The sequence below is a fragment of the Leyella stercorea genome (assembly GCF_021531355.1).
Taxonomy (GTDB): Bacteria; Bacteroidota; Bacteroidia; order Bacteroidales; family Bacteroidaceae; genus Prevotella.
In genome coordinates, this window is the sequence record NZ_JADYTS010000006.1 from 1 (window position 1) to 57,671 (window position 57,671).

43 protein-coding genes and 1 pseudogene (1 of these 44 running past the window's edge) are annotated in these 57,671 nt (G+C 43.8%); 27 read left to right on the forward strand and 17 right to left on the reverse strand.

Annotation, left to right across the window (positions count from 1 at the left end; translation table 11 throughout):
* A partial coding sequence (locus tag I6E38_RS03025; RefSeq protein WP_235392611.1) for a transposase occupies positions 1-273 on the forward strand: 273 nt, incomplete at its 5' end.
* A gap of 100 nt (positions 274-373) precedes the next feature.
* Here I6E38_RS03025 and fmt read toward each other — a convergent pair.
* Complete coding sequence (gene fmt / locus I6E38_RS03030) at positions 374-1,354, reverse strand: methionyl-tRNA formyltransferase (RefSeq protein WP_235392612.1); 981 nt, start codon at positions 1,352-1,354, stop codon at positions 374-376.
* Between the two features lie 125 nt (positions 1,355-1,479).
* On the opposite strand from fmt, the gene I6E38_RS03035 reads away from it, so the two are divergent.
* Positions 1,480-2,049: an L-threonylcarbamoyladenylate synthase gene (locus I6E38_RS03035; RefSeq protein ID WP_235392613.1), complete on the forward strand. Its 570-nt coding sequence runs from the start codon at positions 1,480-1,482 to the stop codon at positions 2,047-2,049.
* A 3-nt stretch (positions 2,050-2,052) separates the two neighbouring features.
* Positions 2,053-3,864: a chloride channel protein gene (locus I6E38_RS03040; RefSeq protein WP_235392614.1), complete on the forward strand. Its 1,812-nt coding sequence runs from the start codon at positions 2,053-2,055 to the stop codon at positions 3,862-3,864.
* 337 nt (positions 3,865-4,201) lie between these two features.
* Here I6E38_RS03040 and rpe read toward each other — a convergent pair whose 3' ends face one another.
* Positions 4,202-4,855, reverse strand: a complete 654-nt coding sequence (gene rpe, locus I6E38_RS03045; protein WP_235392615.1) for a ribulose-phosphate 3-epimerase — start codon at positions 4,853-4,855, stop codon at positions 4,202-4,204.
* 37 nt (positions 4,856-4,892) lie between these two features.
* Complete coding sequence (locus tag I6E38_RS15295) at positions 4,893-5,018, reverse strand: hypothetical protein (RefSeq protein WP_262912311.1); 126 nt, start codon at positions 5,016-5,018, stop codon at positions 4,893-4,895.
* 453 nt (positions 5,019-5,471) lie between these two features.
* Between I6E38_RS15295 and trpD the strand changes: the two genes are divergently transcribed.
* Genes trpD through I6E38_RS03080 form a run of 7 tightly spaced genes read left to right on the forward strand, consistent with a single transcriptional unit; the run spans position 5,472 to position 12,039 of the window.
* Positions 5,472-6,470 (forward strand): anthranilate phosphoribosyltransferase, encoded by a 999-nt coding sequence (trpD, locus tag I6E38_RS03050; RefSeq protein WP_235392667.1) that lies wholly within the window; start codon positions 5,472-5,474, stop codon positions 6,468-6,470.
* Between the two features lie 2 nt (positions 6,471-6,472).
* Complete coding sequence (gene trpC, locus I6E38_RS03055) at positions 6,473-7,270, forward strand: indole-3-glycerol phosphate synthase TrpC (protein ID WP_235392616.1); 798 nt, start codon at positions 6,473-6,475, stop codon at positions 7,268-7,270.
* 57 nt (positions 7,271-7,327) lie between these two features.
* Entirely contained in the window at positions 7,328-8,029 is a 702-nt protein-coding gene (locus I6E38_RS03060; protein WP_235392617.1) for a phosphoribosylanthranilate isomerase, read from the forward strand.
* A 51-nt stretch (positions 8,030-8,080) separates the two neighbouring features.
* Complete coding sequence (trpA, locus tag I6E38_RS03065; RefSeq protein WP_235392618.1) at positions 8,081-8,857, forward strand: tryptophan synthase subunit alpha; 777 nt, start codon at positions 8,081-8,083, stop codon at positions 8,855-8,857.
* A gap of 38 nt (positions 8,858-8,895) precedes the next feature.
* A complete protein-coding gene (gene trpB, locus I6E38_RS03070) occupies positions 8,896-10,098 on the forward strand; it encodes a tryptophan synthase subunit beta (protein WP_235392619.1) in 1,203 nt (400 codons plus the stop codon).
* On the forward strand, positions 10,085-11,479 hold the full coding sequence (locus tag I6E38_RS03075) for an anthranilate synthase component I family protein (RefSeq protein ID WP_235392620.1): 1,395 nt from the start codon (positions 10,085-10,087) through the stop codon (positions 11,477-11,479). Before trpB ends, I6E38_RS03075 begins: the two co-directional genes overlap by 14 nt.
* Positions 11,476-12,039, forward strand: coding sequence for an anthranilate synthase component II (locus I6E38_RS03080; RefSeq protein ID WP_235392621.1), 564 nt, complete (start codon positions 11,476-11,478; stop codon positions 12,037-12,039). Before I6E38_RS03075 ends, I6E38_RS03080 begins: the two co-directional genes overlap by 4 nt.
* A 47-nt stretch (positions 12,040-12,086) precedes the next feature.
* On the opposite strand, the gene I6E38_RS03085 is transcribed toward I6E38_RS03080, so the two are convergent.
* The 5 genes from I6E38_RS03085 to rfbA form a co-directional block, all read right to left on the reverse strand.
* Positions 12,087-12,686 (reverse strand): RNA polymerase sigma factor, encoded by a 600-nt coding sequence (locus tag I6E38_RS03085; protein ID WP_235392622.1) that lies wholly within the window; start codon positions 12,684-12,686, stop codon positions 12,087-12,089.
* 172 nt (positions 12,687-12,858) lie between these two features.
* Positions 12,859-15,447: a C10 family peptidase gene (locus I6E38_RS03090; protein ID WP_235392623.1), complete on the reverse strand. Its 2,589-nt coding sequence runs from the start codon at positions 15,445-15,447 to the stop codon at positions 12,859-12,861.
* Positions 15,448-15,593: 146 nt separating this feature from the next.
* Positions 15,594-16,025, reverse strand: coding sequence for a BT0820 family HAD-type phosphatase (locus tag I6E38_RS03095; RefSeq protein ID WP_235392624.1), 432 nt, complete (start codon positions 16,023-16,025; stop codon positions 15,594-15,596).
* Positions 16,026-16,064: 39 nt separating this feature from the next.
* Positions 16,065-18,605, reverse strand: coding sequence for a GumC family protein (locus tag I6E38_RS03100; RefSeq protein WP_235392625.1), 2,541 nt, complete (start codon positions 18,603-18,605; stop codon positions 16,065-16,067).
* Between the two features lie 73 nt (positions 18,606-18,678).
* Positions 18,679-19,557, reverse strand: a complete 879-nt coding sequence (rfbA, locus tag I6E38_RS03105; RefSeq protein ID WP_235392626.1) for a glucose-1-phosphate thymidylyltransferase RfbA — start codon at positions 19,555-19,557, stop codon at positions 18,679-18,681.
* Positions 19,558-19,790: 233 nt separating this feature from the next.
* On the opposite strand from rfbA, the gene I6E38_RS03110 reads away from it, so the two are divergent.
* The 4 genes from I6E38_RS03110 (at position 19,791) to rny (ending at position 22,816) form a co-directional block, all read left to right on the forward strand.
* Complete coding sequence (locus I6E38_RS03110; RefSeq protein ID WP_235392627.1) at positions 19,791-20,423, forward strand: hypothetical protein; 633 nt, start codon at positions 19,791-19,793, stop codon at positions 20,421-20,423.
* Between the two features lie 82 nt (positions 20,424-20,505).
* On the forward strand, positions 20,506-20,805 hold the full coding sequence (locus I6E38_RS03115; protein WP_235392628.1) for a hypothetical protein: 300 nt from the start codon (positions 20,506-20,508) through the stop codon (positions 20,803-20,805).
* A gap of 70 nt (positions 20,806-20,875) precedes the next feature.
* Positions 20,876-21,178 carry a cell division protein ZapA gene (gene zapA, locus I6E38_RS03120; RefSeq protein ID WP_235392629.1) on the forward strand — a complete coding sequence of 101 codons (303 nt, stop codon included), beginning with the start codon at positions 20,876-20,878 and terminating at the stop codon, positions 21,176-21,178.
* 105 nt (positions 21,179-21,283) lie between these two features.
* On the forward strand, positions 21,284-22,816 hold the full coding sequence (gene rny, locus I6E38_RS03125) for a ribonuclease Y (RefSeq protein ID WP_235392630.1): 1,533 nt from the start codon (positions 21,284-21,286) through the stop codon (positions 22,814-22,816).
* Positions 22,817-22,928: 112 nt separating this feature from the next.
* Here rny and I6E38_RS03130 read toward each other — a convergent pair whose 3' ends face one another.
* Entirely contained in the window at positions 22,929-24,149 is a 1,221-nt protein-coding gene (locus tag I6E38_RS03130) for an anaerobic sulfatase-maturation protein (protein WP_235392631.1), read from the reverse strand.
* A 15-nt stretch (positions 24,150-24,164) separates the two neighbouring features.
* Complete coding sequence (locus I6E38_RS03135) at positions 24,165-25,217, reverse strand: asparaginase (protein WP_235392632.1); 1,053 nt, start codon at positions 25,215-25,217, stop codon at positions 24,165-24,167.
* Between the two features lie 221 nt (positions 25,218-25,438).
* Here I6E38_RS03135 and I6E38_RS03140 point away from each other — a divergent pair, with 221 nt between their 5' ends.
* From I6E38_RS03140 to carB, 4 genes are all read left to right on the forward strand, one after another.
* Complete coding sequence (locus I6E38_RS03140) at positions 25,439-26,239, forward strand: polysaccharide biosynthesis/export family protein (protein ID WP_235392633.1); 801 nt, start codon at positions 25,439-25,441, stop codon at positions 26,237-26,239.
* A 201-nt stretch (positions 26,240-26,440) separates the two neighbouring features.
* Positions 26,441-28,318, forward strand: coding sequence for an amidophosphoribosyltransferase (locus I6E38_RS03145; protein WP_235392634.1), 1,878 nt, complete (start codon positions 26,441-26,443; stop codon positions 28,316-28,318).
* Between the two features lie 194 nt (positions 28,319-28,512).
* Positions 28,513-29,592 carry a glutamine-hydrolyzing carbamoyl-phosphate synthase small subunit gene (gene carA, locus I6E38_RS03150; protein WP_235392635.1) on the forward strand — a complete coding sequence of 360 codons (1,080 nt, stop codon included), beginning with the start codon at positions 28,513-28,515 and terminating at the stop codon, positions 29,590-29,592.
* Positions 29,593-29,697: 105 nt separating this feature from the next.
* Positions 29,698-32,922, forward strand: coding sequence for a carbamoyl-phosphate synthase (glutamine-hydrolyzing) large subunit (gene carB, locus I6E38_RS03155; protein WP_235392636.1), 3,225 nt, complete (start codon positions 29,698-29,700; stop codon positions 32,920-32,922).
* Positions 32,923-33,063: 141 nt separating this feature from the next.
* Here the strand turns inward: carB and I6E38_RS03160 are convergent, their stop codons facing one another.
* From I6E38_RS03160 to I6E38_RS03170, 3 genes are all read right to left on the reverse strand, one after another.
* Positions 33,064-35,532: an FAD-dependent oxidoreductase gene (locus I6E38_RS03160; RefSeq protein ID WP_235392637.1), complete on the reverse strand. Its 2,469-nt coding sequence runs from the start codon at positions 35,530-35,532 to the stop codon at positions 33,064-33,066.
* A 128-nt stretch (positions 35,533-35,660) separates the two neighbouring features.
* A complete protein-coding gene (locus I6E38_RS03165) occupies positions 35,661-36,587 on the reverse strand; it encodes a LysR family transcriptional regulator (protein ID WP_235392638.1) in 927 nt (308 codons plus the stop codon).
* A gap of 6 nt (positions 36,588-36,593) precedes the next feature.
* Positions 36,594-37,286, reverse strand: a complete 693-nt coding sequence (locus I6E38_RS03170) for a nitroreductase family protein (protein WP_235392639.1) — start codon at positions 37,284-37,286, stop codon at positions 36,594-36,596.
* Between the two features lie 126 nt (positions 37,287-37,412).
* Here I6E38_RS03170 and I6E38_RS03175 point away from each other — a divergent pair, with 126 nt between their 5' ends.
* Positions 37,413-39,002 (forward strand): ATP-binding protein, encoded by a 1,590-nt coding sequence (locus I6E38_RS03175; protein ID WP_235392640.1) that lies wholly within the window; start codon positions 37,413-37,415, stop codon positions 39,000-39,002.
* A gap of 521 nt (positions 39,003-39,523) precedes the next feature.
* Here the strand turns inward: I6E38_RS03175 and I6E38_RS03180 are convergent.
* On the reverse strand, positions 39,524-40,054 hold the full coding sequence (locus I6E38_RS03180; RefSeq protein ID WP_235392641.1) for a phosphorothioated DNA-binding restriction endonuclease family protein: 531 nt from the start codon (positions 40,052-40,054) through the stop codon (positions 39,524-39,526).
* A 606-nt stretch (positions 40,055-40,660) separates the two neighbouring features.
* Here I6E38_RS03180 and I6E38_RS03185 point away from each other — a divergent pair.
* The 7 genes from I6E38_RS03185 (at position 40,661) to I6E38_RS03215 (ending at position 54,141) form a co-directional block, all read left to right on the forward strand.
* Positions 40,661-42,523 (forward strand): hypothetical protein, encoded by a 1,863-nt coding sequence (locus tag I6E38_RS03185; protein ID WP_235392642.1) that lies wholly within the window; start codon positions 40,661-40,663, stop codon positions 42,521-42,523.
* A gap of 110 nt (positions 42,524-42,633) precedes the next feature.
* Positions 42,634-44,871 (forward strand): phosphoadenosine phosphosulfate reductase domain-containing protein, encoded by a 2,238-nt coding sequence (locus I6E38_RS03190; protein ID WP_235392643.1) that lies wholly within the window; start codon positions 42,634-42,636, stop codon positions 44,869-44,871.
* 26 nt (positions 44,872-44,897) lie between these two features.
* A complete protein-coding gene (locus I6E38_RS03195) occupies positions 44,898-49,076 on the forward strand; it encodes a hypothetical protein (RefSeq protein ID WP_235392644.1) in 4,179 nt (1,392 codons plus the stop codon).
* Between the two features lie 12 nt (positions 49,077-49,088).
* Positions 49,089-51,377: a BREX-4 system phosphatase PglZ gene (gene pglZ / locus I6E38_RS03200; protein WP_235392645.1), complete on the forward strand. Its 2,289-nt coding sequence runs from the start codon at positions 49,089-49,091 to the stop codon at positions 51,375-51,377.
* Positions 51,378-51,388: 11 nt separating this feature from the next.
* Positions 51,389-52,816 (forward strand): BREX system Lon protease-like protein BrxL, encoded by a 1,428-nt coding sequence (gene brxL / locus I6E38_RS03205; protein ID WP_235392646.1) that lies wholly within the window; start codon positions 51,389-51,391, stop codon positions 52,814-52,816.
* Positions 52,809-53,012 carry a hypothetical protein gene (locus tag I6E38_RS03210; protein WP_235392647.1) on the forward strand — a complete coding sequence of 68 codons (204 nt, stop codon included), beginning with the start codon at positions 52,809-52,811 and terminating at the stop codon, positions 53,010-53,012. Before brxL ends, I6E38_RS03210 begins: the two co-directional genes overlap by 8 nt.
* Before the next feature lie 10 nt (positions 53,013-53,022).
* The gene (locus tag I6E38_RS03215; protein WP_235392648.1) at positions 53,023-54,141 is read left to right on the forward strand and encodes a cysteine desulfurase family protein; all 1,119 of its coding nucleotides are present in this window, start codon (positions 53,023-53,025) and stop codon (positions 54,139-54,141) included.
* A 198-nt stretch (positions 54,142-54,339) separates the two neighbouring features.
* On the opposite strand, the pseudogene I6E38_RS03220 reads toward I6E38_RS03215, so the two are convergent.
* The 3 genes and pseudogenes from I6E38_RS03220 to I6E38_RS03230 form a co-directional block, all read right to left on the reverse strand.
* A pseudogene (locus tag I6E38_RS03220) lies at positions 54,340-54,537 on the reverse strand (IS1380 family transposase); the annotation flags it as partial.
* A gap of 241 nt (positions 54,538-54,778) precedes the next feature.
* Positions 54,779-56,338: an ATP-binding protein gene (locus I6E38_RS03225; protein WP_235392649.1), complete on the reverse strand. Its 1,560-nt coding sequence runs from the start codon at positions 56,336-56,338 to the stop codon at positions 54,779-54,781.
* A 51-nt stretch (positions 56,339-56,389) separates the two neighbouring features.
* Entirely contained in the window at positions 56,390-57,283 is an 894-nt protein-coding gene (locus I6E38_RS03230) for an Rpn family recombination-promoting nuclease/putative transposase (protein ID WP_235392650.1), read from the reverse strand.
* Between the two features lie 159 nt (positions 57,284-57,442).
* Between I6E38_RS03230 and I6E38_RS03235 the strand changes: the two genes are divergently transcribed.
* Positions 57,443-57,671 carry the start of an RNA polymerase sigma factor gene (locus I6E38_RS03235; protein ID WP_235392651.1) on the forward strand. The gene runs 266 nt beyond the window's last position, so only the first 229 of its 495 coding nucleotides appear in the window; it begins with the start codon at positions 57,443-57,445; its stop codon lies beyond the right edge, outside the window.

Here is a 57,671-nt window from a genome sequence, read left to right on the forward strand (position 1 = left end):
AAGAAGACTGTAATTGTCTTGGACAATGCTTCTGTTCATAGAAATCGGAAAGTTAAAGAACTGAGGAAAATTTGGGAGAAAAGAGGATTGTTCCTCTTCTATCTTCCACCTTATTCTCCAGAACTTAATCCTGCCGAGATTCTTTGGCGTATACTTAAGGGCAAATGGATAAGACCGATAGATTACGAGACTACGGACTCGCTTTTCTATTGTACGAACATGGCCTTGGCGTCTGTGGGTACGAACTTATTCGTGAATTATTCATATTTATAAAATTAATTTTGAACAGTTACTTATAAGTATTGGTTAATAAAAAAGGGATGCCCTCCATGTGATATGGAAGGCATCCCAATTTTTTTTAGTCTGCTTTTGTTTATTTCATGTGCATTTCAGCAATGTGCTTGAATCCGTTGAGGAAGTTACGTGCTGCCATACGTTTCTTTCCTGATGCTTGCAGTTCTACGATGTCGAGCCATTCATCGTTGGTGGCAACTAATAGATGGCTGTTTTCTGTTTTCAGTGTTCCTGGAGCTACACCTGTACAATTTGTACCAGTTTTCGCTGTCTTGAATATTTTCATGACACTTGCCTCTACCTTCTCGGTCTCGCTGTTTGATGCAAGTGTAGTCCATGTGCCAGGGTAGGGGCTTAATCCGCGAACGAAGTTGTATATTTGCTTTGCAGTCTTATGCCAGTCAATCTGACAGGTCTCCTTGAATATCTTCGGTGCAGCCTTGAGTTCGATGTCTTCGCGTTGCGGCTGCGAAGGAACATTGCCATCGGTAGAAATAACGAGGTCGACAGTGTCTTGACAGATGCCTGCACCCAATTCCATGAGTCCGTCGTATACATATTCTACATCAGCATCGTCAGGTATCGGGAATTCGCGCTGCATGATGATGCGACCCGTGTCTATGTTGTGGTCGAGGAAGAATGTTGTGACACCTGTCTTTGTCTCACCGTTGATAACTGCCCAGTTGATAGGTGCTGCTCCACGGTACTGAGGCAGCAACGCTGCATGTACGTTGAAAGTACCGAAGCGAGGCATGTCCCATACCACCTCGGGCAACATACGGAACGCCACCACTACCTGCAAGTCGGCATTATACGAGCGTAACTGTTCGATAAATTCCGGATCCTTCATCTTTACCGGTTGCAATACGGGCAGTCCGTGCTCCAAAGCATATTCTTTGACTGCTGAGGCACGCAGTATCGAACCATGGCGTCCTACGGGTTTGTCGGGCTGAGTCACCACAGCTACAACATTATATCCATTCTCCACAAGCAGCTTGAGCGAACCCACAGCAAACTCAGGAGTTCCCATAAATACTATGCGTAAGTCTTTCTTTTCCATCGTTTCTTTTTTGTTTTGTATGCAAAGGTAGTGTTTTTTCGTTGTATCGTTGACGGTTTGTGCTTAAAAATACGTAACTTTGCGTGTTGTATAAGAAGTAAACACACACTAAAATATAAAAAACGATGACACAGAAAGAAGATATCAAGAATGCTATTGACGCAATGAAGAAGGGTGGAGTGATACTCTATCCTACTGATACTGTTTGGGGATTGGGATGTGATGCTACCAATGCCGAAGCTGTAGCAAAAATATACAAAATCAAACAACGCGATGATTCAAAGGCGCTTATATGTCTTGCCGATTCGGTAGACCGTGTACAGCGTTATGTACGTGATGTTCCGTCTGTTGCTTGGGATCTTATGGAATTGTCCGACAAGCCAACAACCGTTATTCTTGACGGAGCTGTCAATCTTGCTCCTAACCTCATTGCCGAGGATGGCAGCATTGGATTGCGTGTCACCAATGAACCTTTCTCAAAAGAGTTGTGCTACAGATTCCAGAAAGCCATAGTCAGCACAAGTGCCAATATAAGCGGTGAGCCTGCTGCCCAGAACTATTGCGACATTTCACCTGAGATACTTGATGCTGTTGATTATGTTTGCTGGACACGTCGTCAGGAACACAAACCGCACAAGCCAAGCAGTATAATCAAACTTACTAAGGACGGTAGAGTAACAATTATCAGAAAATAAGAGATGCAACAATCGGTTTCAAGTACTTCTGCCATAAGAAGTCTTGGACTGCGACTCTACCAATGGCGTATAAAGCATCTGAGTGATCGCCAGGCAACGATAATCCTGGCTTTCTTCATAGGCTTCTTCGCCTCAGTAGCCGCATTCCTTCTCCACTCGCTCATTCATGAGATACAGCAGTTGCTCACATCACGTTTTCATGCCAATACGTTCAACTGGATGTATCTAATGTTTCCTGTTGTAGGTATATTCTTGACCTCGTTGTTTGTACGGTACGTAGTCAAGGACAATATCTCGCATGGTATTACACGTATTCTTTACGCAATATCCTCCAAGCAGTCGCGTCTTAAGGGGCACAACTGCTGGACTTCGGTAGTTGCATCAGCCATAACAATCGGTTTCGGTGGTTCGGTAGGAGCCGAGGCACCTATTGTACTTACGGGTTCAGCCATCGGTTCAAATCTTGGCCGCTTCTTCCGTATGGACAACAAGACGCTCATGCTGCTTGTTGGTTGCGGTGCTGCTGCTGCCATTGCGGGTATCTTTAAAGCTCCAATAGCCGGATTGGTATTTACGCTCGAAGTCCTTATGGTAGACCTTAGTATGGCTTCGTTGCTTCCAATCCTTACAGCAGCCGTCACGGCAACTTGCTTCACCTATGTATTTATGGGTAGCGATTCGCTCTTCACCTTTCATCTTGACAGCGGATGGGTGGTAGAACGTGTTCCTGCCAGCATCATTCTTGGAGTAGTATGCGGACTTGTCAGCCTCTACTTCATACGCTCCATGTCAGTATGCGAGGGCATCTTCGGCAAAATGAAGCAGCATCGTTGGGGCAAGCTGGTATTGGGTGGACTGATGCTTAGTTCGCTGATATTCCTCTTTCCGGTACTTTATGGTGAGGGTTACAGCGCAATCAACATTCTGCTCAACGGTTCGAGCGAAGCCGACTGGAACGAAGTGCTCAAGAATTCAATGTTCTATGGCAACGGTCATCTGCTCATACTCTTCATAGCATTGGTCATAGTAACAAAGACATTTGCCACGGCAGCCACCAATGGTGGAGGCGGTTGTGGTGGAACCTTTGCTCCGTCACTGTTCGTAGGAGCCTTCAGCGGATTCTTGTTCTCACGTCTTTGGAACATGTATCAGGTAGGAACGTACATTCCCGAGAAGAACTTCACGTTGCTTGGAATGGCTGGCGTGATGGCAGGTGTAATGCATGCTCCACTCACGGGTATCTTTCTTATAGCCGAGATAACCAACGGCTATGACCTCTTTATGCCGTTGATGATAGTGGCAGTAAGTTCGGTACTGACAATAAGCATCTTCGAGCCTCACAGCATTTATGCCATGCGTTTGGCTCGTGAGGGCAAGCTCGTCACTCACCATACAGACAAGTCGGTGCTCACGCTTATGAGTATGGATAGTGTGATAGAGCGCGACTATACATCCGTAGACCCCGATATGCCGCTTGGACGATTGGTCAACGCCATATCAAAGAGCCACACCAGTTTTATTCCGGTGCTCAATGCAGCCGGATCGATATTGGGAGAGATAGACATTACGAAGATTCGTCACGTCATGTTCCGTGCCGAATTGTACAATAAGTTAACCGTTAGTCAGCTTATGCAGCCAATTGCAGCACAAGTAGCCGAGGGTGATTCGATGGAAGAAGTGATGCGCAAGTTCGACCTTAAGGGCACGCGCTATTTGCCGGTAGTGAATACGGCTGGTCACATAACGGGATACATATCGCGCTCGCGTGCCTATAGTATGTATCGCAAAATGGTGGCTGACTTCTCTAATGAGTAAGTCTTAGAATACGGATTGATAATCGTAAAACGCCCTGTAAGTGTAAAAGCATTGATAATTAACGCTTTTGCCCTTACAGGGCGTATTGTTTTTGATGATATGTTACCCCAGGGTGTTGCCCTGGGCTATGTGCTTCTGCCCCTCCGGGGCGTACTGCTTTGATTTTTGATATATCCTCCTGAGCAAGCAGCGGTGTGAAAAACCAACAATAAGAATGTATCGGCAGTCTGCTCAGGCTATGGCGTCCACGCCATAGCCTCCTACTATTTGTAGTGCCAATTCATCTGAAAACTTGAACATCTGATATTATTACTCGAAATATCAGATGAACTAAAAATTATTTGCAGTTCTTCAATTCGTGTATTGTCTTTATCGGGTCGGCTGCCTTGAATATGTAGCTGCCACTCACCAATACGTCGGCTCCTGCTTCTACCAGCAGCGGTGCGGTCTTGTCGTTAACGCCACCGTCAATCTGGATAAGGGCATTGCTGCCTTTCTCCTCAATCATCTGCTTCAGTCGGCGTGTCTTTTCCACTATACTGGGAATAAATTTCTGTCCACCGAAACCGGGGTTAACGCTCATGAGTAGCACCATGTCTACATCATTGATGATATCCTCAAGCATGCAGATAGGAGTAGAAGGATTGAGTGTAACACCGGCTTTCATGCCAGCGGCGTGAATCTCCTGAATGGTGCGGTGCAGATGTACGCAAGCCTCGAAGTGTACGTTCATCATCATGGCGCCCGTAGCAGCCACCTGCTTGATGTAGTTTTCGGGATGTACAATCATCAGATGCACGTCGAGCGGCTTCTTGCATTCCTTAGCTACAGCCTCTATTACGGGGAAACCGAAAGAGATGTTGGGTACGAATACGCCGTCCATAATGTCCAGATGAAGCCAGTCGGCCTCACTGTTGTTGATCATTTCGATGTCCTTCTTGAGGTTGATGAAGTTGGCCGACAGCAACGAAGGTGAGATAAGTGTTTCCATATCAGTGATATTCTTTTTTATAAATTAGTTTAAGCAATTAGTTTGTCATATAAGCTTCGTCATGTCCGTCGCTCTTCATCACCCGATAAGCGTATGCAATCTGTCGGATGATATTCAACGTAAGTTCAGTGGGTCGAGCCTCGTCAGGGGTAAAAATCTTCATAGGCGAATTGTTTATATTGTTGTTACTTCTTTATTATCATTAACGACGATGATTGTATATTATTATGTTTGTCTGTATTTTTTATTTTGCTCTATATATAATATGGTGGAATACTGGGATAAAACATGTAAAAGGCACCAATCAAGACAAAATATTAGCAATTTAATAAAAAAGTAGTCAAAAAACTTGTTGATTAATATTTATTTCTTACTTTTGCAATCGAATAGATTACTAATTAAAAGAATATAGTATATGAATAATGCACAGCTTACATTTTGGTGGTGGCGTAGCTCAAGATTTGAAAAGTCGTGAGAAGATAGCACCTACGCATTATTTTCGTATATAGAGATAATAAGACAGGCCTGCCGCTCACGCGACAGGTCTTTTTTTATATCCGTATTCAAGGGAGTTATAACAGTTGACAACATTTAAAAGGATAATAATATGGCAACAATGAAGTTGATTTTGGAAAAGGTGCTTGGCGGTGAGAAGCTCAGCCGTCAGGAGACAAAGGACATTCTGCTTGGTATAACACGCGACGAATATCCCAGCGAACAGATTTCGGCACTGCTCACTGCGCTCCAGATGCGAGGCGTGACGGTAGACGAACTACTCGGTTTTCGCGACGGAATACTTGAGACGGGAGTACATGCCGTGCTCGACTGCGACCGTTACATCGACGTAGTAGGCACAGGGGGCGACCGCAAGAATACATTCAATATTTCCACCACTTCATGTTTTGTCATAGCAGGAGCAGGATATAAGGTGGCAAAGCACGGTAACTATTCAGCCACTTCTACCTCCGGAGCGTCGAACGTTATCGAACAGCACGGCGTGAAGTTCACTGCCGACCTTGACAAGCTCAACCGTTCCATCAACGAGTGTGGCATCGTATATTTGCATGCACAGCTCTTTGCCAAGGCCATGAAGTTTGTAGGTCCGATACGCAAGGCATTGCAGTTTCCAACATGCTTCAATCTGCTCGGCCCGCTGGTAAATCCTTCACAGCCTAAGTGTCAGCTTTTGGGTGTAGCCACGCTCGACCAGATGAAGTTATATAGCGAGGTTTACCGTCGCATAGGAGTCGACTATGCCATTGTCAACAGCATTGACGGATATGACGAGATTTCGCTGACTGGCGATTTTAAGGTATCCACCAACTCTTATGAGCGTATCTTCTCTCCATCTGATCTGGGTATGCAGAAAGCATTGCCCGAAGAACTTGTAGCCGGAGCTACAGAGAAGGAGGCAGCACAGATATTCGATGCAGTACTTGAGAACCGTGCTCTTCCTGCACAGAAGAATATAGTCATAGCAAATGCAGCGTTTGGCATACAGACATTCGAACGCGGACAGAAACCTATTGAGGAATGCATTGCTATAGCACGAGAGTCGATAGAGAGTGGACGTGCCTTGGCTACATTCAAGAAGTTTAGGGAGATAAACGGATAAAAATGGATATACTTGAAGAAATCGTAGCTCGCAAGCGTGTCGACCTCCAACAGATGAAGGCACGCCATACCGAGCGCATCATACACCAGGAGGTAGAGCAGCTAATGTCGCAAGACTTTTCTGTGCCATCTATGAGTCAATCGTTAAAGAGCAGTTCTACTGGTATAATAGCAGAATTCAAAAGACGCTCACCATCGAAAGGATGGATTATGGAGAAGGCAGATGCTGCAGTTGTTCCTCTTAGTTATCAGCAGGCTGGAGCATCGGCACTGAGCATACTCACCGACACTCCTTACTTCGGAGGCGACGACAGCGATATCCTAAAGGCGCGTAATAGTGGTGTGACATTGCCAATACTCTATAAGAATTTTGTCGTTGATGAATACCAACTTTTTCAGGCTCGGCTCTGTGGAGCCTCGGCTGTGCTTCTGATTGCAGCATGTCTGAATAAGGACGAGTGTAGGATGCTACTTAATATGGCTCACGAACTAAATCTTGAGGTACTGCTGGAAATGCATAGTGAAGCCGATACGGAATATGCAGATTTGCTACCTGATATGTGTGGTATCAACAATCGCAACCTTGGTACTTTCCATACTGATGTGCAGACTTCATTCCGTCTGGCAAGTCGTCTGCCTGAAGAAGTCTGTTGGGTAAGTGAGAGCGGACTGAAGGATTTAGCAACTCTTGAAGCTTTGCGGCTGGCTGGATACAATGGTTTCCTTATGGGCGAACGCTTTATGAAAGAGGCTGACCCAGCCCAGGCATTGAATGAATTTACAGGCATAATAACAAAATAAAAGTAAAATCATAACTAAATCATGGGTTTTTCTAAGCCCAATATAATTCGAAGAACAATGAGCAATAATAAACCCTTGATAAAGGTTTGCGGAATGCGTGATCCTGACAATATACGCACTGTAGTACAGTTGCCAATAGACTATATGGGATTAATATTTTATCCCAAGAGCAGTCGATATGTAGACATGCAACATTTATGTACCGGACTTATGCCCGACCAAGCAGATCCAAATATAAGTGAAGCAACTAAAGCAGACATTCATAACGGTATTGGTAGAGTAGGGGTGTTTGTAGATGCTATGGCACAAGACATTATAACACGTGTCGTTGCTTTCGAACTTGACGCAGTACAGTTGCATGGCTCTGAGACTCCGACGTTCATTCGCAATCTGCGTGCTACTATAGTGCCAGACATCCGCCCCACGCTAAAGGTATTTAAGGCTATGAGTATATCCTCTGCCGACGATTTTGCACATTGTGCTCAATATGAGGGCATTGTAGATATGTTTGTCTTTGATACAAAATGTACTGGTTACGGTGGAAGCGGACAACAGTTTGACTGGTCGTTGCTTGACAGCTATCATGGTACAGTACCTTTCTTACTGAGTGGAGGTATAGGTCCTGACGATGCTGAGCGTATCAAGGCTTTTAGCCATCCACTGTTTGCTGGTGTCGACCTTAATTCAAGGTTTGAAACGGAGCCGGCCGTGAAGGATGTACAGTTGATTGACAGTTTTATCAAACAACTGCGAGGCTGAATATATAGAACAATATAAGTAAAAATGATTTAAATAATAAAACCGTAGGATATGAATAAGATAAATAGATTGTTTTCAGAGCGTGGCGACCGCAAGCTATTGTCGCTGTACTTCTGTGCAGGATGTCCTGAGGAGGATATGACCGCTGACGTTATACTCGCCATGCAGCGCCACGGTATAGACATGATTGAGGTGGGAATACCATTTAGCGACCCTTTGGCAGACGGTCCGGTGATACAGAGTGCTGGAACGGTGGCACTGAAAAACGGTATGACGCTCGAAACGCTTTTCGGTCAGCTTGACGCAATCAAGTCGCAGGTAAATATTCCGCTGGTGCTTATGGGCTATCTCAATGTCATCATGCACTACGGATATGAGCGCTTCTGCCAGCGTTGTGTGGAGTGCGGAGTCTCGGGATTCATCATCCCTGACCTTCCGTTCGACGACTATCTCAATGAGATAAAGCCTCTTGCCGACCGCTACAATCTGCGTTGCATCATGATGATAACGCCAGAGACATCTGAGGAACGCATCCGATTTATCGACCGTCACACCGACGGATTCATCTATATGGTAAGTTCGGCAAGCATAACCGGTGCGCAGCAGAATTTCGACGAAGCCAAGCAGCAGTACTTCCAGCGCATCAATGCCATGAATCTGCACAATCCGCGCATGATAGGATTCGGCATAAGCAACCGTCAGACGCTCGAAAGTGCGCAGAACAATGCCGCCGGTGCCATCATAGGCAGCAAGTTCGTCACTCTGCTTCGTGACACTGGCAATGCCGACGAGGCTCTGACTCAGTTGTTCGACGCACTGAAGAAGTAAGTACACCTTATTATATAATAATCAAAACACAAAATATTATGACATTAGCAAAACCTAAAAATGGATTTTACGGTCGCTTCGGCGGCGCCTACATACCAGAAATTCTACACAAGTGCGTTACCGACTTGCAGGAGGCTTACATCCCAATCATCGAGAGCGAGGAGTTCAAGAACGAGTATCGTGCACTCTTGCGCGACTACGTAGGTCGCCCCTCGCCGCTGTATTACGCCCGTCGTATGAGCGAGAAGTACGGATGCCAGCTCTATCTGAAGCGTGAAGACCTCAACCATACGGGTGCGCACAAGATAAATAATACCATCGGGCAGATTCTCATGGCTAAGAAGATGGGCAAGACACGCATCATCGCCGAGACCGGAGCCGGACAGCACGGCGTGGCTACTGCTACAGTCTGCGCATTGATGGATATGGAGTGTGAGGTGTTTATGGGCAAGACCGATGTCGAGCGCCAGCACACTAACGTGGAGCGTATGCGTATGCTTGGCGCCAAAGTGCATCCCGTCACTACTGGCAACATGACGCTCAGCGACGCATGTTCGGAGGCCATACGCGACTGGTGTTGTCATCCGCAGGACACATTCTACATTGTTGGTTCGACAATGGGCCCGCATCCCTATCCCGACATTGTGGCTCGTATGCAGAGTGTCATCTCCGAGGAATTGAAATGGCAGCTTCAGGAGAAGATTGGACGCGACTATCCCGATTGTCTCGTGGCTTGCATTGGTGGCGGAAGCAATGCCGCCGGAACGATATACCACTATGTTGACAATCCGAAGGTGAAGATGGTGCTGGCTGAAGCAGCCGGTCATGGCATCGACACCGACTACACCGCTGCCACGATACATTGCGGCAAGGAGGGCATCATTCATGGTGCGCGCACCATGGTGATGCAGACCGCTGACGGACAGATAAAGGAGGCATTCACCATTTCGGCTGGTCTGGACTATCCGGGCATAGGGCCTATGCATGCCAATCTTGCCCAGCAGGGACGTATTGATGTATTGGCAATAAAGGACGACGAGGCTATTCGCGCCGGATACGAACTCACCCGTATGGAGGGCATCATCCCTGCCATAGAGTCGGCACACGCCATTGCTGCGTTGCAGCACCTAAAGTTCAAGAAGGACGATGTGGTGGTGCTCACCGTGAGCGGTCGTGGCGACAAGGATGTAGAGACTTATCTCAATAACAAGCAAATGGCTGGCGAATATGGAAACTTCTAAATTCAAATACAATACAGTGTCGTGCGACATGCTCGCCGACATGTACACACCCGTTTCGGTATATATGCGCATGCGCTATCGTGGCGTGCAGAGTGCGCTGATGGAGTGTAGCGACTATCACGACCGTTCGAGCAGCCGCTCGTTTGTAGCCACTCACCCGATAGGCAGTATAGCCATTGGCCATGGAGTGGCTACATTCTCGCTGCCAGGCGGTAGCGTATTGCGTCGCAACATCGATGATGACTATACCTGCGATGTTGCCATCAACGAGTTTATGCAGCACTTCGACATCAGTGGCGAACATTCGGATGTGTTCGGATTGTTCGGATATACCACGTTCAATGCGGTGCGCTACTTTGAGCATATTGACGTGAAGGACGAGACGCAAAAGGAGAACGATGCGCCCGACATATTATATATAATGTATAGGGACATCGTCGTTATCGACCATTTCAACAGTCGTATGACGCTCGTCACGCTCGGAGGCTCAGAGGCTCTCGATGCCATGAAGCAGTCGCTCGACTCGGCAGTAGGTCAGGACTACGGATTTCGTGCCGTAGGCGAGTGTACTTCGCCACTCACCGACGACGAGCATCGTGCCAACATACGACGCGGAATACAGCATTGTCTGCGTGGCGACGTGTTTCAGGTGGTCATATCTCGCCGCTTCATACAGCATTTTGAGGGCGACGACTTCAAGCTCTATCGCACTCTGCGCAGCATCAATCCCAGTCCTTACCTGTTCTACTTCGACTTCGGAGGGTTCCGCATATTCGGCTCTTCGCCCGAAACTCATTGCCGCATAGAGAACCGTAAGGCTTACATCGACCCTATTGCAGGCACTACACGTCGCACGGGCGATGCCGATGCCGACCGCCGTGCTGCCGAGTTTTTGCGCAACGACCCCAAGGAGAATGCCGAACATGTGATGCTGGTAGACCTTGCGCGCAACGATCTCTCGCGCAACTGCCATGACGTTAAGGTTGATTTCTACAAGGATTTGCAGTATTACTCGCACGTGGTGCATCTCGTGAGCCGTGTCAGCGGACAGCTTGATGAGGGCGCAGATGCCGTTAAGGCATTCATCGATACGTTCCCTGCGGGCACGTTGTCGGGCGCGCCCAAGGTGCGTGCAATGCAGATTATTTCCGAACTCGAACCTCACAACCGCGGCGCTTATGGCGGATGCGTAGGATTTATCGGACTCAACGGCAATCTGAACCAGGCCATTACAATACGCACGTTTGTAAGTCGTGGCGGCGAACTGTGGTTTCAGGCTGGCGGTGGCATTGTGGCTAAGAGCAACGTTGAGTATGAACTGCAGGAAGTGAACAATAAATTAGGAGCATTAAGAAAAGCAATAAAAGAAGCTGAGAAATGAAAATAGTGATTATAGACAACTACGACTCATTCACATACAATCTCTCCCATCTGTTGAAAGAGCTGGGAGCGGATGTTACGGTGGTTCGTAATGACAAGTTCGAGTTGAAGGATTTGGAGCAGTACGACAAGATTGTACTAAGTCCCGGACCCGGCATACCGTCAGAAGCGGGATTGCTGCTCGATGTGATACGCACATACGCCGGACGCAAACCTATACTCGGCGTTTGTCTTGGACATCAGGCTATAGGCGAAGTGTTTGGTGCGAGTCTTGAAAATCTTAAAGAAGTGTATCACGGAGTGCAAACAGAGGGTACGCAGATGGGCAACGACTACATCTTCGACGGTCTGCCCGAGCGTGTCATGATGGGACGTTATCACAGCTGGGTGGTAGCAAAAGATTCGGTGCCCGAATGCTTGGAGGTGACAGCCATGTCTGATGATGGCGAGATAATGGCTATGCGCCATCGCCAGTACGACATCCACGGCATACAGTTTCATCCCGAGAGTGTACTCACGCCAGAGGGTAAAACGATAGTTGGGAACTTCCTAAAACACTGATTTTAGGAAATTCCCAACTGTATATTGGATAATTCTGTCTTACATATTTATATTGACAACTGCAGTGTCATACCGTATGTCTTTGCCATGCGTCGCATATTAAGCACAGCGTAACGCATGCGTCCGAGAGCGGTGTTGATGCTGCAGTTTGTCGTTTCGGCTATCTCCTTGAACGATAACTGCTGATAGAAGCGCATATATACTACTTCGCGCTGTATCATTGGGAGCATGTCAAGCAGTCGGCGCACATCCTTGAGCGTCTGACTGTTGACGTATTGGTTCTCGATATTGCCTACAACCAAGCTCGGATCGCTGACGTTTGATAGGTCATTGTCTTTGTTGGCTTCGACAAAGTGGAATTGTGCCAGACTGCGATACCAGTCCATCACGGTGTTGTGCGCAATGCGCATGAGCCATCCCGCAAACTTGCCCGACGTGGTGTAGCGCCCGTCCTGCATGTATGCTATAGCCTTCACGAATGTGTCTTGAAACAGGTCTTCGGCTGTTTCACGGTCGTGTACAATAAAAAGGATGTATGAGTATATATTCGACTGATTGCGAAGCAACAGCAAATCAAAAGCGCGGTTGTTCCCATCGATGTATGATAATGCCAACTCTTCGTCGGTCATATCCTGTAATTTCTTCATTTTTCTCTATTTTTGATTGAGTAAATGTGTTCCGATAGGCAAATTTCTCGCTTTTTGATGGTTTGTATAAAATGTATTATCAAGTGCAAAGATAAAAACTTTTGGCGTAAATGCCAAAAGTTTTTATCTTTTAATTAGTTTGGTTATATGTAGCAATACCTTTATCAATGTATTATCTTACTATAACTTTCTTTCCTTTCACAATGTACAGTCCTGGAGCTACTGTCACGTGCTTAATTGTATTGGCTTCTGTACGCACATCGCAAACCTTGCTGCCGTCGATGTGGTAAATTGCTATGCGCTCAGCCTTATCAGTAAGGATTGTTATCTCACTGATGCCACCATGGATGTAGTTGGTTGCAGCATTTGTAACTCCGCTTATTGCGTTGGGCTTGCCGGCAACGTAGACAAGTGGATTTATTGCATTAATTTCATAATAACCATTTTCTTTTCCGTCTACTAAGACATAGTATTTGATTTTTGGTAATGAAGTTGGAATGTTCATTTGTACGTTGGTTTCAGTGTTGAACAGACGCAACTCACCCATTAACGTATTGCCGCCAATTTGTTCAGGAGTGAATTCATATGATATGGTTGTTGTGCTACCGTTTCCTGGAATTCTTATCGTTTTTTCTGTATAAGGTCCCTTGCCAGTTTCAGCGTTGAAAGCTATTAACCAACATTTTACACTCGTTGTTCCGCCATCGTTTCTTATGTAGTATTTGAATTCAGCTTTATCATCATCCACTCTTGGAACCTTTACGTTATTGGTACTATAACGTGCGTTCTTGCGTTCGTATGCATAAGGTGTTGCGTTAGTTTCAACTTTTTCTAGAACAAGCGATGGGGCTGTTGTCTGTTCTACATTAAACTTCTTGGCGTTCAGCAGTAGTTCCTGACCTTCGCCGTCTTCTACCCATACATACATATTTCCTGCAGTGGTTGGTGTAATGCCAACGTTACGTGTTACGGTAGAGTGGGCTGGTATCGTCATGTATAGTCCTTCAACTGCATCATCCGGTTGTGTTGTGGTGTTTGATGTGTACAAGTTAATCAATCCCATAAACTCATCGTCACTGTTGTTGGTGACACTGAGTTTGAATGTACTTTCAATACCGCTGTAATTTGTCTCGTCGGTAGCGATGTCGGCTGTGAGTTGAGTCTTCACAAGCGAAAGTTGGGTAAGCGATGACTTGACAACGTATGGGCGCATTCCTTCGTAACCGCATTTCTTCCATGTTTTTCCGTTATCAGTACTATATATGGCATATATTGTATATGTATCAGTAGGAGGAAAAGCATAGTCAATTGTAAATGTGGTACCAGTGTAATTGCCACTTCCGTCTTCTTTGACGGCTGTAAGTTCCATGTCTGTTGTTTTCGATATTAATTGATATCCGCCCTTACCGTTGTTAATGCCATATCCCAATTTGCCTTTGAAATTGTTTGATGTCGGGTTACCCCACCAATCTTTAATTGTGATTGAGAACTTATCCGTAGCGCTTTTACGTGTCGGTTTGGTCAATTCTATGCCTGTGCTATGTCCATTATAACTACCGTCTAATACCATAACAAAAGGACATTCTGTTAAAGGTTCATCTACTTTGCCGTTGTCTGGCTGTATACCTATAATCATATAACAACTGCGGTTGAAACCGTCACTAATGTTTCCGGCGCCTATTCCTCCTTGAGATGGATTTAGAATGGTTATGTCAAAATAGCCGTCACCAGCACCGCTCCAACCCCAATTGATATGATAGAGTCCGTTGCCATCGCTTCCATCACAAATAAACTGATGACCACCAGCTGTTGTCTGTCCGCTGTATAGAATTGGGCGTCTGGCTTGTAGTTCTTGGTCGATGAGTGCAGTCCACTCGGCGAGTGTGAACGACGAGCGAGGTAGGTCGAGCATAAGGTCAGAGTCGTAGCCGAAGTATTTGGCGAGACTGGCTGGTGTGACATTGGCTCCCGATTCTTTATTGTAGTTCATCTTGACTGCTTTGCCACAGTGCAGCATAAGTTTGGCTACGGCATCGGCTTGGGTTTTAGTATAGTTATATGAATAGTTAGGGAGCATATTGTCCCAATCGTATTTCTGTCCCTTTGACTCGGCTGACATAACTATCTTTTGGGTATATGTAGTGTACTGTGGTATGTCGGTTTTGAGTTCATTGGGATATTTCCAATACATCATGACTTGTGCCATGGCAGTAGCTACGCATCCTGTTGCTGCTACATTGGTGCCGTCGTATTTAGGACACATATTATTATAAGGTGTGCTTTGATCCCATTTTATATCGCCAAGCAATGGACTTATAGCTGTAGTAGAGCGTGTCTGGTTGGCACGCATGGCTTTTGCTTCTGCAATGTTTTTTATGGCTGAGGTGTTGCCTCGTTTTAGCGCTTCGATAGTGGCGCAATAATTGTTAAGGAATGCAGTCATTGCAGATGGCATATTGTTGGCATCGTATGTGCCATGGTCAGCATAGCCTACAATTTCTGGCATATCGTCATCGCCCGAAATTATAGCAAATCCTTTGTCTTCGCCGAATGGGAAAACGTAGTATGGTGACAATGTTGTTGTCATACTGCCATTTATAGAAGGCGCCTTTGCTGCTGCCTTATTGTCAATCTTAATTCCGAGCTTTGCTGCCTGACGTTCGGCTATAACCTTTGCCTGATTGAATGTACGTGGTGAGGCAAAAGCCGTTGTACCGACAAACAGCAGTGCCATCATAAAATAGAGATAAAATCGTCTCATATATAAATTGTTTTGGTTGATGTTGAAATGTCACAAATTTAGTGTAAAAATAAAAAATACGCAAATATTTGAGTTGTAAATGACTGTTTTTTACTCAAATATTTGCGTATTGATTATTTTGTTGTCAGAAGGAAGACTTTATTCTGTTAGAACAGTCCCCACTTCTTTTTGCGCTTGGGCGGTTCCTGTGAGTTGAGTGTAGGACGTGCATTGCGTATCACGTCGTGCCACGTCATATTGTTATGTACCATTTGGTAAATCAGTCCCCAGTCGGGCAGTCCACCAAGGTTGCGGTCGTCTATAAATATGTCGGCTTTCAACTTGCGCGAGAAGTGGTTGTTGTTTTCCTTAGTTTCCTCAGGATAGTCGCGGTTGACGGCATAGAACTCGATGCCGCGTTCGCGACACCAGTTCACTGCGTCGTCAAGAAGCTTACCTTCACGCACACTCCACAATATCACCTTATGGCGTTCGGCAATAAGCATGCGTATTGTTTCGGTGGCAAAAGGTATCTCCTCGCCAATTTCAGGGTATTTATGTTCGACAATAGTTCCGTCGAAGTCCAATGCAATTACCATATAATATAATTTTATATGTATGCGTACATTATATATGTATTACACCTTTATTGAGGTGTCATTCTTGTCGCCATAGCTACTGTTAGAGTAGCTGCCGTAGCTGCCATATGCACCGTATTTACCGTAATTGCCGTAGCTACCGTTTTTGCCATAATTGCAGTATTTTGCATATTTACCATACTTGCCGTATTTGCCGTAGCCGTAGTAGTAGCCATACTTTTTCTTGGCCATATCTATGCCGTTGATTGCAATAGCAATGTTTGGTAATTTCTTTTCTGAGCTAAGACCGTTGATGAGGTCGAAGCTTGACTTCGCTGTATAGTCAGCGCGACAAATATATACAGTCATGTCAGCAACACGAGCAATCTGCAGTGTGTCTGTAATAAGACCTACAGGAGCTGTATCTACAATAATGTAGTCGTATTTTGACTTGAGAATCTCGAATATCATGTCGAGCGAATTGCGGCTAACAAGCTCTGTCGGGTTTGGCGGGATTGGTCCTGCCATTAGTATGTCGAGATTTTTGTTAATGCCCGATTGTACTATTTGTCCATTTACGTCAGCTTCTGTCGGAGCCGACTTCGTAAGCAAGTTGGTTATGCCATGACGGTGGTCGTCAATCTCGAACAGTTCTGCAAGACGTGGCTTGCGGATATCAAGACCAATGAGAACAACCTTCTTGTCAAGCAATGCAAAGCTGACAGCCACGTTGGCAGCTGTAAATGTTTTGCCCTCACCTGATGTTGTAGATGTGAACATGATGGTCTTCTTATCTTCTGGCAACTGGAATTGTATGTTGACACGCAATGAGCGGAAAATCTCCTCCATGAGATTGTTCTTGTTCTCATGTACCACAATGTCGGCCTTTGTCTTTGCTGTGTCGCTTGCAATGGCAATGTCGCCGATAATAGGCAGAGAAGTAAGATTTGCCACATCATCGTGTCCCTCAATCTTATAGTGCAGGAAGTTGATGATAAACAAGATGCCTACAGGTATTGCGAGTCCAAGAATAAGGGCAACAAGCATGATTATAGCCGATTTTGGGCTTATCTTACCGCCAAATTGTGGCTCGTCGATCAGTTTGCCCTTGTCGGCTGTTGCAGCAAGTGAAATAGAGTTCTCTTCACGCTTCTGCAGCAGCATGAGATACAGTCCCGATTTTACCTCCTGCTGACGACCAATCTGTGTGAGGATACGTTCCTGCTCTGGAGTAGAGGCTATCTGGTTAGCATAAGTATTGAACTGCTGCTGGATGCTGTTACGCTGAATCTCATTGTTGCGTTGAGCCTGAGTCATTGCGCGACGTATACTTGAAATCAGCTCATCGAGCTGTGCTGTGAGAGGTATTACAGCTGGTGACGTCTCGCTTGCAGTACGCAAGAGACGGTTACGCTGCATAACAATTTCATTGTATTTGTTTATGAGCGTAGCAGATGTAGGATCAGTGAGTCCTACGTTAGAGGGTAGAGTCTGATACTTGTTCGATGGCTCGTTCAAGTACTCGGAGATGCTGTACAGAAGTTGGATCTGTGTATTCATCTCTGCAAGCTTCTGATTGAATGTCTCAGTATTGGTTACAGCTGTTGTAGAGTTGATTTTAGGATCAACAATACGATAGTGGCGTTTTGTCGACTCAAGATTACCCTCGGTCTGTCCAAGTTCGCTGTTGATCTTCTCAAGACGAGTGTTGATAAACTGCTCGGTGCGCAGTGCAATCTCGTTCTTGTCCTCATTGGCTTGACGATTGTAGCAAACTGACAACTGCTTGAGGTAGTCGATGGCACGTTGAGGAATTTCGTCGTTCAATACAAGCTGGGCGATGGTTGTTGTCTTTGATGTCTGGCTTACAGAAAGACTATTAGCATATTTTATTGCTGTCATGCTTGGCGACATGATTGTAATCTTCATTGCCTTTCCGTCGGGTAGAGCTTTGGCCGTAGTACGCTTGAGTGTTATTATACCAATGCTTGTATTGATGGTATAAGGCATGCGGTCGGCTGTGCGGTCAATACTATATTTTACTGGAACTGAATTTTCTCCACTTCCAGATACGGTGGTGTATTGGCCGGTTATGTGATATTTTCCGTTTTGGCTGGTGATTTCCAGAGAAACGGGATTCTTGAGCTTTTCAAGATGCATCGGGTCTATATCTGCACTTATTGGCTCATTACCATATACAAGATTGGTCTTGACGCGTCCCTCCACCTTGTATGTGACATACAGCTTCAAGTCGCGACAGGTCTGCTCGGCAAGTCTTGTCGACTTGAGGATTTCCATCTCGTTGTCAATACCAGTTGAGTTTGACATGATACCGAGCGTGTTTGATGCCAGCAATGCACTTTTGCCTGAACGTGTAGGTTGGTTATCGTCATCTTTGATAAGCAGTTTTGCGCTTGCTTGATACATCGGTGTAGTGTATCTTAGGTAAGCGAACGCTACACCGAGACAGATAATGACAGACAATACAAACCACTGCCAGTTGAGTACTAGTGTTTTGTATATAAGTTGCAGATTTAATGACGAGGACTCTTCCACGTCTTGTTGTGAGTTGTACAAGCCAACTTTTTTGTTTTCTTCCATTTCTTTGGGTCTATTATTCTTGTTTCATTTGATTTAGCACTACTGCAGTGCGAAAAATACTCGTGCTTACAGCTTAGCCTTCATCGGCAAGTCGAAGCAAATATTTTCCGTATTCATTTTTACTCATAGGCTCCGCTACTTCTTTAAGGCGCTGAGCTGTTATCCATCCTTTCTTAAATGCAATCTCTTCCAGACAAGCCACCTTAAGGCCCTGTCGCTTTTCAATAACCTCAATGAAAGTGCTTGCTTCTGACAGACTGTCATGTGTGCCTGTGTCGAGCCATGCAAATCCGCGTTGTAGAGTCTTTACCTTCAGGTTGTCATGTTTCAGATATTCTTGATTCACTGTGGTGATTTCCAGCTCTCCTCGCTTGCTTGGCTTTATTGTTTTGGCAATGTTTACTACGCTGTTAGGGTAGAAATAAAGCCCAACTACAGCATAGTTACTTTTGGGATGCTCTGGTTTCTCTTCAATGCTAAGGCAATTGCCTTTGCTGTCAAATTCAGCCACGCCATAGCGCTCTGGGTCGTTGACATAATAGCCAAACACAGTGGCGCTACCTTCTTTCTCGGCATTGGCAACACTTTCGTGTAGTAGTTGCGAGAATCCGGCACCATAGAAAATGTTATCGCCGAGTACGAGGCAAACAGAGTCGTCGCCTACGAATTCTTCGCCAATAATAAATGCTTGGGCCAAACCTCCAGGATAAGGCTGTTCGGCATACTCGAAGTGTACGCCAAAGTCGCTACCGTCGCCCAGCAAACGCTTGAACGAAGGAAGGTCTGCAGGGGTTGATATGATAAGGATATCCTTAATGTCTGCAAGCATGAGCACTGATATAGGGTAGTATATCATCGGCTTGTCGAAAATGGGAATAAGCTGCTTGCTTATACCCTTTGTGATGGGGTAGAGGCGTGTTCCCGATCCGCCGGCTAAAACGATTCCTTTCATTTGTAAGTGCTTTAGTTGTATTTTTATAATCAATAATGTAAAAAATGCGTACAAAGATACTACTTTTTGTTGATTATATATATGTTTATCCCTGTAAAAATGTGTGATGTACTCAAAAAGGACAAATATTGTAGTATAGGAAGTGAAAAAACTTGTGTGTTAAAGATTTTTTTGTAATTTTGCAAGGAATAATCATCGAACAATATAGATAAATAAACATTATAGAATCAATTATGGGACTTTTTTCAAAGGTTTTCGGAAAGAAAGACGACGATAAAAATATGGGTGGAATGGAAGACTACATGAACCTTGTAAGGGTTTATTTTCAGGCTACTATTGCATCGAATGTTGGCATAACCAATCTTGCAGCTCTGCCCGATTTGCGAGTTTTCAAGACCACACTTCATGTTCCTACCGTTAACAACAAGCTTGGCGTAGGCGAGAAGGCGGCTTGTCGCAAGATGATGAAGGAAATTTACGGTACCGACGATAATTTCTTCAAGGAAATAGATCAAAGTGTACGTAAGAACTGTCGCAAGATTCAAGAAGTGCAGACCTATCTTGTGCAGTTCCAGGGCTTTACTCAGGATTTGATGATGCTGATGGGCAACTTGATGAAGTTCAAGCTTCGTCTTCCTTCAATATTCAAGAGCGCGTTGTATAAGATGACAGAGAAGACTGTTGATGGCATCTTCAACAAGAACGACTATAATGATGCTGCTGTGTTGAAGTCTGTTGTGGCAGTGCGTCAATACAATCATCGTCTTGGTTTCTCGCAGAAGTGGACTACTGATTTTGTATATCAGGTGGTGATGCTTGCCAAGAAAGAACCCAAGGCAGCAGAAGGTGAAGAAGCAAAAAAATAATAAAGGCAGAAGAGTAGAAAACTGCTGATATTTTTGTGGTATTCGCAAAAATGAACTAATTTTGTAATCAAAACGTAGTAAAATGGAAGCTGACTCCAACTCTATCAACCTTTTCACTACACGTGTCAGGCAAATGATACTTCAGTATGAAGAACTGAAGGAGAGGAACACTGCTTTGCAAGCCACTGTCGACAGTCAGGCTGCTCGAGTTGGTGCATTGGAGAAGCAGCTTGCACAGCTACGTGCAGACTACGATAGTCTTAAACTGGCACGAATGGTGACTATTACTGACGGCGATATGGAGACTGCGCAAAAGCGTGTAGCACGCTTGATACGTCAGGTCGACAAATGTATAACGCTACTTGGTGAGAGTGATAAGTAGTCATGGCGAACGGGTAGATAGACGATAGTGCGTTTGACTGTTTTTTTGTGCCAAATCATTGCAGAGCAAAATGGCTGAGGACAAATCAGAGAAACTTAGGATAAGACTGCATGTCTACGATACGGACATACCAGTAAACGTGCGTCCAGAGGACGAACCGTTGTATCGTGATGCTGCCAATCTTATCACAAGTACTATAAATACGTATGCAGCGAGATATAAGGGACCGGTTAATATGAAAGAAATCCTTTATATGGCTCTTGTTGAAATAGCCTTGCGCTATGAGATGGAGCTTTCGCGCAACGATACCAAACCTTATCGTGACGTAATCTCCCAGTTGACTTCGGAAATAGAGGATGCTCTGAAGGGTTAGGCTTTGAAGAGCAGGGGTTTTGTGTGCTTAGACTAAATCGATAGACTGAACCTATTTCTACATAATAAAATAAATAACAGAAACATAATAAAGTAACAAGAAAACATGTTAGGTATATTAATCGCAGCCTTGGTAGCGCTCGTTGTAGTCGTTGTCGCAGGCTATGCTGTTTTCCGCTATCTAAAGGGAAAATATAATGAAATGATAGCAGCCGCTACTAAGGAGGCTGAAGTATTGAAAGAGAAAAAGCTCTTGGAAGTAAAGGAAAAGTTCCTTAACAAGAAGTCTGAGCTTGAAAAGGAAGTGCAGCAGCGCAACCAGAAAATCCAGCAAAACGAGAATCGTCTCAAGCAGCGTGAGATTTCACTCAATCAGCGTCAGGAGGAACTCGGACGTCGTAAGCAGGAAGTAGAGCAGTGCCAGCAGCGCATTGACAACGAGAAGAAGCTTATTGCGTTGAAGCAAGAAGAACTCGACAAAATGCAGACCAAGGAACGTGAGAAGCTTGAGGAACTTTCGGGTCTCAGCGCCGAAGAGGCTAAGAGCCGTCTTGTGGAGAGTCTGAAGGATGAGGCTCGCACTGACGCTGCAAGCTATATCAATGAGATAATGGACGAGGCTAAGCTCAATGCTAATACACAGGCTAAGAAGATTGTGATACAGACAATACAGCGTGTGGCTACAGAGACGGCAATTGAAAATTCAGTCAGCGTATTCCATATTGACAATGATGAGGTGAAGGGTCGTATCATTGGTCGTGAGGGCCGTAACATCCGCGCTCTTGAGGCTGCCACTGGTGTGGAAATTGTGGTTGACGATACGCCTGAAGCTATCGTGATTTCAGCTTTCGATCCTGTTCGCCGTGAGGTTTGTCGCTTGGCTTTGCACCAGCTTGTAGCCGACGGTCGTATCCATCCGGCACGTATTGAGGAGGTTGTGGCTAAGGTAAAAAAGCAGCTTGACAACGAGATTATTGAAACGGGTAAGCGTACTGCCATTGACCTTGGTATACACGGATTGCACCCCGAACTCATACGTATTGTAGGTAAGATGAAGTATCGCTCGTCGTATGGTCAGAACCTTCTGCAGCACGCTCGTGAGACAGCTAACCTCTGTGCTGTTATGGCTGCCGAACTTGGCTTGAATCCGAAGAAGGCAAAACGAGCTGGCTTGTTGCATGATATTGGTAAAGTGCCTGATGAGGAGAGCGAATTGCCGCACGCACTCTATGGCGCCAAGATAGCCGAGAAGTATAAGGAGAAGCCGGACATTTGCAACGCTATCGGTGCTCATCATGACGAGATGGAAATGAATACATTGTTGGCTCCGATTGTACAGGTTTGTGATGCAATCTCTGGCGCTCGTCCTGGTGCTCGTCGTGAGATTGTTGAGGCTTACATCAAGCGTCTTAATGACCTTGAAGCTATTGCAATGTCTTATCCTGGTGTTACCAAGACTTATGCTATTCAGGCTGGTCGTGAGTTGCGCGTGATTGTCGGTGCTGACAAGATGGACGATAAAGAGACAGAAAAGCTGTCTGGTGAGATAGCCAACAAGATTCAGACTGAGATGACCTATCCTGGTCAGGTTAAGATTACCGTAATACGTGAGACACGTTCGGTAGCTTATGCCAAGTAAAGATTTAAAGGCTAATATATAACGAAAGCCCCCAAGAAGTGTGATGCTTCTTGGGGGCTTTTGCTGTTATTGTATGTATGATTCGGTTGCGATTTTTATAATGTAGTGAACGTTACTCGCTTACGATATAGTTCATGACGTTTGCAGGTGGGCGTTTTGCAGCCAATTCGCCCTTCATGAATTCCATATATGGGGCAACATGTTTGAAGAACTTGTGATATCCGGCGCATAGATAATTCAGTCCTGGGTTGCCGTAGCGGTCGTTTATGAATCGGTTTTTCGGGCATTCGCCATGGCATGCAAACAATACGTCGCATTCTTTGCACTGCTTTGGCAGCAATTCTTTTTTCATTCGTGCAAATTCGCGTTGCTTTGGCGAGTACATCATTTGAGTGACAGTGCTCTCGCGCAGATTTCCTAACAAATGTTCTGGGTATACAAAGTGGTCGCATGAGTAAACATCGCCATTGTATTCCATAACTCCGGCGTGTCCGCACTCTGCCGCCATCGTGCATAGTCCGGGGGCAACGCCAACCCAGTTGGCAAGAGTGCTGTCAAACAATTGTATGTAATACTCGCCTACGTCATGGCGCACCCATTCGTCGAATATGGCGCAGAGGAAGGTTCCCCATTGTTCGGCGGTAACACTGAAGTCGGCCATTTTGCCACCTTCGGTCATACCAGGTGCAAGCTGCAGTCCGTCGGCGCGGTTGTCGACAATACGTTCTACGATAGGGGTGAATTGTATGAAGTGGCAGTTTATATCCTTGAAGAAATGATAGAATTCAAGCGGATGCTCTACGTTGAGGTTGTTGACAACTGCCAGAGCATTCCATTCTACATTATATTTATTAAGCATTCGTATGCCACGCATCACCTGGTTCCATGTAGGTCTGCCGGTAGCAGTCTTGCGGTAGGCATCGTGAAACTCCTGTGGTCCATCAATAGATACGCCTACAAGGAAATTATTGTCATGAAAGAACTTGCACCATTCTTCTGTCAGCATTGTGGCATTGGTCTGAATGCAGTTGTCGATGCGTCGTCCGCCAGCGTATTGTTGCTGTAGTCGCAATGCTTTTTTATAGAATGATATTGGGCGCATGAGTGTTTCGCCGCCATGCCATGTGAACATAACTTCGGGCATGGTTTGTGCTTCAATGTAATCCTTTATGAATTTTTCGAGCAACTGGTCGCTCATTATGTGCTTTTCGTTGTTGTCGTATAATTTGCCTTTTTCAAGGTAATAGCAGTACTTGCAACGCAGGTTGCAAAGACTACCCGCTGGTTTGGCCATTAGGTACACAGGGCGGGCAAAAGGGTTTATGGTTGGCATCTCGATTTTTTTTTGTTATTTTGTTATCTCTCCGCATAGGTTGCGGTTCATGAGAGTTCTTATCACATTGCTGTCGGTATAGTGTCCTTGCAGGAACATCAGTTTTGCCACGGCGCTCTCTACTGTCGAGTCGTATCCGGTCACAATGCCTGCGTCCTTGAGCTGATAGCTTGCCTCGTAGCGTCCCATCTTGACGCTTCCTGCTACACACTGGCTTATATTTACAACAGTCACACCGCGTCGTGTAGCTTCTTTTAGGAGCTGTTGGAGCCATGGTTTTTGTGGCGCATTGCCGCTGCCGAAGCTGCGCAGTACGATGCCTCGCAGTTCGGGTGCTTCAAGCACGTGTCGTACGATGTTCTGCTGTATGCCAGGGAACAGCGAGAATACCACTACGTTGGGGTCCATTGCGAAATGTGGTATCATCGGTTTGGTGAAGTCGCGCTTTAGAATGTAGTGTTTGTTGAAGCTGAATTCCACGCCGGCATCACAAAGATGAGGGTAGTTGAACGAGTTGAAAGCGTCGAATCCGTCAGCGTTCTGTTTGGTGCATCGGTTGCCGCGCAGCAATCGTCCGTTGAAGTATATGCATACCTCAGGTACCATTGCGTGTCCTTCTTCATTGTGTATGCTTGCCAATTCGATGCTTGTTACGAGGTTTTCCTTGCCGTCGGTGCGCAATTGTCCTATAGGCAGCTGCGAGCCTGTAAGTATGACGGGTTTGGTCAGGTTCTCGAGCATGAACGACAGAGCGCTTGCTGTGTATGCCATGGTGTCGGTGCCGTGCAGAATGACGAATCCGTCATATTGGTTGTAGTTGTCGGCAATGATGCGCACGAGTTGCGCCCAACGTCTCAGCGACATGTCCGACGAGTCGATAGGTGGTGTAAACTGGTATGTGTCAATGTCTGTCTTAAGGTAGGCAAACTCGGGCAAGTTTTCTATCAGGTGCTCGAAATTCAGCGGTTCGAGTGCTCCCGTCATGGGATTGCGACCCATACCAATTGTGCCACCGGTGTATATCAGCAGCACTTTGTTCTGTCGAGAGTAGGCTTTGTCGTTGTTCATTTTATAAAAGTAGTGTTTGTACACGCAAAATTAATATAAAAAAGTGACATTGTGTCAAGTAAACCAAAGTTTTTGTACATGTTTTAAGGTTTTATATTGTTAAAATGAAATTATTTTAGGAGATATAAAATTATTTGTTGAAAACTTTGTCAATGTCGGAAATAAGTCGTATTTTTGCAGATGCAAATTTAACGCGGTTAGCAAAACATTATAATATATATATGAAAAAGGTATTATTTCCTATATTTTTAATGGCGGTGGTTTTGTTGCTGAACGGTTGTTCAACAGCAAAAAAGGTCGCTTATTTTCAGAATATTGATACTTTGAATCTTGCCCCTTCTGTAGGCTTGTATGATGCACGCATCATGCCAAAAGACGAGTTGACCATTACAGTGGTTACATCTGATCCTGAGGCGGGTAGACCTTTCAACCTTTCTGTACAGAGCACGCTTGGTGAAGGTGGAAAATTAAGCAGCGGCACAGGTGCTTTGCTTACTTATCTTGTAGACAATAATGGAGATATAGATTTTCCCGTTGTTGGTAGAATGCGTGTAGCAGGTATGACCAAGACTGAATGCGAAAAGCTTATCGCTGACAAGGTAGCCCCGTACCTTGCTAATGAAGAGCATCCTGTCGTAACTGTCAATATGTCAAGTTATCGTATTACAGTGGCTGGTGAAGTGGCTTCGCCTAAGGTTGTGCCCGTTACTACTCAGAAGATGAGCGTGCTTGAAGCTTTGGCTCAGGCAGGCGACTTGACTATTTATGGTCGTCGTGACAATGTATTGCTTATTCGTGAGACCGCTACCGGTCAGAAGGAGGTTCATCGTCTGAATCTCAATGATGCTAATATTATCAATTCGCCGTACTATTATGTACAGCAGAATGATTATATATATGTGGAGCCCAATGGTGTAAAGTCTAAAAACTCAGCCATCGGTTCTTCAACGACTTTATGGTTCTCATTCGTGGGCATCGTAACGTCGGTGGCTTCTTTGTTGGTTAATATTATCCGAAACTAAATATCTTGGTTGAGCGTTGGGCTATTTGCTTGACGCTTAATTTTTATCCATATGTCGGCTGTGCGTACGCACAAACGTCATATAGCTATTCAAATCTCAGGAAAACACGCACTATGTGGCTCGTCTGATGCCAAAATGACGACATGGACAGAAGCTGCATATATAATGAATTAAGAGTTATACAAGTAAAGTTAAGAAACCGTGGAACCACTAAAACATGAGTGTGGCGTGGCAATGATCAGGTTGCTCAAGCCACTTGAGTACTATCAGCAGAAGTATGGTACTTGGATGTTCGGATTAAACAAGCTCTATCTGATGATGGAGAAGCAGCACAACCGTGGCCAGGAAGGAGCTGGTATGGCATGTGTGAAACTTGACGGACAACCAGGAACGGAATATATGTTCCGTGAACGTGCAGAGGGCAAGGATGCCATAACCGAGATATTCGGTCGTGTGCAGAAAGAGTTTGCCCGATTGAGACCTGAACTGCTTGCCGATGCCGACTTTGCCAAGGAGCATCTTCCGTTTGCCGGTGAGCTGTATATGGGGCATCTGCGCTATTCCACGACAGGAAAGAAGGGACTTTCGTATGTTCATCCTTTCCTCCGCCGCAACAACTGGCAGGCCAAGAATCTGTGCATCTGCGGCAACTTTAACATGACGAATATCGACGAGATATTCCAGAAAATGCTTACGCGAGGCATGTTTCCGCGCATATATAGCGACGGATATACATTGCTCGAACTGATGGGTCATCGACTCGACCGTGAGGCTGAACGCAACTACGTGGAAGCCAAGAACCGCGGACTTGAGGGAATGGAACTGACTCATTATATAGATGAACACATGGATATGGCCAACGTACTGCGCACTTCGATGCCTGATTTCGACGGTGGCTATGTGATGTGCGGACTTACGGGTTCTGGTGAGATGTTCTCAATGCGCGACCCGTGGGGCATTCGCCCTGCGTTCTATTATGCTAACGACGAGTTTGTGGCTGTGGCATCCGAGCGCCCAGTGCTTCAGACTACGTTCGACCTGGAATGTGAAGACATTCAGGAACTGCAGCCTGGCTACGCGTTGCTTGTAAGCCGTCAGGGTAAGGTGCGTATGGAGCAGATACTACAGCAGCGAGGCGATTCTGCCTGCTCGTTCGAGCGTATATACTTCAGCCGTGGCTCCGACAGAGACATCTACCGCGAGCGCAAACGCCTTGGCGAACTGCTGCGCGAACCGGTGCTCAAGGCTGTTGACGGCGATATAGACCATACGGTATTCTCGTTCATACCGAACACTGCCGAGGTGGCATACTACGGTCTGCTTTCTGGATTTAAGAAATATAGCAACGAGCTGAAGGTGAAGCGCATCCAACAGCTCGACCATAAGCCAACCGATGAGGAGTTGCACGCTATACTCGACACATACGTGCGTTCTGAGAAAGTGGCTTTAAAGGACATCAAGCTGCGCACGTTCATCACCGAGGGCAACTCGCGCAATGACCTTGCGTCGCATGTCTACGACATCACTTACGGTTGTATTGAGCCGTATGTCGACAACCTCGTCGTGATTGACGACTCTATCGTGCGCGGCACAACGCTCAAGGAGAGCATTCTGCGCATACTCGACCGTCTGCATCCTAAGAAGATAGTCATCGTGTCGTCGGCTCCGCAGATACGCTATCCCGACTATTACGGCATCGATATGCCGCGTCTGGAGGAGTTCTGCGTGTTCCGTGCCACGATGGAACTGATAAAGGAACGTGGCATGCAAGATCTGCTGAAGCGAGTATACGAGTCGTGCAAACTTGAATTGCTCAAACCGAAGGAGATGATGCGCAACTGTGTGCGCGACGTATACAAGCCGTTCTCTATCAACGAGATAAACAACAAGATAGTTGAGATGCTTCGTCCTGAGGAACTGGAGACGCCAGTTGAACTCGTATATCAGTCAATCGACGGATTGCATGAGGCTATACCCGATCACAAAGGCGATTGGTACTTCACTGGTAAGTATCCTACACCGGGTGGCACAAAACTCTGCAATCAGGCATTTGTCAACTATATGGAGAAGCTAATGTAGACACATCAAATACGGTGTCTTGACCGTATCGTTATGTCGGCATTACTGCATGCGCCCTGAAAGGGCAAAAGTAAAAATACATAACACTTTTGCGCTTTCAGGGCGTCTGTGCGCGATATAGTAGCTGAGGTCGCAGACGTCAGTTGCAACAATGAAAAGAGAAACTATAAGAACAATAACGAGAAAATATAACTATGAGAAATGTAACTTTAGTATTGGAAGACGGAACCAAGTTCCATGGTAAGTCATTTGGTTATGAGGCACCTGTGGCTGGAGAGGTCGTTTTCAACACGGCGATGATGGGTTATCCCGAGTCGCTGACCGACCCTTCTTATGCAGGACAGCTCATGACTCTGACATATCCGCTTGTAGGTAACTATGGCGTGCCTCCTTTCTCAATTGAAGAGAACGGACTTCCCACGTTCATGGAGAGTGACAAAATCTACGCTTCGGCTATCATCGTTGCTGACTATAGTGAGGAGTACAGCCATTGGAATGCCGTTGAGAGCCTTGCCGACTGGCTCAAGCGCGAGCACGTGCCTGGTATCACCGGCATCGATACTCGTGAGCTGACTAAGGTATTGCGCGAGCATGGTGTGATGATGGGCAAGATCATTTTCGACGACGAGCCCGAGAATATCCCGACAGCCGAGTATGCTGGAGTTAACTTTGTTGACAAGGTTAGCTGCAAGGAGATTGTACGCTACAACGAGGGTGCCGAGAAGAAGGTTGTGCTTGTTGATTGTGGCGTTAAGGCCAACATCATCCGTTGTCTTATCAACCGCGGTTGCGAGGTAATTCGTGTGCCTTGGAACTACGACTACACTGACATGGAGTTTGACGGACTCTTCCTTGCCAACGGTCCTGGCGATCCTGACATGTGCGAGGCTGCCGTTAAGATTATCCAGAAGCAGATGAGCCTTTCCGACAAGCCTATCTGTGGTATCTGCATGGGCAACCAGCTGCTTGCTAAGGCTGCAGGTGCTCACATCTATAAGCTTAAGTACGGTCATCGTTCTCACAACCAGCCTGTACGCATGGTTGGCACAGAGAAGTGCTTCGTGACATCGCAGAACCACGGTTATGCTGTTGATGCAAAGACACTCGGTGCTGACTGGGAAGAGTTGTTCGTAAACATGAACGACGGTTCTAACGAGGGAATCCGCCACAAGTCAAAGCCTTGGTTCTCAAGCCAGTTCCACCCAGAGGCATGCTCAGGTCCGGTAGACACCGAGTTCATGTTCGACAAGTTTGTGGATACCCTCAATAAGTAAAAAGCCCCACCCCCAACCCCTCCCCCGTAGGGAGGGGAGTGAAATGTTTGATATTAAAAGGCTTTAGCTTGATTAAACATTAATAAAAATAAAGCATTAGAATAAATGAAAGACGAAAATATAAAGAAAGTATTGTTGCTCGGTTCGGGTGCCTTGAAGATTGGCGAAGCGGGCGAGTTCGACTATTCTGGCTCTCAGGCTTTGAAGGCTCTGCGTGAGGAGGGTGTGAAGACAGTGCTCATCAACCCTAATATCGCAACAGTGCAGACATCAGAGGGTGTTGCCGACCAGATATATTTCCTTCCTGTTCAGCCTCACTTTGTTGAGGAGGTTATCAAGAAGGAGCGTCCCGACGGCATCCTGCTCTCGTTCGGTGGACAGACAGCGCTCAACTGCGGTGTTGAACTCTATCGTCAGGGCATTCTCGAGAAGTATAACGTGAAGGTGCTTGGTACTCCGGTTCAGGCCATCATGGACACAGAGGACCGTGAGCTCTTCGTTCAGAAGCTCGACGAAATCAACGTTAAGACTATCAAGAGCGAGGCTTGCGAGAATATGGAGCAGACCCGTAAGGCTGCTGCCGAACTTGGCTATCCGGTTATTATCCGTGCTGCTTACGCTCTTGGTGGACTCGGTTCTGGTTTCGCTGACAATGAGGAGGAACTCGACAAACTTGCCGAGAAGGCATTCTCATTCTCACCGCAGGTATTGGTAGAGAAGAGTTTGAAGGGATGGAAGGAGATAGAGTATGAGGTAGTGCGCGACCGCTACGACAACTGTATCACCGTATGTAACATGGAGAACTTCGACCCTCTGGGCATTCACACTGGTGAGTCGATCGTTATCGCTCCGTCACAGACTCTCACCAATTCAGAGTATCACAAGCTCCGTGCCCTTGCCATTAAGATTATCCGTCACATTGGTATTGTAGGTGAGTGTAACGTGCAGTATGCTTTCGACCCACAGTCGGAAGACTATCGCGTTATCGAGGTTAATGCTCGCTTGAGCCGTTCTTCTGCTCTTGCTTCTAAGGCTACCGGTTATCCATTGGCTTTCGTTGCAGCCAAGCTTGGTATGGGCTACGGCTTGTTCGAGTTGAAGAACTCTGTAACAAAGACCACCAGCGCATTCTTCGAGCCGGCTCTCGACTACGTAGTCTGCAAGATTCCACGTTGGGACCTTTCTAAGTTCCGTGGTGTAGACAAGGAGTTGGGTTCTTCAATGAAGTCGGTAGGTGAGGTTATGGCTATCGGCCGCAACTTTGAGGAGGCTATTCAGAAGGGTCTTCGTATGATAGGCCAGGGCATGCACGGCTTTGTTGAGAACAAGGAACTTGAGATTGAAGATATTGACTCAGCTCTGCGCGAGCCGACCGACAAGCGTGTGTTTGTCATATCTAAGGCTATGCACAAGGGTTATACTGTCGACCAGATTCACGACCTTACCAAGATTGACAAGTGGTTCCTTGAGAAGTTGCAGCATATCATCGACATCGATGAGGCTATGAAGAAGTGCAACATCAACACACTCGATAAGGAACTCCTCCGTACTGCAAAGGTTTATGGTTTCACCGACTTCCAGATTGCACGTGCCGTAGGATTGGAGGACGAACTTAAGTCAATGCGTAAGGCATCGCTCGTAGTTCGCTCACGTCGTAAGAACTATGGCATTCTTCCAGTTGTAAAGCAGATTGACACCCTCGCTGCCGAGTATCCAGCACAGACCAACTATCTGTACGTTACATACGCTGGTGTAAAGAGCGACATCACATTCGAGAACGACAAGCGTTCTATCATCGTTCTTGGTTCGGGTGCTTACCGTATCGGTTCGTCTGTAGAGTTCGACTGGTGTGGCGTTCAGGCTCTTAACACAATCCGTAAGGAGGGCTACCGCTCAGTTATGATTAACTATAACCCAGAGACCGTGTCTACCGACTACGACATGTGCGATCGTCTCTACTTCGACGAACTTACATTCGAGCGTGTTATGGATATCATCGACCTGGAGACACCTTATGGCGTTATCGTTTCTACCGGTGGTCAGATTCCAAACAACCTTGCTATGCTTCTCGACGAGCAGCACGTGCCAATTCTCGGTACCAAGGCTCAGGACATCGACAACGCTGAGGACCGTGCAAAGTTCTCGCAGATGCTTACCAACAATGGTATCAACCAGCCTGAATGGAGCGCACTTACAAGTATGGAGGACATCGATCGCTTCATTGAGCGTGTAGGCTTCCCGGTACTTGTACGTCCGTCGTATGTGCTTTCTGGTGCTGCCATGAACGTTTGCTCTAACGAGGACGAGCTTAAGCGATTCCTTCAGTTGGCTGCCAACGTTAGCGAGGACCATCCAGTTGTAGTTAGCAAGTTCATCGAGCATGCCAAGGAGATTGAGATGGATGCCGTTGCCAAGAATGGTGAGGTTATCGCTTACGCTATCTCTGAGCACATCGAGTTTGCCGGTGTTCACTCTGGTGACGCTACTATCCAGTTCCCGCCGCAGAAGCTTTATGTTGAGACAGTACGCCGTTGTAAGCGTGTAGGTCGTCAGATTGCCAAGGAGCTTCACATCAACGGTCCGTTCAACATCCAGTTCATGGCCCGCGACAACGATATCCTCGTTATCGAGTGTAACTTGCGTGCTTCACGTTCGTTCCCGTTCGTAAGCAAGGTTCTGAAGATAAACTTTATCGAGCTTGCAACTCGTGTAATGCTTGGTCTGCCGGTAGAGAAGCCGAGCAAAAACCTCTTCGACCTCGACTATGTAGGTATCAAGGCATCGCAGTTCTCATTCAACCGTCTGCAGAAGGCCGACCCAGTGCTTGGCGTAGACATGAGTTCTACTGGTGAGGTAGGTTGTTTGGGCGACGACACCAACACAGCATTGCTTAAGAGTATGCTCTCTGTAGGCCATCGCATCCCGAAGAAGAACATTCTTCTTTCTACAGGTAGTGCAAAGCAGAAGGTTGCTATGCTCGATGCTGCCAAGATGCTTATCGAGAATGGCTACAATTTGTATGCTACTGGCGGTACAAGCAAGTTCCTTACAGAGAACGGCATAAAGAACACACTCGTACTTTGGCCTTCAGAGGAGGGTGACGAGCCTAAGGCTCTCGACCTGTTGCACAACCATACAATCGATATGGTTGTCAACATACCGAAGAACCTTACAAGTTCAGAGCTCAGCAACGGCTACAAGATTCGTCGTGCAGCTATCGACCTCAACGTGCCTCTTATCACCAACGCTCGTCTTGCAAGTGCTTTCATCTATGCATTCTGCACAACCAAGCTTGAGGATATCGACATCAAGGCTTGGGGTGAATACTAATTTGAGTTGTCGAGTAGACAAGTTGTTTGTTTATGAGTTGACGAGCTTGTTAGCTTTATAGCAAAAACTCTTCTATATATAATTTAGAATAAATAAAAAAACTCGTTGTACGTCCATTTGCGATGTACAACGAGTTTTTTTTTATATAAATAGATTTACATTAGCCTGCTCTGCACGTTCCATGTAAGAGGCAACACCACCTATTGTTACATTATCGAGCAACTCTTCTCGCTTCACTCCCATTACGTCCATCGACATCTGGCATGCGATAAACTCCACACCGTTGTCAATAGCTTGTTGACGTAGTGTTTCGAGCGAGTCAACACCTTTCTGCTTCATTAGATAGCGCATCATACGGCTGCCTATACCAAACATATTCATCTTGGAGAGATTTAGATGTTTAGAGTTAGAAGGCAACATCCATGAGAACATTCGTCCGAAGAAATCTTTCTTAACCTTTGGTTTATGGTCTTTCTTTATAGCATTGAGTCCCCAGAAGGTGAAGAAGATACTAACCTTCTTGCCTGTTGCTGCTGCACCATTGGCTAATACGAATGTTGCAAGAGTCTTGTCCAAATCATCACTGAACAGAATCAGAGTTTTACCCTTATTATTGGTTTGTGGTATTACTGCTTCTGCAGCGCAAGGTGTAGCCTTTTCTATTTCTACGATATGAATGCCTGCTTCTGAACGTTTGGTTAGGAAATGGTTGCCCGTAGTTCTGCACCAAGCTTCTGCATCACGTGGAAATCCTGCATCTGTAGCCCGAATCTCAAGAGTCTGACCAGACTGGAGATTATCCATAGTTTGCTTCATCTTCATAATAGGACCTGGACATTGGAGGCCGCACGCATCAACCTTTATTACGGTGTTAGAAGATGTTGAGCAAGACCCCGAATAACAAGTGTGGCTTGCCTCAATAGTAGAGAATCCATTAGGAATATCAATTTTAGCCGTAGCAGCCTTATATATTTTGAGTCCACCAATGAGATTCTTCACATTTTTAAATCCATTTCCTTTTAGGATATTTGATGCCAGGTAACCACGCAGACCTACACCACAGAAGAGCCAATACTCGCGGTCGGACGGAAGCTCTGAAATATGCGAACGTAGATTATCAAGCGGAATGTTAATAGCACCAGGAATAGTACCCAAAGCATATTCGTCTGCAGTGCGCACATCTATAAGCATAACCTTCGAAGGGTCGACATCTTGCATCTCTCTCCAATATACTGGCTCCATCTTGCCACTAAGAATATTGCATGCCACATATCCAGCTATTGCCACTGGGTCTTTGGCAGAAGAGAAAGGAGGAGCATAGGCATGTTCCAATCGGGTGAGCTGCTCTACAGTAGCTCCCTGCTTAATGGCAAGTGCAAGTTGGTTGATGCGGCTATCCACACCTTCATAACCTACAATCTGTGCACCATATATACGTCCATCGTTGGGCGAGAAGGTTACCTTGATAGTCATTTGTAGGCTACCTGGATAGTAGCCTGCATGCGAACCATTATGGATAGTGGCAGAGAGATACGGAATATCCATCTGTCGTAGACGCTTGGCAGGCAGACCCGTAGAGGCTACGGTCATATCAAACACCTTGGCAATGGCTGTACCTATAGAGCCTTCGTATATCTCCTTGTTGCCTTCCACCATATTATCAGCTACGATGCGTGCTTGGCGATTGGCAGGACCAGCAAGGAAGTTCAGCCAAGGCTTGCCCGTTATAGGATGTGGATATTCTATGGCATCGCCCACAGCATAGATGTCTGAATCGGATGTTTGCAAGTATTCGTTCACCCATATTCCACGCATCTCACCCAGTTGCAGGCCAGCATCTTGAGCCAACCTTGTTTGTGCTCTTACACCGATACTTAGCAAAACCATATCAGCTTGAAGTGATATGCCCGACTTGAAATGTACAGTCAGTTCGTCGTCCTTACGAGAGAACGCATCAACCGCCTGTTCAAGATACAGCTTTACATCTTGCTGAAGCAAATGTTCGTGTACGAGTGATGCCATTGAATAGTCAATAGGAGCCATCACCTGTGGTGCCATCTCCACAACAGCCACCTCTACACCAGCGTGCTTCAGGTTTTCTGCCATCTCAAGACCTATGAAGCCACCGCCAACAATCACTGCATGTCTTACGCTGTGTGTTGTCATATACTCCTTGATACGATCAGTATCGCTTACATTGCGAAGAGTGAATATGCCTTCACTGTCGATGCCTTTCAATGGAGGAACAACGGGAGAAGCTCCAGGAGAGAGCAGCAGCTTATCATAGTTTTCCTGGTATGTAGTGCCATCTGCCTTACGTACTTCTACTTGCTTTTTGTCGGGATTGATGGAGAGCACTTCGTTCTCTGTGCGTACATCAATATTAAAACGTTTGCCGAATTCTTCAGGTGTCTGTACAAACAGTCGGTTACGATCTTCAATAACACCTCCTATATAATAAGGTAGTCCGCAGTTGGCATACGAAATGTATTTGCCCTTCTCAAACATAATGATTTCAGCATCTTCTGTCAGTCTTCTTATACGAGCGGCTGCAGTAGCACCACCTGCCACACCACCTACAATGAGGTATTTCTTATTATTGTCTGCCATATTTGTATAGATATTTATTTGTTGTCATTTTAAATATTAAATAATGTACTGCAAAGGTATACTATTTGTCATAGACAAACAAATGGTTTTATCTATACTAATATAGATATCGTCTATTATGGATATGTCTAAAGTTTAATACCGTATTTCATAATTCCCTCACCGAGCATTCCCTGTGGCATAAACGTTTTAAGGGTATTCGTGACTATATTCAGCATCCTTTCTCTGATATAGCCTTCCTTAATATATAGCGACACTTTGCGTTGAGAGAGAAAGTTGCTATCAAGTTTGCGTACATTGTTGCGCTGATTGTCAGATAGAAACTGGATGTGCATTTCAGGAATGATGGTGAAGCCTCCGTTTTCGTCAATAATACGGATAAGAGTTTCTATACTTCCTGCCTCATATATATGATTGCCTTTGCTTCGCGCTTTACAAAAAGAGAATGCACTATTCCTTAGACATTGGGCTTCTTTCATTATCCACATATTCTCGTGCTCCAGATTTTCTGGTTTGAACACAGGTAATTTGCGCCAGCAGCTTTCAGCCAAATAGACATAAAAGTTCTCCGTATATAGCGGAATCTCCAATACACCCGAATGTGTATTATCAGAAATGGCGATGCCTGCATCTATTTCTCCACGTACCAGCGCTTCAAGCATGAAGTCGGCCTTCATTTCGCAGATGGTAAGATCTACAGATGGGTAGTGTTCACGATAATGCTTGATAAACTTGGGTAGGATGTAAGGGGCTATAGTTGGGCCAACCGAAATAACAAACTTGCCACCAACCTCACCTTTGTCTTCCTTTACAATTTCGCTGATACGTTCTATTTCTAATAGAGCCAATTCTGCTTGACGGATTATCTTCTCACCTTCTGTAGTAGGAGCAACCGACTTATTATTGCGCTCAAAGATGCGAGTATCAAGTTCGTCCTCCAGTTTCACAAGCATTGCGCTTAGCGTAGGCTGTGACACATTGCAGGCTTCAGCCGCCTTTGCAAAACTGCGAAAGCGGTTGACTGCCACGATATATTTCAGTTGTTGGATATTCATAATTATTCACGCCCAATCGAAGTTTTCCTTTCCTGCACCAATTTCAAAATGTAGTCTGGCTATGCCTATATCCATTTTTGTATATCCCACCATAGAGAAACCTCGCTTTGCTATAACCTTAGGCTTAACTTCGGAGCCTTGTTCGTTAGGCAACAGGGTGAACGAGAACTTCTGTTGATTGATGGCAGTAGGTGCTAAGAGAGCAGCTTCAACACCATTGCGAAACCATTCTGGCGAGTCGTTGCAGACATTGCTTACCTGCTCTATTGTCTTGCTTTTGCGCTTAAAGCCTTGAGTTGCTCCATATCCCAAGGCAATCATACATGTTAGTTTTTCGTCATCGCCCACTATGTAAGCCTCGCTCACCTTGCGATAGCTCAGTCCAGCCCAGCAAGTATTTAATCCAAGTGTTTGAGCCAGCAGTACAAGCTGTTCTCCGTAATAGCCCACACGCTCGTCAAGGTCATCAGCCTTCTTGCCAACCATAACCAGATAATTCTCCACACCCGAAAACTTGCCATACGAGAAGATGCCCGTAAATGCCCTTGTCTCGTTAGTCACAAGCTGTATGTGGAGCCCGCCCTCGGCGTTACACTCCTCAATCTTCTTCTGTAACGTCTCAATGATGTCTGCCGACAGTGGCTTATGAACGTACCTGCGCACACTATGTCGTTGCTTTATAGCTTCAAGTAATGTCATAATCATATATACTTTAATGTTTATTTGTGCTCAAAGTTACACATTTTTTTCTTTATGAAAGATATCAGAGGAATATTTGTATGAATCATTAAAATAAAGTATATTTGTAAATCAAAACAACTGATTATGAAATTTCCTATTGGCATACAAGATTTTAAAACAATACGCAAGGACGGTTTTGTATACGTGGACAAGACTGCGCTGCTGTATAAGTTGGCAGACGAAGGCCAAACTTACTTTCTGAGTCGTCCAAGACGATTCGGAAAAAGCCTCCTTGTGTCAACGCTTAAATATTATTTCAGTGGAGAGAAAGATCTCTTCACTGGGCTTGCCATCGATTCATTGGAAACCAAATGGGAGCAATATCCTATATTTCATATCGACTTTAACGGAAGCGACTTCACCGTTCCTCATACCCTACAACGACTTATCAAGGGACGCGTTGAAGACTGGGAGCGCGAATACGGCTTCCAAGGAAACCCCGACTATTCACCTGGCGAACGCTTTGTCCGATTGCTTGCCCACGTACACAAGCAGACCGGCAAGCGTTGTGTGGTGCTTATTGACGAATATGACAAGCCGTTGCTTGACGTGCTTGATACGGAGCGTAAGGTGAAACTTGACGATGAGGAACTGTTGATGGAAGATTATAACCGTGAGACGCTCAAAGGTTTTTACTCTGTATTTAAGGCTGCCGACCAAGATTTGCGATTTGTGCTACTGACGGGTGTCACCAAGTTCTCGCAGGTGAGTGTCTTCAGCGGATTCAATCAGCCCGAGGACATCAGTATGAATGCAAAGTATGATGCGATATGTGGCATAACGAAGGAAGAAATGGAGACGGTGTTCCATGACGAGATTGACGCAATGGCGGAGGAAATGGGCGTGACTTCCGAAGAAGTGCGCGATATGCTGCAACGTCATTATGACGGCTATCACTTCAGCAATAAAATGACCGACATCTTCAATCCGTTTAGTGTGCTCAATGCATTAAACAGCCGTAGCATTCAGGATTATTGGTTCCGAACCGGCACACCTACTTATCTTGTACGTCTGCTCAATCATACCAACGAGAATCTGAACGACCTGACCGGCAATTATTATGACACGTCAGAGTTTGTTGACTATAGAGCAGATGTGGAGCGCCCGTTGCCAATGATTTATCAGAGCGGCTATCTGACCATAAAGGATTACGACCCGTATTCTAATTCATACTTGCTCGACCTTCCGAACAACGAGGTGAAGAAAGGTTTCTTGACGCTTCTCGCCTCCAACTATCTCGGAACAAAAGAGTCGGCAACAACGCTTGCCATTCAGCTTTATCGTGCCTTACAGCATGACGACCTCGACACATGGCGCAAGAGCCTAACGGCTTTCTTTGCAAGCATACCTTACACCATGCGCCGTAAGGATATGGAAACGGAGAAGGAACGCTATTTCCACTATACGTTCTACTTGATTTTCCGTATTCTCAGTACCTATATTGTGCTTACCGAAAAGCAGCAGAGCGAGGGAAGGGCAGACTGCATTATCGAAACAAAAAACTGCGTCTGTATCTTCGAATTCAAGCTTGACGGCACAGCTGACGAAGCATTGCTGCAAATCGAAGACAAGGGCTACGCACGTCCGTATGAGGCAGACAGTCGCCAAATACGCAAAATAGGCGTCAGTTTCTCTTCGAAGACAGGAACTATAGACGACTGGAAAGAGGCTTAATGTTGTACTGCATGACAGGCAAATCCACTGCAACCAATACAATATTTGCATTTATGACGGCTCAAAACTGCGAGCTGAACGCACAAAGAAATCTTTGGCTCGAAATTCTTGAGTTTTGCGTGTGTAGTATTTAATATGTTTGTATACAGTGAGTTATGGTAATAGTAAGAGGGAGTGTGCAATGAATGGACATGTGAAAACCTTTCCTTTGCTTGCAAAAGGACTACTTTTACCCTCCATTTAGGCTTCAGTTGCTCTTCATTCAGGGCTTCTTTGCATTGCAAAAGTACTCCCTTTGCATTGCAAAGAAGCCCTGAATGGTAAGTAGTGATGTCTCTGGCACCTCAAAAACCGATAAAACCCGCCTCTGAAATCTCTAGAATCGATTTTTTATTTGTAACAGATTTTTACTGCTTGTACGATATTTGCATTAGTAAAATGCAATAACAGTATCTTTTGAATGAATGTTTTCTTAATGACTTCGTGACACTCATGACCTTCACGACACCCTGTCCTATTCCTTATATAGCCACAAGCCAGTTGAGCAGCATTCTCATGATGCTGCGGCTTCGTGCCGTGGCGGTGTTAATTTTCTCCTCCACGATAAACTGGGCAAGGCGGTTGCGGTAGTCTTTCTGTTGCAGCATGTCCCATAGCATGGGGTTGATGTAGGCGTATTCCACGTTGTTGCGGAGCCATCCAGGGGAGGGTGTGCTGCAACTTCTTGCGGAATGCGGATTCTTAAGGCTGAGGTTCCAGAAGTCGCTCGTTTGCAGATGGTAGAAGGGATAATAGAGTGGGGTGTATTCTGTCTGCTTAGCTATCTCGGCGTATTTTCTGAACACTTCTTCATAAATCCTTGCAAGCTGCTCATATTCAAAGCAATTCTGCGTGAACACTCCGTCCTCTATTCCCTTGATTACTGCCAACAGCAATACAGGCTTCGCTATCTTCTTTATGCCAGATCGCTTGATGCTTCCCACCCTCATGCTCTTTATCTTCCGACTAAAGCTCATAAACGTGAGGTCATAGTTTATGCTTGGTTCTTCCATGTGTGTTTTAATTGTTTGTTTATATGAACCAAAGTTACACAATATCGTTGACAGCGGCAAACTTTAAAGGTAAGTCTTGTAATATTGCAGCTATTTAGTTATGGATATGTATGTACGAAAACAAAAAAGGCATAAACCATATTGCAATTAAAGAAAATTTCATTAATTTTGTATCTGGTATCTGCCATGCAGAAAGCCCGAAAGGGAAATAAGCGGGCGGGTGCTGACTTACATTTATGGAGCGTTTACTAACGCTTGTCTGTGACTATCCGTAAACTTCGCAACTTTACAAATACAGTCCTGGACGAGGCAACAAGGTAGATGCTCACGGTGAGGTATATTAATACCCTACCGTGTTTTGTCGTATATATACCCATGGTGTATCCATAGGGTATATATGCGGCATATTCGCGTGTAGGGTTTATTTATACATAAGCGTGGGCTTTCTGCATGCTGTCTGTTCTGACTGTATAGGTAATGCGAAGACCTCGGATAGTGGAATGGATAGCGGAAGAAAGAACCCGCGCTTTTCATTTTGTAAAATCCAAGAACAATAAAATATAAATCTTCTAATCTTAGGGTTCGGTTGGAGAATAACTAATAACTATGCCTTCACCATTTAAAAGGACTGTTTGGAATAAATTCGAAGTAGCTTTGCTTATGGATGCTTACCAAAAAGTGTCCAAAGGAAAAGTTGTGCGTAAGGATGCGGTTTCGGCATTGTCGAAACGGCTAAGAAACCGTATGATTATGAATGGTATAGAAATTAGCGACAAGTATCGTAATGAGAATGGCATACAGCTTCAAATGTCAGCTCTTGAATATATAATAACTGAAGGCGAAAAGGGAATTTCGAGTCCTAATAAGTTATTTGAAAATATTGTGGATATGTACGCAAACTGTCATGATGAGTATGAGAAAATTCTAGACGAGGCATTTGAAATGTATCCGGAGCCAGTAGAACATACTATTTATGGCAATTTTCCTTCTAATGAAGAAGTTACCAATTTGCATGAAGCACAAATAATTGCTCCGAAAAGATTGAGTATTTTCAAAGAGATACTTTCTGATAAGTTTTCCAAAGGTCTACGCATAAAATCACCAATTGACTTAAATCGCTTTAAAGAACTATATATAAAAGTAACAGGTGGGCCGTGTGATATGAGTAATGAAGAATTGTCTTCTGTCCTTAAAGAATGTGGTGTAGAGTCAGATGGTAAGTTATATGTAGTCGACCGAATGATGCCAACTGAATTGAAGGATGAATTAAAGGATTATATAGACACTTGCTTGTCATCAGGCAAGGGTTATGTCTTTTATGAATGTCTGTTTCGTCATTTTAAGGACCGGTTGCTTGATACTCTGATAGCTAATAATAATTTGCTGCGCACTTGTTTAGAGTTCATTTACGATGATAAAGTATACTTTGGCTCCAGTTATATGACTTTATACCATAATGTTGAGGTAAATGTGGATGAGGAAGTAATTTCTTTTATGCATGACCAATGGCAATTGATGGAAGAAGATAAAGTTGTTGAGGCCTTGTCGTATCTTCCAGAAAATGCAGTTCGCAATGCCTTCAACCGTAATCAGAATGTATTGATTAGCGCTGGTGTTGGTAAAAGGTTTCATAAAGACAAGTTTGATATTTCTAATGAAGAATTGTCAAAGATATCCAAAGCTATAGATGCATACATCAACGAGTATCAATTCATGGGTAGTGATGAACTTATCAAATATGTGCAGCAAAGTGTTCCTGAAGTAATAAACAACAATCAGGATATCCCAGAATTGGGAATACGCAAAGCTTTGGCTGTATTGCTTATTGATAAATTCGATTTCAATAATGCTGTGATAAGCAGAAAGGGTGAAAGTCTCTCTGCTGGTGAAGCTATGCTTGCTTTTGCAAAATGCCATGAGCAGTATATGTTGGAAGAAGTAAAGCATCTTGCACAATCTCTTGGCACAACGGTAAATTATCATTTGGAGTCGCTACTAAAGTATAGCATACGTATCAATGAAACAGACTTCGTGGCAAAGCATAAAGTAAAGTGGGATGTTGATGCTATTGATAAAATACTCTTAGAGTATATAGTTAGAACAAAGTGTTTTTGTCCTATCAGGGATATAACATGTTTTTCAGCGTTTCCGGAGTGCAACTATCCTTGGACACATCGATTACTGGAGAGCTACTTGTTGACAGAGAGTAAGATATTTAAATTGTATTTCAATGGGAGTCTTGGTCAAAGCAAGGTTTGTGGTATTGTTTCTTTAAAAAAAGGATTGGATATCTCTTTTATGGAAATGATAGCGGTAATTTTGTCTAGGAATGATGTCTGGACAAATAAAACGGAAGCTTTAGATTTTCTTGTATCTGAGGGCTGTATTGCGAATAGGAAATATGCTGAAATAGAGACAGCTATAAGTGAAGCTTTAAAATTAAGACAAAGTAACAACAAAAATAAATAACCATGTATTCATATTCTTGGGACATAGAGACAGGTGGTTTTCTGTTGAATAGCACTCCAATGCAATTCAGCAAGGAACCTCGCCCGGTATATAGCAGAGAGCTTGATATATTGGGATTCGATAAATACTGGGATTACGATAAGGATGATTCTGTGCCATTGATGTGGGCAGAAGCAAACAATTATATTTATAAGGGTAGACTTGTTGCTCAAACAAAAGGTGGAACATTCTTCACAGCTCCAGTTATAAAACTGATAGAAAGTCCTGAACCTGAAGGAGTCAAGTTGTCTCCAGTAAATATTGACTTAATGGTATCTAAGAATGAGAAGTTGTTTGAGGCTTTTGTCTCAGATACAATAAAAGGGGTATATAATACATATCTGTCTTATAAAAAAAAGGTTGATATATTCCATGTCTCTTATAGCGGTGGAAAAGATAGTGAAGTAGCTTTAGATATTGTACAGAGAGCTTTGCCTCATGATTCTTTTGTAGTCATATTTGGAGACACTGGTATGGAATTTCCAGACACTTATAAATCTGTAGAAATAGCTAAGGCTAAATGTAAGAAAAAAGGAATAAGGTTTTATGTTGCAAAATCCCATTTAAAACCTATTGATTCATGGAAGAAGTTTGGACCTCCTGCTGCAACGATTAGATGGTGTTGTAGTGTGCATAAGACAACTCCACAATTGTTGCTTATAAAAGATATTGTAGGAAAGAATGCTGTTACAGAAATGGCGTTTGTTGGTGTTAGAGCAGATGAAAGTGTAAGGCGTAGTGCTTATGATTATATATCGTATGGGACAAAACATAAAGGTCAATACAGTTGCAATCCAATATTAATGTGGAGTTCTGCAGAAGTGTATCTTTATATCTATGCAAACAAGTTACATTTGAATGAAGCTTACAAACGTGGCAATACGAGAGCTGGATGTTTGGTGTGTCCAATGTCCACAAACAGGAACGATTATCTGAACAACTTATGCTATAATGAATCTACACAACCATTGTTAAATATCATTCATGATCTGGATGTGGCTGATAAAGGCAAAGAAGAGCGAATACGAAGCTATATCGAAAATAATGGTTGGAAAGCAAGAAAGAATGGACGTGACCTGTCAATAGCCCCCAAGGACTATTATGAATCAATAATAGGAAGTAATTTGGTCATTACTTTCAAAGATGCCAATAATGACTGGTTCCAATGGTTGAAAACTGTAGGAACATACGTTATAGACAAATCTAAGGGTAAGGTAACGATAGATACAAGTGATGGGCAATATTACGTTGATGTCGTCAAGCTTCAAGAGGGTTATTTACGCATAAGTACTTATAATGATAACACTCCTTCAAGAACTTTGTTCTTAAAGAAACTTAGAATAGTATGTAGAAAAAGTCATTATTGTGTTTCGTGTCATGTATGTATGGCAAATTGCAAATATGGCAATCTGCATTTTGACGAGGAAGGAAAATTGACAATATCAGATAAGTGTATAAAGTGCGGAAAATGTCTGGATATAGATACAGGCTGTTACGTTTATAAATCATTATGGTTATCTAAAGGCTTAGGAAATATGAATAAGAAAAAATCAATAGACTGCTATGCAGCTCATGGACCAAAGATTGAATGGTTTCAAGAATATGTGAAATTAGGAAACAATTTTAAGATAGAGAACTCTTTAGGAAACAATCAGGTTCCTGCTTTCAATCGTTTCTTAAGAGATTCTGGTGTTATTATTGGTGACGCAGAAACAAAATTGGGAGTGATGCTTAGAGATAGTAATCTTGAGGATAATAATATATGGGCATTAATGCTGGCAAATTTAGCGTACACTCCAGAAGTAGGATGGTATATAAGCCAATTTGGGTTTAATGAAATGATAGCTCAAAGTTCAATTGTCAACACTTTAAGTACAACTGAAGGTGTGAGTGCCAGTGCTTTGAAGTCAATACCTGCAGCCTTAAAGCGCATAGCCGCTTTGCCGTTGAAGCATGTTGGCTTTGGCTTTACTGAAAAGTCTGGTAAAGAGGATGGCGGAGCAAAATTTACTCGCACTCCTTGGCTCACTCCTTCACCCGAAGTCATTCTCTATAGCCTTTACAAGTTTGCAGAAGCTTGTGACGGATATTACCAGTTCACTATGTCACGCCTTTATGACAGCAACGTGGAGAGTGATGGTGTTAGCCCAGTAAGAATATTTGGTATTGAGGAAGAGGAGATGAAGAAGATACTCAAGGGATTGTCGATAAATCATCCTGACTTTATAAGTGTCACATTCACTCTTGACCTTGACAATATAAACTTGAGAGAGGACAAGACAGCACATGATGTGCTTGATTTATTTTAGCAATAAAACTTAAAAAAGCCGATAATATGGAAATCTATCGCAAATTTTTTAATATAGACCCCGACTACTTTCCCGCAGTCAACGAGGATGTAATAAAGAAGGAGCCTGATCTTTGGAAGAAATACTATCCACATGAGACTTTTGTAAAGTTGATAAAACAGATGGTTAATGTTTTGGAGCGCAAGCAGAAACTTAATATTTGGGTGGAAGGTGCTTACGGTACGGGAAAATCTCATGCCGTACTTACACTTAAACATCTGCTTGATGCTTCAAATGATGAAGTTGAGGCTTACTTTAAACAATTCAGTCTTGATCAGGACCTTTGCAACAAGTTGCTTGCTGTAAAGTCCCAAGGACGTGTTGTTACTGTGCATCGTTATGGTTCCTCAGAGATTCATAGCGATAACGATTTATTTCTTGCCATGCAGGAAAGTATAGAGAATGCGTTATCTGAAGCAGGAATAACCAACGCTGGTCCCAATGCTCTAAAAGAAGGTATTATAGAATATCTCTCAGACAATGAGAATAAACAGAGTTTTGGTGTGTATGTGCAGGGCAGTTACAAGGAATTATTTGCAGGCGACAGCGTTGATGATATTGTGAATTGTCTTAAAGAATACACAGGTCAACCTTTGTTGTCGCTTATGAACAAGATATTCCGTGTGGCAAACGAAAAAAACATCAAGGTTTTCACACTCGACAGCTATAAGATGGTTGATTGGATAACAGAGATTATTCATGCCAACAACTTGAAGGCACTTGTGTTTATATGGGATGAGTTTACGGAGTATTTCAGCAATAACGCCCACCGTCTTACCGGCTTCCAGCGTATTCTTGATTTCAGCCAAACAGAGCCATTTTGCTTCATACCAGTAACCCATCGTAGTGAGGCTGGCATTGACGATGCTGATTCGGATAAGCCAAAAATCCTTGGTCGCTTCATAAAGCCGACTTGTATTATTGAATTGCCTGAGAACATGGCTTTTCAATTGATGGGTGCTGCCATGCAGGTTGTTGACGATCCTGTTGTAAGCAAGGATTGGGGCGATGTTCTGTTCGACCTTGAGGAACGTACTAAAGAGTCGCGCAAACGTATAAAGCAAAGCGCAGGTATTGACGACAAGGAGTTGCGTGGTATTCTGCCTATACATCCATATGCGGCGTGTTTGCTGAAACATATCTCAGCTTCGTTCGCAAGCAATCAGCGCAGTATGTTCGACTTTATAAAGAATGGTGGCAATGACGAGTTGATGGGTTTCCAATGGTATATAGACAATTACGGTCCGTATAGTGAGAATCCTTTCTTGACCGTTGACATGCTGTGGGGATTCTTTTATGATAATGGCAAGAACGACCTGTCATTGAACATAAGGCAGATACTCGACCGTTATTCAAGTATATCGAAAGATCTGGATGATGAAGAGCGGAAGGTTTTGAAGGCTGTATTGTTGTTCCAAGCCATGTCATTGAGCGCAGGAGATCAGGTAGAAATATTCTTGCCAAATGAGAAGAACCTCAATCTTTCGTTTGAAGGCTCTGATTTGGAGGATGGACAGGCTGTGAAATGTGCAGAGAAACTTGTACGCGACAAGATAATCTTCAAGAAGAACCTTAAAGATGGCTCCTTTCTTTACTCTGTTCTTATGGGTGAAATGGATACCGATCAGATTAACAAGAAGAAGGCGGAGTTTGAAGGTCGCACTACAAGCAACCTTATAAAGGGAGAACTGTTTGAAGATACTATAGATATACCGCAGGATTTGCGTCTGCGTTTCAAGGTGGAATATGCAGCTTGCACCGATTTTGATATAGTTGCAAAGAAGAGTATCAACAACGCAGCTGACAATCCTCGCCACTTCTATATTGTGGCATGCTTCTCGAAGACTACAAACGAGAGCATATCCATGGTTAAGAAGATAAAAGATATGCGCGAGAAGAACTCTGATAGCGAGGTTATATTTATAGATCTGGGCAAGACACCGCTTACAGAGGAAAAGTTTGAGGAGTGGGTGACAAATATGGCCACTTCTTCTTATTATACTGGTAAGGACAAAGCACAGGCTGTACAATATAATCAATACGCCAACGGTGTCTTGACGGAATGGCGCAATAATATATGTAAAGGACAGTTTGTTCTTTATACAAAGGACAATCCTATGGGAGAGACATTCAACAGTATGGATGCCTTAGGGGAAGAATTGCGCACATTCGACCGAAAGCGTTTCCCATTGTCTTTGGAGTGCAACTATGCGTCCAAAAGCCCTTGGTGGCTGTCTAACTCACTTGCAAAAGCAACTGAAAACGGAATAGAACGTAAGTTGTCAGGAACACTTACAAACATTACTACTAAGGGTAGATTGAGCGATATGCTTGCAGATGCATGGAGCAATCCTACTTATTGGATAGATCATCCAACCGACCCAATCTCGCGTATTAAAATAGCACTCAAGGAGTATGTGGATGGAATAATGGAGAGGGAAGGAAGAATCTCGATTCGTACAATATACGAATTCTTGGAGGTAGCTCCATACGGTTTTTTGCCTTGCAATCTGACAGCATTTTTCATAGGTTTCCTTCTGAAGGAATATGTAGACGATAAGTATTCTTGGAGTGATGGACTTTCAAGCGACAGCATGACGTTGGAAAAGATGAAAGATATGGTTGAGAAAGTCGTAAAGAACGGCAACACCACCGACCAACGTTATCGCGAACAGTTCATTGTGACAATGACTCCAGAGGAAAAGGCTTTCATTGAGGGTACGTCAATGGCATTCGACATAGCTAAGGCAAGTTGCTCTTCTGTGGAGACTGCCCGCGACCGTATACGTGGAAAGATGAAGCAAAGTCTGTATTTCCCGATATGGACAGTAGTTGAGATTCTTCGTGGTGTGGAATTGAAAACATCTGAGAGTGTTGTAAGAAGCCTTGTCGACGGTTATCAAGATTTGGCAAACAATACAACCGAAAAGTCAGATACAGATATTGCTAATACTATTGGTCGTATTTATATAGCTAATCCAAATGCAGCAGAAGATTTGTGTTCACTTCTTACTGAAGAGAATTGCAAAAAGGGAATGTTGAAATACCTCGACCGCTACAAGGAAGGCGAATTGCCAAAGTTGGCACAGGCAATAGGCGACAATGGACAATATATCAATTGCTTGAAGAGGAAATTCGATGCAGGCGAGGCTAATTGGGTATGGAAGCGTGAGACTGTTGATCAGCAGATAGATGCCGTGATTCTTGAATATAGAATAACCGAGGCTACTGGCAAGTTGCTTGGTTCTTGCAAGAGTTTTAAGGAGGCAATTTGGGGTTGGAAAGAGAAAACGGACAACATAAAGATTTCTTATGAAACCATCAAGAATGATGTGGACGACTTGCAACCGTTGCTTGGACTCTTGAAAGATGTTAAGACACAAGGCTCATTGCAGGAAGGCAAGAAGCAGTTGTTCCTTGAGCAGATAGAGGACTTTGGCGATATGTTCAATACATTCTACACTTCTCAGTTTGAATTGTTCTGCAAGTCTTGTGACTTCTATCTTCAGAATCTTAATGACGCAGACAAGGAGAAGGTTTTTGCCAAAATACAAGGTGGATGTTTCTGCATAGACAATGCCACGTATTGTAATATGGTGGAAAATGTTGTCACTCAATACCGAAAGGAACTCGGTTCCATCCGCTTGAAGAACATATGGAAGGAAAAGACAGGTACTGAATCGCCAAGTAATTGGAGCGATGTTTATAAGATGCCTATATTGGCGATGGTATCTGATATGGATATGGCAGAGTGTCGTACTGTATTTGGGATTGTCAACAACCCTAATCCATCCGACAAGGATATAGACAAGGCCTTGACATATCTTGTTAAATTCGCCTATTGGGATGAACTTAACGACATAAATGCCAGAAACAAGGCTTTCAAAGCAAGACTTCTTGGCGATATGGATGTGCTGCTTTCGGATGTGGATGAGGTTCGCAGCTATATAGCCAGCCATTGTACTGAAAAAGCATACAATTGGATAGGCAATCCTCAGGTGCAAAAACTCATCGAGAAGTATGCCGAGTCAAGGTATAACTCTACAGGCTGTGAGATGGCTATTCAGAAGATAGATTCGATGGATGCTGATGGAGTGAAGAAATATCTGAAGGAACTGATTAGAAACAACATGAAAGTGGGAATTCAGATTATTAAAAACAACTAATCCTTCATAGTTATGAAATACGAAGAAGTAATACAGAGAATAGATAAATACAAAGAATCAGACAAACACCAGCCCATTATTGTAGACTTGCCAAATGTGCAAGTCTACAATAAGTTGGTGAAGCATTATAATGTCGGTGATAGCATTAATCTTCTAAAGGACGCTTCTTTGTTTTGTAAGGAAGAAAGCCTACCAGTAATGGACAAGCTGCTATACAGTTTGTCCACTATGGATGGTATGATTTTTCTCACAGGTTTGTCGTTTTACCTTAGATTGCAAGGGGAGAAAACCTTACAGAGTAGTCTTAGGTCTATGCTTGATTTGTCGTGTCGTGGAAAACTTGTAGTTCTCACACTTGATTGTTTGGATGTGCTTTGCAGGATGGATTCGCGTTTTGCGTCTTCTGGAAAAATATCTATTGTTGATGGTGAAAAGACATTGTCCATAACACTTTGCTTTGTGCGTCCCAAACTGTCAAATTCTGTACCCGTTTCTATAAAGGGTATAAACAATCTTTCTAAGCTTGTGAATATTCTTGAGGACAACGAGGATGGTGTTGTCAGCATTATAACAAACAAGGCAAAGAATGAATTTCCCAACTCAATGTATGATATAGAAGAGTATTCATCGGAATATCAAGTTCTGAAGGAGCGTTTTGCTGAATTCTGCTACATTGACAAAGAATTGGGCACAGACGAGCAATGGGCTTGCTTGCTAAAGGAGTTGGGTGATACTTTTGATACTTGGAGCGAATTTGTGATTTCGAAATTTGGCGGAGAGCAAAACCTTGCCAATGCTATAAGTGGCTTCGCAGACTTTGATAAGATGAAACGTTGGTACTATTTTCTTGCTTTGCGTATAAGTGGAGCTAAGGGGAATGATTACTTGTCGTATGTTGTGTCAAAATCACAGACATTCAAGGATTTCATAACCAAGTCGTTTGATGCTTTGCTGGATTTCTCTGTTAATAATTCCGACTTCTCTCATCTGTATGAAGAGCGAAAATACATCATCTCAAAGATGAGGGAGTATACCGACGAATTGGATTGTTATTGCAAGCAAGTGTATGAGAAGCAAGATAAGGGCATATACTATCTGACCGATAACACCAGACGAGAAAAGGAAATGGTTGTGGAATTAATTGCCAAGTACAAATATTCCATGGAGACATTAAATAATGTTTTGTTGGTTGTCTACTCTGATTTGGCTAAATATCTCAAACCATACAATTACAAAAAAAATTATCTTAATAGGTACTTCTCATTGTATAAATATTGTAAACTGACAAATTGCATTACTGACGAAATGAGAGAAATGGTGCAGGAACAGTCTGTCAAAAGAGATTATAATGTTCTTTTGCAACCACGGTCATTGTATATTGATAAATTGAATAAGAAGGCCGAAGAAACTGTCTTGTATTTTATTGATGCAATGGGAGCTGAGTATATGGCATTTATTCAAAACAAATGTTATGAGGCAGAGCTTGACTTGTATGCAGACATCTCGCGATGCGATTTACCATCAATAACTTCTTACAATAAGGAGTTTGTTGATGAGTTTGATGATGCCGGTTGTAAGGTTTATAGTCGTAAGGAACTTGACGAATTGAAGCATGGTGGTGTTGAATCATATAATTATGAAACAACAAAATTGCCAATCCATATTGTTAAGGAGCTTGACATATTGAACGAACTTGTTGAACAACTGAAGACTTTGCAGAAAGAACAAACTGCTTATGTCATTTCCGATCATGGCACATCGCGTCTTGCAGTAATATCCGAAACTGAGAACAAATGGGAAATGTCGGAAAAGGGCGTGCATTCTGGACGCTGCTGCCCAAAGACCGATATTGATGAGAAACCACAATTTGCCGCTGAAGAAAATTGCTTTTGGTGTCTTGCTAATTATGACAGATTTCGTGGCGGACGAAAAGCTTCTGTTGAGGTGCATGGTGGAGCAACAATTGAAGAGGTGGCTGTGCCTGTGATTACAGTAAGAAAGACAAACAAGGTCATAACTTGCAGACTAACTGACAATAAGCCAATAATGGTGAGCTTCAAGAAAAAGGCAAAACTCCGACTGTTTGTTGATGTGAAGTCCGAAGACCTGGTTATCTCCGTGAATGGCGTGTATTATGTTTTGACTATGACAGATGTCGATTATCAGTATATGGCGGAAATGCCAGAAGTTAAGACTGCAGGAAAATACAGGTTTGATGTTTACAAGGATGAGGCTATTATTGCTAAAGACTTGGAATTTGAGGTAAAGAAAGAGGGAGCTTCTGAACGTAAATTCTTTTAAAAAAAGGAAGTATGGAAAGTAAACTTAAAGAATATTTCGATGATATGGTAGTGTTTAAGGATTTGAAGGAAAGCAATTTCTTCAAGGACTTAAAGCTCCCATCGTTTCTTCGCGACTGGCTTCTCAAGATGTTTGAGAACGAAGACGGTAAGTTTGATGTTGAAGAGGTTACAGATTTCGTGAGAACTTACATACCGTCTAAGACAGAGTGGATAGGCATTAAGAATCGCATAGTCGTAGAAAATGAACGTGTGAAATTACTTACGCGAATATCTGTTGACATAAATATCACAACTCATGAGGTGTCGTTTGCTTTGCCTGACTTTGGACTTGGCAACAAGGAGACAATAATAGATTCCAACGTGTGGGATGATTGCAAGGACGAATTGGTGAAAGCTAAAGAGACATGGGGAGTTGTGGAACTGGGCTATCGTTATCCGGAAGGCAAGATAAAGGGCAAAATAAAACTCCTTAGTTTCCAGAACTTCTGTCCTTACGAGATTGATGTTGACTATTATAAAGATGTAAGAAAGGAGTTTTCGGTGCATGAATGGATAGATGTTCTTCTCGGTGCTATTGACTATAATGCCTCAGGATATGAGAACGAACACCAGAAACTATCTATGTTGACACGTTTGCTACCCTTTGTGGAAAAACGACTGAACCTTATAGAACTTGCTCCGAAAGGCACTGGCAAGTCGTATCTTTATGGTGGTGTCAGCCGTTATGGCTATTTGTCCGCAGGAAAAATGACGCGTGCAAAACTCTTCTATGATTTGGCACGTCGTGAAGAAGGTCTTGTGTTCTATCATGACTATATAGCTTTTGACGAGATACAGAAAGTTGAGTTTGACAACATAAATGAAATGACACAGACTCTACAGGGATATATGGAACAGGGAACGGTCAAGATAGGCGATAAGGACGATGTTGCAGACGCTGGTTTTGTGATGCTTGGCAATATTGACGAGGAGAAGATGGATGAATACCAAAATATGTTTGAAGATTTACCTTCTCTCTTTAGAACGAGTGCGTTGATGGATCGTATTCATGGCTTTGTGAAGGGATGGAATATTCCTCGAATGAATGAGGGCTTGAAGATTTCAGGTTGGGCTTTGAATTCTGAGTATTTCTCAACTATCATGCACCTGTTGCGTGATGATATTTCCTATCGTGCCATCGTGGACAGAATTGTGGAATATCCTTCTAATGCTGACACGCGAGACACGGAGGCGATAAAGCGCATAGCTACAGCTTATATGAAACTGCTGTTTCCCAATGTGCGCAATGCCTCTGACATTAAACCGTCTGAGTTTAACACTTATTGTTTGACTCCTGCCAGAAAGATGCGCCAGATTATCGTCAAACAGATGGGTATGATTGATTTACAGTATAAAGGGAAAAACGTCCCGACATTTACAATTCGTGATTATGAGTAAGAAATATAATTGCATAGCTTGTGGGAAAAAAAATCTCGACAAGGATACCATAGGCATTAACAAGAAACTAATAGATGAGAATGTCAATACGTTCTATTGTATGGATTGCTTGGCTGATTATCTTGGTTGTGAGGTGCAGGACATACTTGATAAGATAGAAGAGTTTAAGGAAGAAGGTTGCAAACTTTTCAATTAAATAAAAGGTAATGAAAACTATTGTTTATGCCGACAATGCTGCTACAACGCGTTTGAGCCAAAAAGCCTATGAGAGAATGTTGCCATACCTCTCATATGAGTACGGCAATGCGTCTCAACCTTATTCTTTTGCACGTTCACCCAAAAGAGCCTTGAAGCAAGCAAGAGAAACTATAGCCGAATGTATTGGAGCTTTGCCTGAAGAGATTTTTTTCACTTCTTGCGGAACGGAAAGTGATAATTGGGTAGTTGAAGGGGCGAGAAAGAATAATATGCCAATAGTCACTTCTTCAATAGAGCATCATGCAATGCTACGTCCTTGCGAGCAGGCTTTTAAGGATGGTTGTGATGTCGTTTATTTGTCTGTCTCTTGTGATGGTTTGATTTCTGTTGCTGAGGCCAAACGGATGATGTCTTTGCCAAATGGATTATTGTCTGTGATGTTCGCTAATAATGAAATAGGAACGATACAACCAGTGGCTGAATTGGCTGCGACTGCGCATGAGAAAGGATGGTTGTTTCATACTGATGCCGTACAGGCTGTTGGTCACACGCCAATAAGTGTTCATAGTATGGGAATTGATATGTTGTCAGCTTCTGCACATAAATTCAATGGTCCTAAGGGCATAGGTTTTCTTTATCTAAGAAAGGGTATAGAGTGGCCTTCTCTTATAAAGGGAGGTGCCCAAGAGTTTGGATGTCGGGCTGGTACAGAAAACATAGCATCGATTGTTGGTATGGCTACTGCCTTGGAAGAGAATACCGCTCAAATGAATCATAACATGGAGCATTTGAGTTGTTTGGAAAAACGATTAATAGATTCTCTGAATACATTTGGCGTTAAATATGTTCATAATGGTTCAGACAATCATATAGCCGGAAATATCAGTTTGTCTTTTACTGAAATTGGAGGCGAAGCACTAATGCATTGTCTTGATCTAAAAGGAATTATTGTGTCAACTGGTTCTGCGTGTGATAGTAAGGAGACGCAAATTTCGCATGTTTTGAAAGCGGTAGGAATTGATGAAGTCTTGGCAAAAGGAACAATCAGAATTTCGTTAGGAAAATACAACACGACAGAGGATGTTGATGCTATTGCGTATGGAATAAAATCTGTACTTAATAGATAAACATGCTTTTCCGTGCTTGTTAGATTCCAAATTTCTTCATGACCTTCATGACCTTCGTGACACTTTTTTGTATAATGCGACATGAGGCTATGGCAATGATGCAATAGCCTCATGTTCAATATAAAAGTCCATGTCTCGTCTTTTCCTCCACGAAGGTTATAGAACTCGACATTTTTTCTATCGTCAGTTCCTTTATCGCTCGACACATGACCCTCCACAGAAATATACACACATCAGAGAACGGATTATCTCGCTATATTGATAGCCATACACTTTGCTACGCAAACCTAAAGTAGAGTCTATTGTATGACACAACATCCTGTCGAATTTCTCCATAATTGGAAATATACCACCAAAAGATGTGAGTTTCTTGGATTTTATTTGTATTTTTGCCATGCCTGATGAGGTTTTGTTTGATTATTACAGCAACACTAAATTAAGTGAATCCTCTGACATGGCAAAATCCTGAGCCGCTTGGCTTGTCCAAGTAATGTTGATCGCCTCAAATTAGAGAAAGGCTATCATAATGGCCCTACTCATAGTTTTCGTATCAGATTTTCTATTGTACGAACAGGGCCTTGACAACTGTGGGTAAGAACTTATTTTGACAAGTATTCAGAGAGATAGTGGCGATTTTTTACTCTTCCACGATTCTCCATTCTCCAATCGTTCGTTTAAGGCTGTCGTAGTTCACGCCGACCTTTATCAGTCGCTTGCCTTCTGCCGACGGAATAAGATAACCCTTGTCGTTGATTTGTTGCAGGGCAGCGTCGGCAGAACCGTCATACTTTAGTTCCATCACGTATATGGCGTCAGGCAAGTGCAGCACGGCATCTGCTCTGCCTATTGCGCTACATTCCTCCACCTTGATATAGGCTCCCATAAGATTAAAGATGAGATAGAACACGGTTTGGAAGTCGCGCTCGTTCTTGTTTGACAATTGATTGGATATGCTTGCCAAATACGCCTGCATCTTCTGCAAAGCCCCATCCATATTGTTGTCTAACAGATTCTCCAGAAAATCAAAAACGAAGCCGTTGTTGTCCAGCTGTATTGGCGACAGATAGTTAGGCGCAAGCGACTTGACCATACCTATGCGCACCTCCTTGTTAGGAAAGTCAAGCTGGTACTTCTGTAGTATTGGGTTATACTTCTTTATGGTGAGATAACCGCTCTGATAGAGAAGTGGTAAGGCAGAAGTCATCTGTTCTGGCGAAACGTCAAAGTCGTCAATAGATGCGCTTTTCTTCTCTATGTCCATCACGCCCACATGATATTTCTGTAAAGTCTTTATCAGATAACTCGGTGTACCCGAACTGAACCAGTAGGCAGCAACCTTCTTGTTTCGCAAAGCCTTGACAAGGCTAAACGGATTGAAGACATCCTCTGCATGTTCGCTGAAATGATAGCCATCGTAAAAATCTGTAAGCTCAGCCACCATTTCTTCAAATGTTACGCCATTGGCTTTGGCAAGCAATTCTACATCTGGCTTCATCTGCGTAAGCAGTTCTGTCTTGCTTATGCCGCAGATAGCAGAGTAATGGTCGTACATGCTTATGTTGTCGAGGTTGTTAAGCTCGCTGAAGATGCTTAGTTGAGAGAATTTGGTGATGCCGGTAATAAATACAAACTTAAGGTAAGGATCGAGCGCCTTTATCGGACTATAGAAATTCTGCATTATGCGGCGTAATGTTTGCAAGTTGTCTTTCTCGTGTACCACGTCAAGCAACGGAGCATCGTATTCGTCAATAAGAAGAACAACCTTCTGTCCAGTTTGTTCGCAAGCGCGCATTACAAGATATTGCAGACGTTGGTTGGGATTTTCCGCTCCATCCTCACGTCCGTATATCTTTTCATATTCCTGAAGTTTAAGATTCAATTCGCTAAGAAGACCTTTCTCATCCATGTGCTTTGCTGTGCTCATGTCGAAGTGCAGCACAGGATGCTTCACCCACTCATTCTCATAGTCTGCTATAGCAAGGCCGTCAAACAGTTCCTTGCGTCCCTCGAAATAAGCCTTAAGAGTTGAGACAAAAAGAGACTTGCCGAATCGCCGTGGGCGACTCAGAAACAAATATTGCGAACCGTTTTTCATCATCTTCACAATGTATTTTGTCTTGTCTATATACACGTAGTTTCCTTCGCGTATCTTATCGAAGGTCTGCATGCCAACTGGATACTTTCTTATCTCTTGCATCTCCATAGCCTTGTGGTTTTAATATTTTGTTGTGAAACTGTTATTGTCTTCTTAATTATTCAGCTGTTCAATATCTTGTATCTCCAGCCCGGTAACTTTGGCAATGTCTTCTAATGTCATTCCTATGCTTAATAGATTTCTTGCCACATCAGCACGACCCTCTTTTACTCCCTCTTTGCGTCCTTCTTCTCTTCCCTCTTTGCGTCCTTCCTCTCTGCCTTCCTCCATGCTTCTCCTATTGGAATCAACAAACAGCAGGCGTTCTGCGCCAAGTTTGTCCCAAAAGTCCTCGTAGGCAAGCAGCTCGTCTTTCGACATAGCAGATTCCTCTACAGTTTTCAATGCCTTTGAGGTTTCTGGATTGTCCAAGAGTTCTTGCGGCACTTCCTTTGTCTGTTCGTCAATTTCTGTAAGGAACCTAAGCCACAGCACAGCCATTTTCTTTTCTTTTATGGAATGAGCCTGAAACTTGGGAAGCTCTACGAATGTGAAATGCAGTCCGTCGATAATCTCGTTGCTATGCAACTCGTGCACCACATTATAGTTGTGTATAAACTCATCGGGGTATTCCTTTATGAAGATTTCGTTTACAAGATTGAGCGAGTAGACTGGTTGAAGCAATTCATACTTGCGCTTTTTGTCAAGTTGGCGCACAAAGGCCTTGGAAGCGTTAAACAGCACGCGCTGCTTGAAAGCTTCTGTCCACAGCATCTGCATCTCGACAATAAACTGACGGTTCTTCACGTCGCGGCATCTCACATCTACTATACTGTTCTTGCCTACATAAGTGTCGGGCACAAGTTCGGGCGAGAGATACTCCACACTCTCTATCTGCTCGTCGTCAGCCAATGGCAACAGAGCATTAAGAAGACTGATGAGCAAATCCTTATGTTCGCCGAATATCTTCTTGAAAGTAAGGTCGGCTTTGGGGTCAAGATATCTCATAATGGAAAAGTATTTACGGGTTGACGACTGTGACTATATATTATATGTGGCAAATTTACTAATAATAATCGAGATTTATGATAAAAAATATTAGTTTTGCGTAGCGAAATAATAACTCTTGTGTTATTATTAATGTAAAAACAAATAGAAAGAAATGACGTGGAAATACAAGAGTTTGTGAATGGTGCAGAGAGTCTGCGCGATGGTTTGCTCAAGCAGGCTATGCACTATCTTGGTAATGGCTCTGACGCTGAGGATGCTGTTCAGGAAACTCTCTTGAAACTGTGGACTGCACGTGAGCGTATAGCGGATGCTACAAAGATGCAGCACATGGCTTCGGTTGTGTGTAGAAATGTATCGCTTAACATGCTTCGTGACGCAAGGTGTA

What these genes read in the sequence shown, in the direction of transcription:
- I6E38_RS03230 (WP_235392650.1), bottom strand. Translation starts at nt 57,283, where the DNA reads ATGAGATATCTTGACCCCAAAGCCGACCTTACTTTCAAGAAGATATTC.
- I6E38_RS03080 (WP_235392621.1), top strand. Translation starts at nt 11,476, where the DNA reads ATGAAAATAGTGATTATAGACAACTACGACTCATTCACATACAATCTC.
- I6E38_RS03165 (WP_235392638.1), bottom strand. Translation starts at nt 36,587, where the DNA reads ATGAATATCCAACAACTGAAATATATCGTGGCAGTCAACCGCTTTCGC.
- I6E38_RS03130 (WP_235392631.1), bottom strand. Translation starts at nt 24,149, where the DNA reads ATGCCAACCATAAACCCTTTTGCCCGCCCTGTGTACCTAATGGCCAAA.
- I6E38_RS03175 (WP_235392640.1), top strand. Translation starts at nt 37,413, where the DNA reads ATGAAATTTCCTATTGGCATACAAGATTTTAAAACAATACGCAAGGAC.
- I6E38_RS03180 (WP_235392641.1), bottom strand. Translation starts at nt 40,054, where the DNA reads ATGGAAGAACCAAGCATAAACTATGACCTCACGTTTATGAGCTTTAGT.
- rny (WP_235392630.1), top strand. Translation starts at nt 21,284, where the DNA reads ATGTTAGGTATATTAATCGCAGCCTTGGTAGCGCTCGTTGTAGTCGTT.
- fmt (WP_235392612.1), bottom strand. Translation starts at nt 1,354, where the DNA reads ATGGAAAAGAAAGACTTACGCATAGTATTTATGGGAACTCCTGAGTTT.
- I6E38_RS03225 (WP_235392649.1), bottom strand. Translation starts at nt 56,338, where the DNA reads ATGCAAGAGATAAGAAAGTATCCAGTTGGCATGCAGACCTTCGATAAG.
- brxL (WP_235392646.1), top strand. Translation starts at nt 51,389, where the DNA reads ATGGAAAGTAAACTTAAAGAATATTTCGATGATATGGTAGTGTTTAAG.
- I6E38_RS03140 (WP_235392633.1), top strand. Translation starts at nt 25,439, where the DNA reads ATGAAAAAGGTATTATTTCCTATATTTTTAATGGCGGTGGTTTTGTTG.
- I6E38_RS03100 (WP_235392625.1), bottom strand. Translation starts at nt 18,605, where the DNA reads ATGGAAGAAAACAAAAAAGTTGGCTTGTACAACTCACAACAAGACGTG.
- I6E38_RS15295 (WP_262912311.1), bottom strand. Translation starts at nt 5,018, where the DNA reads ATGAAGATTTTTACCCCTGACGAGGCTCGACCCACTGAACTTACGTTG.
- trpC (WP_235392616.1), top strand. Translation starts at nt 6,473, where the DNA reads ATGGATATACTTGAAGAAATCGTAGCTCGCAAGCGTGTCGACCTCCAA.
- I6E38_RS03090 (WP_235392623.1), bottom strand. Translation starts at nt 15,447, where the DNA reads ATGAGACGATTTTATCTCTATTTTATGATGGCACTGCTGTTTGTCGGT.
- I6E38_RS03160 (WP_235392637.1), bottom strand. Translation starts at nt 35,532, where the DNA reads ATGGCAGACAATAATAAGAAATACCTCATTGTAGGTGGTGTGGCAGGT.
- I6E38_RS03215 (WP_235392648.1), top strand. Translation starts at nt 53,023, where the DNA reads ATGAAAACTATTGTTTATGCCGACAATGCTGCTACAACGCGTTTGAGC.
- I6E38_RS03170 (WP_235392639.1), bottom strand. Translation starts at nt 37,286, where the DNA reads ATGACATTACTTGAAGCTATAAAGCAACGACATAGTGTGCGCAGGTAC.
- I6E38_RS03075 (WP_235392620.1), top strand. Translation starts at nt 10,085, where the DNA reads ATGGAAACTTCTAAATTCAAATACAATACAGTGTCGTGCGACATGCTC.
- I6E38_RS03110 (WP_235392627.1), top strand. Translation starts at nt 19,791, where the DNA reads ATGGGACTTTTTTCAAAGGTTTTCGGAAAGAAAGACGACGATAAAAAT.
- I6E38_RS03060 (WP_235392617.1), top strand. Translation starts at nt 7,328, where the DNA reads ATGAGCAATAATAAACCCTTGATAAAGGTTTGCGGAATGCGTGATCCT.
- pglZ (WP_235392645.1), top strand. Translation starts at nt 49,089, where the DNA reads ATGAAATACGAAGAAGTAATACAGAGAATAGATAAATACAAAGAATCA.
- I6E38_RS03095 (WP_235392624.1), bottom strand. Translation starts at nt 16,025, where the DNA reads ATGGTAATTGCATTGGACTTCGACGGAACTATTGTCGAACATAAATAC.
- I6E38_RS03040 (WP_235392614.1), top strand. Translation starts at nt 2,053, where the DNA reads ATGCAACAATCGGTTTCAAGTACTTCTGCCATAAGAAGTCTTGGACTG.
- carA (WP_235392635.1), top strand. Translation starts at nt 28,513, where the DNA reads ATGAGAAATGTAACTTTAGTATTGGAAGACGGAACCAAGTTCCATGGT.
- trpD (WP_235392667.1), top strand. Translation starts at nt 5,472, where the DNA reads ATGAAGTTGATTTTGGAAAAGGTGCTTGGCGGTGAGAAGCTCAGCCGT.
- rfbA (WP_235392626.1), bottom strand. Translation starts at nt 19,557, where the DNA reads ATGAAAGGAATCGTTTTAGCCGGCGGATCGGGAACACGCCTCTACCCC.
- I6E38_RS03115 (WP_235392628.1), top strand. Translation starts at nt 20,506, where the DNA reads ATGGAAGCTGACTCCAACTCTATCAACCTTTTCACTACACGTGTCAGG.
- I6E38_RS03085 (WP_235392622.1), bottom strand. Translation starts at nt 12,686, where the DNA reads ATGAAGAAATTACAGGATATGACCGACGAAGAGTTGGCATTATCATAC.
- carB (WP_235392636.1), top strand. Translation starts at nt 29,698, where the DNA reads ATGAAAGACGAAAATATAAAGAAAGTATTGTTGCTCGGTTCGGGTGCC.
- rpe (WP_235392615.1), bottom strand. Translation starts at nt 4,855, where the DNA reads ATGGAAACACTTATCTCACCTTCGTTGCTGTCGGCCAACTTCATCAAC.
- zapA (WP_235392629.1), top strand. Translation starts at nt 20,876, where the DNA reads ATGGCTGAGGACAAATCAGAGAAACTTAGGATAAGACTGCATGTCTAC.
- I6E38_RS03135 (WP_235392632.1), bottom strand. Translation starts at nt 25,217, where the DNA reads ATGAACAACGACAAAGCCTACTCTCGACAGAACAAAGTGCTGCTGATA.
- trpA (WP_235392618.1), top strand. Translation starts at nt 8,081, where the DNA reads ATGAATAAGATAAATAGATTGTTTTCAGAGCGTGGCGACCGCAAGCTA.
- I6E38_RS03210 (WP_235392647.1), top strand. Translation starts at nt 52,809, where the DNA reads ATGAGTAAGAAATATAATTGCATAGCTTGTGGGAAAAAAAATCTCGAC.
- I6E38_RS03035 (WP_235392613.1), top strand. Translation starts at nt 1,480, where the DNA reads ATGACACAGAAAGAAGATATCAAGAATGCTATTGACGCAATGAAGAAG.
- I6E38_RS03185 (WP_235392642.1), top strand. Translation starts at nt 40,661, where the DNA reads ATGCCTTCACCATTTAAAAGGACTGTTTGGAATAAATTCGAAGTAGCT.
- I6E38_RS03195 (WP_235392644.1), top strand. Translation starts at nt 44,898, where the DNA reads ATGGAAATCTATCGCAAATTTTTTAATATAGACCCCGACTACTTTCCC.
- trpB (WP_235392619.1), top strand. Translation starts at nt 8,896, where the DNA reads ATGACATTAGCAAAACCTAAAAATGGATTTTACGGTCGCTTCGGCGGC.